The sequence below is a fragment of the Neobacillus bataviensis LMG 21833 genome, from assembly GCF_000307875.1.
GTDB classification, from domain to species: domain Bacteria; phylum Bacillota; class Bacilli; order Bacillales; family Cytobacillaceae; genus Neobacillus; species Neobacillus bataviensis.
In genome coordinates this window covers 1-46,792 of the sequence record NZ_AJLS01000131.1, presented here as the reverse complement: position 1 = coordinate 46,792, position 46,792 = coordinate 1, and the positions used below count along the sequence as shown (strand labels likewise).

55 protein-coding genes are annotated in these 46,792 nt (G+C 38.4%); 40 read left to right on the top strand and 15 right to left on the bottom strand.

The window, feature by feature from the left end; translation table 11 throughout:
- Positions 1 to 118: 118 nt before the first annotated feature.
- Positions 119 to 730 carry a CPBP family intramembrane glutamic endopeptidase gene (locus BABA_RS19560; protein WP_007086969.1) on the bottom strand — a complete coding sequence of 204 codons (612 nt, stop codon included), beginning with the start codon at positions 728 to 730 and terminating at the stop codon, positions 119 to 121.
- 146 nt (positions 731 to 876) lie between these two features.
- Here BABA_RS19560 and BABA_RS28180 point away from each other — a divergent pair, with 146 nt between their 5' ends.
- Complete coding sequence (locus tag BABA_RS28180) at positions 877 to 996, top strand: DUF6254 family protein (protein WP_007086968.1); 120 nt, start codon at positions 877 to 879, stop codon at positions 994 to 996.
- A gap of 57 nt (positions 997 to 1,053) precedes the next feature.
- Here the strand turns inward: BABA_RS28180 and BABA_RS19555 are convergent, their stop codons facing one another.
- Positions 1,054 to 1,245: a YkvS family protein gene (locus tag BABA_RS19555; RefSeq protein WP_007086967.1), complete on the bottom strand. Its 192-nt coding sequence runs from the start codon at positions 1,243 to 1,245 to the stop codon at positions 1,054 to 1,056.
- 249 nt (positions 1,246 to 1,494) lie between these two features.
- On the opposite strand from BABA_RS19555, the gene BABA_RS19550 reads away from it, so the two are divergent.
- From BABA_RS19550 to BABA_RS19500, 11 genes are all read left to right on the top strand, one after another.
- Entirely contained in the window at positions 1,495 to 1,689 is a 195-nt protein-coding gene (locus BABA_RS19550) for a hypothetical protein (protein WP_007086966.1), read from the top strand.
- Between the two features lie 44 nt (positions 1,690 to 1,733).
- Positions 1,734 to 2,288, top strand: coding sequence for a glycerol-3-phosphate responsive antiterminator (locus tag BABA_RS19545; protein WP_040347009.1), 555 nt, complete (start codon positions 1,734 to 1,736; stop codon positions 2,286 to 2,288).
- Positions 2,289 to 2,474: 186 nt separating this feature from the next.
- A complete protein-coding gene (locus BABA_RS19540; RefSeq protein ID WP_007086964.1) occupies positions 2,475 to 3,299 on the top strand; it encodes an MIP/aquaporin family protein in 825 nt (274 codons plus the stop codon).
- Positions 3,300 to 3,333: 34 nt separating this feature from the next.
- Entirely contained in the window at positions 3,334 to 4,824 is a 1,491-nt protein-coding gene (glpK, locus tag BABA_RS19535; RefSeq protein WP_007086963.1) for a glycerol kinase GlpK, read from the top strand.
- A 184-nt stretch (positions 4,825 to 5,008) separates the two neighbouring features.
- A complete protein-coding gene (locus BABA_RS19530) occupies positions 5,009 to 6,700 on the top strand; it encodes a glycerol-3-phosphate dehydrogenase/oxidase (protein ID WP_007086962.1) in 1,692 nt (563 codons plus the stop codon).
- Between the two features lie 319 nt (positions 6,701 to 7,019).
- The gene (locus tag BABA_RS19525; RefSeq protein WP_007086961.1) at positions 7,020 to 7,286 is read left to right on the top strand and encodes a phosphocarrier protein HPr; all 267 of its coding nucleotides are present in this window, start codon (positions 7,020 to 7,022) and stop codon (positions 7,284 to 7,286) included.
- The gene (gene ptsP, locus BABA_RS19520) at positions 7,286 to 9,004 is read left to right on the top strand and encodes a phosphoenolpyruvate--protein phosphotransferase (RefSeq protein ID WP_007086960.1); all 1,719 of its coding nucleotides are present in this window, start codon (positions 7,286 to 7,288) and stop codon (positions 9,002 to 9,004) included. Before BABA_RS19525 ends, ptsP begins: the two co-directional genes overlap by 1 nt.
- Before the next feature lie 120 nt (positions 9,005 to 9,124).
- Positions 9,125 to 9,910, top strand: a complete 786-nt coding sequence (locus tag BABA_RS19515; RefSeq protein ID WP_007086959.1) for an SDR family oxidoreductase — start codon at positions 9,125 to 9,127, stop codon at positions 9,908 to 9,910.
- 88 nt (positions 9,911 to 9,998) lie between these two features.
- Complete coding sequence (locus BABA_RS19510) at positions 9,999 to 10,472, top strand: hypothetical protein (RefSeq protein ID WP_007086958.1); 474 nt, start codon at positions 9,999 to 10,001, stop codon at positions 10,470 to 10,472.
- Positions 10,473 to 10,639: 167 nt separating this feature from the next.
- The gene (locus BABA_RS19505) at positions 10,640 to 11,518 is read left to right on the top strand and encodes an NAD(P)-dependent oxidoreductase (protein WP_007086957.1); all 879 of its coding nucleotides are present in this window, start codon (positions 10,640 to 10,642) and stop codon (positions 11,516 to 11,518) included.
- A gap of 84 nt (positions 11,519 to 11,602) precedes the next feature.
- Complete coding sequence (locus BABA_RS19500; RefSeq protein WP_007086956.1) at positions 11,603 to 11,782, top strand: hypothetical protein; 180 nt, start codon at positions 11,603 to 11,605, stop codon at positions 11,780 to 11,782.
- 42 nt (positions 11,783 to 11,824) lie between these two features.
- Here BABA_RS19500 and BABA_RS19495 read toward each other — a convergent pair whose 3' ends face one another.
- The 4 genes from BABA_RS19495 to BABA_RS19480 form a co-directional block, all read right to left on the bottom strand.
- Complete coding sequence (locus tag BABA_RS19495; RefSeq protein WP_007086955.1) at positions 11,825 to 12,976, bottom strand: aminotransferase A; 1,152 nt, start codon at positions 12,974 to 12,976, stop codon at positions 11,825 to 11,827.
- 182 nt (positions 12,977 to 13,158) lie between these two features.
- A complete protein-coding gene (locus BABA_RS19490; protein ID WP_007086954.1) occupies positions 13,159 to 13,359 on the bottom strand; it encodes a hypothetical protein in 201 nt (66 codons plus the stop codon).
- A gap of 218 nt (positions 13,360 to 13,577) precedes the next feature.
- Complete coding sequence (locus BABA_RS19485) at positions 13,578 to 14,063, bottom strand: YkyB family protein (protein WP_040347006.1); 486 nt, start codon at positions 14,061 to 14,063, stop codon at positions 13,578 to 13,580.
- 190 nt (positions 14,064 to 14,253) lie between these two features.
- On the bottom strand, positions 14,254 to 15,123 hold the full coding sequence (locus BABA_RS19480; protein ID WP_007086952.1) for a metallophosphoesterase: 870 nt from the start codon (positions 15,121 to 15,123) through the stop codon (positions 14,254 to 14,256).
- Between the two features lie 234 nt (positions 15,124 to 15,357).
- Here BABA_RS19480 and BABA_RS19475 point away from each other — a divergent pair, with 234 nt between their 5' ends.
- From BABA_RS19475 to BABA_RS19425, 11 genes are all read left to right on the top strand, one after another.
- Positions 15,358 to 16,569 carry an EAL domain-containing protein gene (locus BABA_RS19475; protein ID WP_007086951.1) on the top strand — a complete coding sequence of 404 codons (1,212 nt, stop codon included), beginning with the start codon at positions 15,358 to 15,360 and terminating at the stop codon, positions 16,567 to 16,569.
- A 220-nt stretch (positions 16,570 to 16,789) separates the two neighbouring features.
- The gene (locus tag BABA_RS19470) at positions 16,790 to 17,026 is read left to right on the top strand and encodes a YkuJ family protein (protein ID WP_007086950.1); all 237 of its coding nucleotides are present in this window, start codon (positions 16,790 to 16,792) and stop codon (positions 17,024 to 17,026) included.
- A 106-nt stretch (positions 17,027 to 17,132) separates the two neighbouring features.
- On the top strand, positions 17,133 to 17,579 hold the full coding sequence (gene cbpB, locus BABA_RS19465) for a cyclic-di-AMP-binding protein CbpB (protein ID WP_007086949.1): 447 nt from the start codon (positions 17,133 to 17,135) through the stop codon (positions 17,577 to 17,579).
- 51 nt (positions 17,580 to 17,630) lie between these two features.
- Positions 17,631 to 19,136: an MDR family MFS transporter gene (locus BABA_RS19460; RefSeq protein ID WP_007086948.1), complete on the top strand. Its 1,506-nt coding sequence runs from the start codon at positions 17,631 to 17,633 to the stop codon at positions 19,134 to 19,136.
- Positions 19,137 to 19,165: 29 nt separating this feature from the next.
- Positions 19,166 to 20,053, top strand: coding sequence for a LysR family transcriptional regulator (locus tag BABA_RS19455; protein WP_007086947.1), 888 nt, complete (start codon positions 19,166 to 19,168; stop codon positions 20,051 to 20,053).
- 73 nt (positions 20,054 to 20,126) lie between these two features.
- Positions 20,127 to 20,837 carry a 2,3,4,5-tetrahydropyridine-2,6-dicarboxylate N-acetyltransferase gene (gene dapD, locus BABA_RS19450; RefSeq protein WP_007086946.1) on the top strand — a complete coding sequence of 237 codons (711 nt, stop codon included), beginning with the start codon at positions 20,127 to 20,129 and terminating at the stop codon, positions 20,835 to 20,837.
- A gap of 59 nt (positions 20,838 to 20,896) precedes the next feature.
- Complete coding sequence (locus BABA_RS19445; RefSeq protein ID WP_007086945.1) at positions 20,897 to 22,024, top strand: N-acetyldiaminopimelate deacetylase; 1,128 nt, start codon at positions 20,897 to 20,899, stop codon at positions 22,022 to 22,024.
- A 156-nt stretch (positions 22,025 to 22,180) separates the two neighbouring features.
- Positions 22,181 to 22,729, top strand: coding sequence for a peroxiredoxin (locus BABA_RS19440; RefSeq protein ID WP_007086944.1), 549 nt, complete (start codon positions 22,181 to 22,183; stop codon positions 22,727 to 22,729).
- Positions 22,730 to 22,796: 67 nt separating this feature from the next.
- Positions 22,797 to 23,252 carry a TlpA disulfide reductase family protein gene (locus tag BABA_RS19435; RefSeq protein WP_007086943.1) on the top strand — a complete coding sequence of 152 codons (456 nt, stop codon included), beginning with the start codon at positions 22,797 to 22,799 and terminating at the stop codon, positions 23,250 to 23,252.
- Positions 23,253 to 23,371: 119 nt separating this feature from the next.
- Positions 23,372 to 24,292 (top strand): DUF4349 domain-containing protein, encoded by a 921-nt coding sequence (locus BABA_RS19430; RefSeq protein WP_007086942.1) that lies wholly within the window; start codon positions 23,372 to 23,374, stop codon positions 24,290 to 24,292.
- A gap of 89 nt (positions 24,293 to 24,381) precedes the next feature.
- The gene (locus BABA_RS19425; RefSeq protein ID WP_007086941.1) at positions 24,382 to 25,041 is read left to right on the top strand and encodes a potassium channel family protein; all 660 of its coding nucleotides are present in this window, start codon (positions 24,382 to 24,384) and stop codon (positions 25,039 to 25,041) included.
- 43 nt (positions 25,042 to 25,084) lie between these two features.
- Here the strand turns inward: BABA_RS19425 and rnjA are convergent, their stop codons facing one another.
- From rnjA to def, 3 genes are all read right to left on the bottom strand, one after another.
- Positions 25,085 to 26,752 (bottom strand): ribonuclease J1, encoded by a 1,668-nt coding sequence (gene rnjA, locus BABA_RS19420; protein ID WP_007086940.1) that lies wholly within the window; start codon positions 26,750 to 26,752, stop codon positions 25,085 to 25,087.
- Positions 26,753 to 26,755: 3 nt separating this feature from the next.
- On the bottom strand, positions 26,756 to 26,968 hold the full coding sequence (locus BABA_RS19415; RefSeq protein ID WP_007086939.1) for a DNA-dependent RNA polymerase subunit epsilon: 213 nt from the start codon (positions 26,966 to 26,968) through the stop codon (positions 26,756 to 26,758).
- Between the two features lie 461 nt (positions 26,969 to 27,429).
- Positions 27,430 to 27,984 carry a peptide deformylase gene (def, locus tag BABA_RS19410; protein ID WP_007086938.1) on the bottom strand — a complete coding sequence of 185 codons (555 nt, stop codon included), beginning with the start codon at positions 27,982 to 27,984 and terminating at the stop codon, positions 27,430 to 27,432.
- Positions 27,985 to 28,156: 172 nt separating this feature from the next.
- Here def and BABA_RS19405 point away from each other — a divergent pair, with 172 nt between their 5' ends.
- The 6 genes from BABA_RS19405 to BABA_RS19380 all read left to right on the top strand — a co-directional run bounded on the left by BABA_RS19405 (position 28,157) and on the right by BABA_RS19380 (position 34,566).
- Positions 28,157 to 28,822, top strand: coding sequence for a YkyA family protein (locus tag BABA_RS19405; RefSeq protein ID WP_235749752.1), 666 nt, complete (start codon positions 28,157 to 28,159; stop codon positions 28,820 to 28,822).
- A gap of 397 nt (positions 28,823 to 29,219) precedes the next feature.
- A complete protein-coding gene (pdhA, locus tag BABA_RS19400) occupies positions 29,220 to 30,335 on the top strand; it encodes a pyruvate dehydrogenase (acetyl-transferring) E1 component subunit alpha (protein ID WP_007086936.1) in 1,116 nt (371 codons plus the stop codon).
- Between the two features lie 3 nt (positions 30,336 to 30,338).
- A complete protein-coding gene (locus BABA_RS19395) occupies positions 30,339 to 31,316 on the top strand; it encodes an alpha-ketoacid dehydrogenase subunit beta (protein WP_007086935.1) in 978 nt (325 codons plus the stop codon).
- A gap of 118 nt (positions 31,317 to 31,434) precedes the next feature.
- Positions 31,435 to 32,742 (top strand): dihydrolipoamide acetyltransferase family protein, encoded by a 1,308-nt coding sequence (locus BABA_RS19390; protein WP_007086934.1) that lies wholly within the window; start codon positions 31,435 to 31,437, stop codon positions 32,740 to 32,742.
- Positions 32,743 to 32,746: 4 nt separating this feature from the next.
- Positions 32,747 to 34,162: a dihydrolipoyl dehydrogenase gene (gene lpdA, locus BABA_RS19385; RefSeq protein WP_007086933.1), complete on the top strand. Its 1,416-nt coding sequence runs from the start codon at positions 32,747 to 32,749 to the stop codon at positions 34,160 to 34,162.
- A gap of 161 nt (positions 34,163 to 34,323) precedes the next feature.
- The gene (locus tag BABA_RS19380; protein WP_007086932.1) at positions 34,324 to 34,566 is read left to right on the top strand and encodes a hypothetical protein; all 243 of its coding nucleotides are present in this window, start codon (positions 34,324 to 34,326) and stop codon (positions 34,564 to 34,566) included.
- 21 nt (positions 34,567 to 34,587) lie between these two features.
- On the opposite strand, the gene BABA_RS19375 is transcribed toward BABA_RS19380, so the two are convergent.
- Positions 34,588 to 35,022: a DUF1885 family protein gene (locus BABA_RS19375; protein ID WP_007086931.1), complete on the bottom strand. Its 435-nt coding sequence runs from the start codon at positions 35,020 to 35,022 to the stop codon at positions 34,588 to 34,590.
- Positions 35,023 to 35,183: 161 nt separating this feature from the next.
- Here BABA_RS19375 and BABA_RS19370 point away from each other — a divergent pair, with 161 nt between their 5' ends.
- A complete protein-coding gene (locus BABA_RS19370) occupies positions 35,184 to 35,483 on the top strand; it encodes a DUF3055 domain-containing protein (protein ID WP_007086930.1) in 300 nt (99 codons plus the stop codon).
- 168 nt (positions 35,484 to 35,651) lie between these two features.
- Positions 35,652 to 35,774, top strand: a complete 123-nt coding sequence (locus BABA_RS26740) for a GapA-binding peptide SR1P (RefSeq protein ID WP_083865448.1) — start codon at positions 35,652 to 35,654, stop codon at positions 35,772 to 35,774.
- A gap of 72 nt (positions 35,775 to 35,846) precedes the next feature.
- On the opposite strand, the gene BABA_RS19365 is transcribed toward BABA_RS26740, so the two are convergent.
- Positions 35,847 to 37,319 (bottom strand): aminotransferase class I/II-fold pyridoxal phosphate-dependent enzyme, encoded by a 1,473-nt coding sequence (locus BABA_RS19365; RefSeq protein WP_007086929.1) that lies wholly within the window; start codon positions 37,317 to 37,319, stop codon positions 35,847 to 35,849.
- A gap of 208 nt (positions 37,320 to 37,527) precedes the next feature.
- Here BABA_RS19365 and BABA_RS19360 point away from each other — a divergent pair, with 208 nt between their 5' ends.
- Entirely contained in the window at positions 37,528 to 38,487 is a 960-nt protein-coding gene (locus BABA_RS19360) for an NAD(P)H-dependent flavin oxidoreductase (protein WP_007086928.1), read from the top strand.
- Between the two features lie 43 nt (positions 38,488 to 38,530).
- A complete protein-coding gene (locus tag BABA_RS19355) occupies positions 38,531 to 38,803 on the top strand; it encodes a UPF0223 family protein (protein ID WP_040347000.1) in 273 nt (90 codons plus the stop codon).
- 18 nt (positions 38,804 to 38,821) lie between these two features.
- Here the strand turns inward: BABA_RS19355 and BABA_RS19350 are convergent, their stop codons facing one another.
- Positions 38,822 to 39,472, bottom strand: coding sequence for a YktB family protein (locus BABA_RS19350; protein ID WP_007086926.1), 651 nt, complete (start codon positions 39,470 to 39,472; stop codon positions 38,822 to 38,824).
- Between the two features lie 179 nt (positions 39,473 to 39,651).
- Between BABA_RS19350 and BABA_RS19345 the strand changes: the two genes are divergently transcribed.
- Together BABA_RS19345 and BABA_RS19340 are read left to right on the top strand one after the other, a co-directional pair.
- On the top strand, positions 39,652 to 39,846 hold the full coding sequence (locus BABA_RS19345; protein WP_007086925.1) for a hypothetical protein: 195 nt from the start codon (positions 39,652 to 39,654) through the stop codon (positions 39,844 to 39,846).
- Between the two features lie 214 nt (positions 39,847 to 40,060).
- Entirely contained in the window at positions 40,061 to 40,855 is a 795-nt protein-coding gene (locus BABA_RS19340; protein WP_007086924.1) for an inositol monophosphatase family protein, read from the top strand.
- Positions 40,856 to 40,881: 26 nt separating this feature from the next.
- Here BABA_RS19340 and BABA_RS19335 read toward each other — a convergent pair whose 3' ends face one another.
- Positions 40,882 to 41,067 (bottom strand): YlaF family protein, encoded by a 186-nt coding sequence (locus BABA_RS19335; protein ID WP_007086923.1) that lies wholly within the window; start codon positions 41,065 to 41,067, stop codon positions 40,882 to 40,884.
- A 176-nt stretch (positions 41,068 to 41,243) separates the two neighbouring features.
- Here BABA_RS19335 and typA point away from each other — a divergent pair, with 176 nt between their 5' ends.
- From typA to BABA_RS19320, 3 genes are read left to right on the top strand one after another with little or no spacing between them, the layout of a single operon-like run.
- Positions 41,244 to 43,082 (top strand): translational GTPase TypA, encoded by a 1,839-nt coding sequence (gene typA, locus BABA_RS19330; protein ID WP_007086922.1) that lies wholly within the window; start codon positions 41,244 to 41,246, stop codon positions 43,080 to 43,082.
- Positions 43,083 to 43,106: 24 nt separating this feature from the next.
- Positions 43,107 to 43,412, top strand: coding sequence for a YlaH-like family protein (locus BABA_RS19325; RefSeq protein ID WP_007086921.1), 306 nt, complete (start codon positions 43,107 to 43,109; stop codon positions 43,410 to 43,412).
- Positions 43,413 to 43,425: 13 nt separating this feature from the next.
- Entirely contained in the window at positions 43,426 to 43,719 is a 294-nt protein-coding gene (locus tag BABA_RS19320; RefSeq protein WP_007086920.1) for a hypothetical protein, read from the top strand.
- Positions 43,720 to 43,760: 41 nt separating this feature from the next.
- Here the strand turns inward: BABA_RS19320 and BABA_RS19315 are convergent, their stop codons facing one another.
- A complete protein-coding gene (locus BABA_RS19315) occupies positions 43,761 to 43,961 on the bottom strand; it encodes a YlaI family protein (protein WP_007086919.1) in 201 nt (66 codons plus the stop codon).
- A gap of 169 nt (positions 43,962 to 44,130) precedes the next feature.
- Between BABA_RS19315 and BABA_RS19310 the strand changes: the two genes are divergently transcribed.
- Positions 44,131 to 44,586 carry a pyridoxamine 5'-phosphate oxidase family protein gene (locus BABA_RS19310; RefSeq protein WP_007086918.1) on the top strand — a complete coding sequence of 152 codons (456 nt, stop codon included), beginning with the start codon at positions 44,131 to 44,133 and terminating at the stop codon, positions 44,584 to 44,586.
- 43 nt (positions 44,587 to 44,629) lie between these two features.
- Here the strand turns inward: BABA_RS19310 and BABA_RS19305 are convergent, their stop codons facing one another.
- On the bottom strand, positions 44,630 to 45,220 hold the full coding sequence (locus BABA_RS19305) for a YhcN/YlaJ family sporulation lipoprotein (RefSeq protein ID WP_007086917.1): 591 nt from the start codon (positions 45,218 to 45,220) through the stop codon (positions 44,630 to 44,632).
- A gap of 169 nt (positions 45,221 to 45,389) precedes the next feature.
- On the opposite strand from BABA_RS19305, the gene BABA_RS19300 reads away from it, so the two are divergent.
- A complete protein-coding gene (locus BABA_RS19300; RefSeq protein WP_007086916.1) occupies positions 45,390 to 46,718 on the top strand; it encodes a PhoH family protein in 1,329 nt (442 codons plus the stop codon).
- The last annotated feature ends 74 nt before the right edge of the window (positions 46,719 to 46,792 follow it).

Sequence of the window (46,792 nt, the reverse complement as noted above, 5' to 3'; positions counted from 1 at the left end):
GGCGGAGAGCGAAGGACACTAGCCGCTAGGGCGCTGTAGCTGGACATTTCTCAAAGCCAAAATTTATACTTTCTTATTCTTTAAAAGGAGAAGCAGCTGTAAGAATACAGCTGCTTCACTATTTTAATGGAAGGATGATAAAAATCATGAGGTCGAAGATGATATGAGAAACAATCACAAGCGGCATGCTTTTCTTCCAATAATAAAGGAAACCCCAGACGCAACCTGAAACAAACGCCGAGAAGACTAGCCAAAATGAGCCTGAGTAAATATGGACTGATGCAAAAAGCAATGCAGCTATTAAAATACTCCACAAGGGTTTAAAGTTTTTTAATAAACTCTTTTGAATAAAGCCCCTCCAGAATAGCTCTTCCCCTGGCGCGGCAACCAGCACGAGGGCAATGTATTGCCAAAATACGTGTGGCGCATACCAGCGGTACAGTTTTTTTATCGGCTTTTCATACGGAAGATTAAGGATTTGAATGGTTTGGTATCCTAACCAAAAAACAACATATAACAAAAGACCGGAAACGATACCTAGGAAAAGATATTGGAAAAAGGCTGCCTCATCATCCACATCCCCTTGGAACATGGCAAAAGCGATTAAAACGAGCACTGATCCGGTAAATATATACCAAAAGATTAATCGATCATGAAATGAAAAAAATATTAGAGCATGTGCCAAAATTAGGCCAGCTATAAGGCGAATGTTTAGAATGTTTTGTTTCAATATGTTTTTCCCCTTTAGAAATCAATAAAATATACTTTATCAAAAAATAGATAGAAAAGGAAATGATTGCATTAAACATTTTAACCAATTCTTATGATAAGAATCTGAAAAGAAGAAAAAAATAAGTAGGAAGGGAGTGAAAACATATGAGTAAATCACGTAGCGAACAAGAAAGGGAATGGACTGTTAGGAAACAGGATCAAAATCCTCATGGGAAAGTAAAATCCTTAAAGCAGCTGTCAAAAGAAACTGGTCAAGGGAAGTAACATAAACTATGGAAAAAAGAAAAAAGGCAGCCAATGTCTGCCTTTTCCCCCAAACTATTACATATAAGCGCTTTCTTTTACGACTTTATAGTTTTTATGGTTGACAACTGTCCGCTGATCTAATTCTAAATCACGGTAATTATCCATATAAGTTAAGTCGACTATTACAGAATTTTCATTTACCTTTTCAACAATCCCTTGCAAGCCACCACGGAATTCTATGATATTTCCTACTTCTGCTATTTTCATTAGTCTCTCTCCTTTGCCTTAAAAACTATTAATAAACCAATTAAATAACAGTTTGCACTACTTTTTTTAATTCGTAAAGGTTTTTGTGTGACAATTTGGTTAATTTTTTCAATTTATTCTATTATATGATTGAATAAGGTGTTAAAGAATGAAAAGCGTTTACAATAATTGAATTTGATAAAAACGGAAAGTGGACTTTTTAGATAGTTGATAGGTTACAATAGATCATGTAAAAGGTGGTGTATTGGCATGCAGGAGGAAATGATTAACGACATATTAAATCGTTTAATGTCAGGAGATCTTTCGGAATATTACGTAAAGAATGATGAATTTATGGAATTTCGTAAGGTTTTAGTAAAAAGAAAAGATTTTAAACATTTCCGTGGCATTGGTCAGCGTGGGGGAGATGTATTATATCAATATCTTAAAGAACCAAGAAGCTGATTAGGCTTATTTGGGGAAAAGTGTTGGGAAAGGGTTTGAAGGGAATGGAACAAAGAATATTGCCTGCTTCAGCTAATATGAAAGAATTCGAGAGATTTTTGCAAAGCTCATATGAAATCGGTGTATTTTTAGATATGCACATTGCCCAATTAAAAAATATAAATATGATGGCCAAACAAAAAGGGAAGAAAATGATTTATCATGTTGATTTAATCCATGGTATTAAAAATGATGAATTTGCAACAGAATACATCTGCCAAGAGTTTAAGCCATATGGTTTAATATCGACGAAGGCTAGTGTTATTCTTAAGGCGAAGCAAAAAGGGGTTGTCGCTGTCCAAAGAATCTTTCTGATCGATACCCATGCGATTGAAAAAAGCTACAAGCTGATTGAGAAAACACGACCGGATTATATTGAAGTTCTCCCAGGAGCAATGCCATGGATGATTACTGAGATAAAAGAGCGGGTTAAAACACCCATTTTTGCCGGAGGGTTGATTCGAACCGAGGGAGAAGTTCAAGCTGCATTAGAGGCGGGGGCAGATGCAATTACTACTTCTAAGAGAGAATTATGGGAAGCGTACGAAAAACAAGGTTAAAATAGTATTAATCATTTTTACCCTAAAAAAGTGTTGACACCGTTTTCATAACTTTATATACTCTTGTTAACAAGTTAATATTTTTGTGACGGAGATAAGGAGATTCACACAGATACCCATTACGGGGTATTTCTGTTGTGAATCTCCTTTTTTTTTCGTAAATTATTTCAAAGGGAGAGGGAAAATATGTCACCATTTGTTGGGGAAATGATTGGAACAATGATTCTAATCGTATTTGGGGCAGGGATTGGAGCTGGTTCTTCTTTAAAGAAGTCCTACTCGAATAACGCAGGATGGATTGTCATCACAATTGCTTGGGGGCTAGCGGTAACAATGGGGGTTTTTGCAGTAGGATCTATCAGCGGTGCCCATTTAAACCCGGCAGTAACTGTAGCTTTAGCATTGAATGGAGATTTTGCATGGTCTGAGGTACCAGGTTATATTGTCGCCCAAATGATTGGAGCAATCATAGGAGCAGTTCTTGTATATCTACATTATTTACCACATTGGAAGGCAACTGATGATCCAGGAACAAAGCTAGGCGTATTTGCAACAAGTCCTGCTATACCGCATACGTTTTCAAATCTATTAAGTGAAATTTTTGGTACATTTATTCTAGTACTTGGTCTATTATTTATTGGAGCAAATAAATTTACAGAAGGGTTAAATCCATTAGCTGTGGGATTATTAATTGTTGTGATTGGTATGTCTCTAGGAGGAACAACTGGTTATGCCATTAATCCTGCACGTGATCTTGGTCCACGTATTGCCCACTTCCTGTTACCGATCCCAGGTAAGGGTGGCTCCAACTGGGGCTATTCATGGATTCCTGTGGTCGGTCCGCTTCTGGGAGGATGTTTGGGAGCAGTATTTTACAAGGCTGTCTTTATTGGGAAAGTGACTGGCTCACTATGGGTAGTTATTTCGGCTACTATTGTCGTCCTCATACTTGCATATGCTGCAAGTAAGAAGCAGACTACTACCATAAATCAATCAGGCCAAGCGGCTTAAAATATAATAAGATAAAGTAATGGGGGAATTTTACATGGATAAGTATATTTTATCTTTAGATCAAGGAACTACAAGCTCAAGGGCAATCATTTTTAATAAAAGTGGAGAAATCGTCCATACAGCGCAGAAAGAATTTACACAGCATTTTCCAAAGCCGGGCTGGGTTGAGCATAATGCCAATGAGATCTGGGGTTCAATACTGTCTGTTATAGCGGAGGTTTTATCCGAATCAGGGATCAAACCAGAACAAATTGCCGGAATTGGCATTACCAATCAACGGGAGACAGCTGTTGTCTGGGATAAAGAAACAGGTGATCCTGTTTACAATGCAATTGTATGGCAATCACGACAAACAAGCGAAATTTGTGATGAGCTAAAGGAGAAAGGTTATAATGACCTTTTCCGTGAAAAGACAGGCTTACTGATTGATGCCTATTTCTCTGGTACAAAAGTGAAGTGGATACTGGACAATGTAGGGGGGGCTCGTGAAAAGGCTGAGGAAGGGAAATTGTTGTTTGGAACGATTGATACGTGGCTGATTTGGAAACTCTCTGGCGGTCGTGCACATGTTACAGATTACACGAATGCTTCCCGCACATTAATGTTTAATATTTATGAACTTAAATGGGATGAAGAATTATTAGAAATCCTTGATGTCCCTAAATCGATGCTTCCAGAAGTTCGTCAGTCCTCTGAGGTATATGCGAATACCGTTGACTATCACTTCTTTGGCAAAGAAATACCGATTGCTGGAGTTGCCGGTGATCAGCAGGCGGCATTATTCGGCCAAGCATGTTTCGAAAAAGGGATGGCAAAAAATACGTACGGTACAGGATGCTTTATGCTTATGAATACAGGTGAAAAAGCAGTCCAATCCAAGCATGGTCTATTAACCACGATTGCCTGGGGATTAAACGGTAAGGTAGAATATGCCTTAGAAGGCAGCATTTTTGTTGCTGGATCAGCGATTCAATGGCTTCGTGACGGGTTAAGAATGTTGAAGGATGCCAAGGACAGTGAGGGTTATGCAGCAAAGGTTGAGTCTACAGACGGTGTTTATGTTGTTCCCGCTTTTGTTGGTTTGGGTACACCCTACTGGGATAGTGATGTCCGCGGGGCGGTTTTCGGTTTAACGCGGGGAACTTCGAAAGAACATTTTGTCCGCGCAACACTTGAATCATTAGCCTATCAAACAAAAGACGTTTTATCGGCAATGGAAGCTGATTCTGGTATTGAACTTAAAACGCTTCGCGTTGATGGCGGCGCTGTTAGAAATAATTTCTTAATGGATTTCCAAAGTGATATCTTGGATGTACCGGTCGAAAGACCAATCATCAATGAAACCACAGCTCTTGGGGCAGCTTACCTAGCTGGGTTGGCAGTTGGTTTCTGGGAAAACCAGGAGGAAATTTCAAAGCAATGGGCAATTGATAAACAGTTTACCGCAAAAATGACTGAAGAAAGCCGAAATGATTTATATGATGGCTGGAAAAAGGCAGTTAAGGCAGCAATGGCCTTCAAATAATAACAATTCTCATTTTAATAGAAGTATGATATACTGATTACAAGTTAATAAATTGGCTGGAGAAATCGGAGAGACCACAAAAACATTATCGAAAACGGTAATGTCTTTGTGGTCTTTTCTTATTTCCCCTTACTATATTTTCGCATATTAAATAATAACAGCTTGAAAACTGGGAGGAATAAGGATGAAATTTTCTAATCTAAATCGAAATGAGATTGTTAATAAGTTAAAAAGCGAACAATATGATGTACTGGTCATTGGCGGAGGCATTACGGGTGCCGGCATTGCTCTTGATGCATCAGTAAGAGGAATGAACACCGCTCTAGTTGAGATGCAGGATTTCGCAGCAGGTACATCAAGTAGATCTACAAAGTTAGTTCACGGCGGTCTAAGGTACCTAAAACAATTTGAAGTGAAAATGGTTGCTGAGGTTGGGAAAGAACGGGCTATCGTATATGAGAACGGCCCGCATGTGACAACACCGGAATGGATGCTGCTCCCATTGCATAAGGGAGGAACCTTCGGCAAATTTAGCACATCGATCGGTTTACGGGTTTATGACTTCTTGGCAGGAGTAAAAAAATCAGAACGCAGGACTATGTTGTCAGCCGATGAAACCCTAGCCAAGGAGCCGCTTATTAAGAAGAACGGGTTAAAAGGCGGAGGCTACTATGTGGAATATCGAACAGATGACGCCCGATTGACGATTGAAGTAATGAAGGCGGCAGTTGAAAAAGGTGCTGTTGCCTGCAACTATACAAAAGTTATGAAGCTTATCTATCAAGATGGTAAGGTTGTGGGGGTTCTTGTGGAGGATCAGTTGACGGGAGAAAAATACGAAGTGTATGCGAAAAAAGTTGTTAATGCCGCAGGCCCTTGGGTTGATTCGATTCGTGAGATGGATCATTCAAAAAAAGGGAAGACATTGCAGCTTTCAAAAGGGGTTCATCTTGTCATTGACCAATCTCGATTCCCGTTAAAACAAGCTGTATATTTTGATACACCAGACGGACGGATGGTGTTTGCGATCCCGCGCGCGGGTAAAACATATGTCGGGACAACCGATACATTTTATGATCAAGATGCGATTAATCCCAATATGACAGTTGCTGACCGCAGTTACATTCTTAATGCCATTAATTACATGTTCCCTGAAGTGAAAATAAGCGAAAAGGATATAGAATCCAGCTGGGCCGGAGTAAGACCACTTATTTACGAAGAAGGGAAGAATGCTTCAGAAATTTCCCGAAAAGATGAAATTTGGGAGTCGCAGTCCGGTTTGATAACAATTGCAGGTGGTAAATTAACTGGTTACCGGAAGATGGCTGAAACAATCGTTGATGTATTGGCCGCTAAATTTAAGCAAGAAGAAGGTAAGCAATACCAAGCATGTGCAACAATAAGGCTGCCGATTTCAGGTGGAGATGTGGGTGGATCGAAAAACTTCAATACTTTTGTAAAATCTAAGATTGCAAAGGGAATGGAAGCTAATTTAACCAGTGAGGATGCCGAAGAATTAACAAGAATGTACGGATCTAATGTTGATGTGGTTTTCAAACTGCTAAAAATTAACATTGCCGATGCGGAAAAATACGGTTTGCCGCTCTCCTTGTTAGCAAAGCTTGTATATGGCATTGAAGAAGAGATGATTGCAACACCAATAGACTTTTTAAATCGTCGAACAGGTGCCATTTTATTTAATATTGATTTAGTGAATAAATGGAAGGAGGAAGTCATTGATTACATGACAAATAAGCTAAATTGGACGGAAAAGGAAAAGAAAAAATATTCCTTATTGTTAGAGGATGCTATAAAAGCAACAGTAATCCCTGCTGATGAACAAAATAATTTTCCGCATGTTGTAGGTGGAATATAAATTCAGAAAGCTGTCGCGACAGCTTTCTTTCTATTTAGCGTTTTTTGGATGATAGTAAATGTTTTTGACAGTTTTGTGAACTATGACGTTATGGATGTTTTTTAGTTGTTTGAATGTAATGAAAATGCTATTCTAGCATTTGAATGATTGAAAACATCATTATAAATCAATACATGTTTGTTTTCATTTTTGGGGAAAATAAGCTGAATAGAATTGATTTTTTTCTTTAGTCGAGTATTGATTTAGTTGACTAAATGACGGGAAATGTTTATTTTTAATAAAGCAAGTTTTATTTTATTTTAAAGGAGTTTGATTAAGCATGGCAGAAAAACAATTTAAAGTAATCGCGGAAACAGGTATTCATGCAAGACCAGCAACTTTATTAGTTCAAACAGCGAGCAGATTTGATTCTGAAATTAATTTAGAATATAAGGGTAAAACAGTTAATTTAAAATCCATCATGGGCGTTATGTCTCTAGGTGTCGGCCAAGGTGCTGATATTAAAATTTCGGCAGAAGGCAGCGATGCTAACGATGCACTAAATGCTCTAGAAGAAACATTGAAAAAAGAAGGTTTGGCAGAATAATGACTTTTTTACAGGGAATAGCTGCATCAAACGGAATTGCCATCGCTAAAGGCTACCGTCTTGTTGAACCTGATTTATCGTTTGAAAAGACTACCATCGGGGATTCAACTGCTGAAGTGGAGCGGTTCCGAAAGGCAATGGCGAAATCAAAATCTGAACTTGAAGCTATTCGTGACAAGGCTAAAGTAGACCTTGGCGCAGATAAAGCAGCGATTTTTGAGGCACATCTCCTTGTCCTAAGCGACCCAGAACTAAATGCACCGATCGAGGATAAAATTCAATCTGAAAAAGTGAATGCTGAATCTGCACTTAAAGAAACGGCTGATATGTTTGTTCTGATGTTTGAACAAATGGATAATGAATATATGAAAGAACGTGCGGCAGACATCCGTGATGTCACGAAGCGTGTTCTCGCACATTTACTAGGTGTTCAATTACCAAACCCAAGCATGATTGCTGAGGAAGTTATCATTGTTGCCGAGGATTTAACCCCATCTGACACAGCGCAATTGAATCGTACCTTTGTAAAAGGATTTACGACAAATATTGGCGGTCGTACCTCCCATTCGGCGATTATGGCCCGTTCAATGGAAATTCCGGCTGTCGTGGGAACAAAGACGGCAACAGAGGAGATTATTAATGGTGATCTTGTGGTTGTCGATGGACTAAAAGGGGAAGTACATATTAACCCAACACCGGAACTCGTTGCAGAGTATCGTAAAGTCCATGAAGATTATGAAGTCCAAAAAGCAGAGTGGGCTAAACTTGTGAATGAACCGACAATAACAAATGACGGTCATCATGTCGAGTTAGCTGCCAATATCGGTACTCCAAAAGATTTAAAAGGGGTTATTGAGAATGGCGGTGAGGGTGTAGGTTTATATCGAACTGAGTTCCTTTATATGGGAAGAGATCAACTGCCTACAGAGGACGAACAGTTCGAATCCTATAAGGCCGTTTTAGAAGGTATGGCAGGTAAGCCTGTTGTAGTTCGCACTTTAGATATCGGTGGCGATAAAGAGCTGCCATATTTGGATTTGCCAAAGGAAATGAATCCATTCCTTGGTTTCCGTGCCATTCGTCTATGTTTAGAAGAGCAAGGGATTTTCCGGACACAGCTTCGTGCTCTTTTACGCGCAAGCACCTTTGGAAATTTAAAAATCATGTTTCCGATGATTGCTACTTTGGATGAGTTTCGTGCGGCTAAAGCTATTCTTGAAGAAGAAAGACAAAACCTTGTATCAGCGGGTCAAGCGGTCGCAGATAAAATTGAACTAGGAATCATGGTGGAAATTCCGTCTACAGCAGTTTTAGCTGACCAATTTGCTAAAGAAGTAGATTTCTTTAGTATTGGTACTAATGATTTAATTCAATATACAATGGCGGCTGACCGGATGAACCAGCGTGTATCTTATTTGTATCAGCCATATAGTCCTTCCATTTTAAGACTAGTAAAAATGGTGATTGATGCAGCACATGCAGAAGGAAAGTGGGCCGGTATGTGCGGAGAAATGGCCGGAGATGAAACAGCTATTCCTGTCCTAATTGGCCTTGGCTTGGACGAATTCTCGATGAGTGCTACCTCCATTTTGAAAGCACGTTCACTTATCAAGAATTTGAAAAAGGACGATATGGAGAAGCTGGCGCAAGAAGTGTTAAATATGCAAACTACTTCACAGGTAATTGAAGCTGTTCAATCAGCAACAACTAAAAACTAATTTAAAGTAAAAGACCGGCATATGCGCCGGTCTTTTTGATTTAAAATGAGAAGTTTCCAAGTATTACCTTACGATATCTTGTATAATAGAATTAACACTGAAAAAAGTAGGAGTGAAAACATGGAATTGAACTTAAGAGGAAAATCTGCTCTTGTTGTGGCTTCAAGCCAGGGTTTAGGATTTGCAATTGCTGAACGGCTAGTGAAAGAGGGAGCTAATGTGATGATTTCCGGCCGGGAAGAAGAGAAACTAAAACAAAAAGTAAGTGAACTCGAAACGATTGGTTCAGGAAAAGCAGCCTATCAACAAGCCGATATTACTAATGCGGATGATATTAAAAAGCTGGTAGCTGTTACGGCTGAAACGTTTGGAGGCATCCAATTACTTGTCAATAACGCAGGGGGGCCACCAGCTGCTTCATTTGAGGAACTGACAGACGAAGACTGGCAAGCCTCCTTTGAATTAAACCTATTATCTTACGTTCGTCTGATTAGGGAGTCCTTGTCCTATCTAAAACAACAGGGAGGAAAGATTTTAAATATCGCTTCTTCTTCGATAAAAGAGCCAATTCCAGGATTAATACTTTCCAATACATACCGAACTGGAATAATAGGACTCTCAAAAACACTTGCATCGGAGCTGGCAGCTTATAATATTCTAATAAACACGATTGCTCCAGGACGGATTGCCACAGACCGTGTTAAGCATTTAGACCAAGTGAATGCGGACAAGCTTGGTATTGAGCGGGAAACTATCGAACAACGAGTAAAAGCAGGAATTCCTTTAAAGAGATATGGAACACCTGAGGAATTTGCAAACGTGGCGGTGTTTTTACTTTCCGATGCTAATTCCTATATGACTGGCAGCTCGTTCCTTGTTGATGGCGGGATGATCAAAGCTATTTAATCGAAATTTATTTGTCCTTAATTAACCTTTCTTAGTGTTTATTACCAATGTATTTTGGCTATGGTAACAATATAAGGGAGTGTTACGAATGCGAAAGAATTATCAATGGGTCATTGTCTTAATTATGGTGATAGCGGGATCATCTTTTTTAAGTGGGTGTGGAATGCTTTTTTCGAATGAATTGATTGTAAACCGCTATGCGGATGCCTTGCTCACCAAAAATAATGAACTTCAATTTCGTTTTCGGATTAATAATGAAATATTAGAAGGACACCAATTATATAAGGTGAAAATTACCATCCATGATGACAAATTGGCCGCTGCAATCGGTAAAAGAGAAATAATCTACGGTGAGGATCAAGTGCTTAATGGTGATTATTTGGAAGTGAAGGGGAAAAGTGAGAAATATATCTTCATGGATCCACTCCCCTTACAAAAAGATTTACATATTCAGGAGTTAAGGAATATGATTGAGAGGGATCAGGCTGTCTCGATTGAAGTATTTAACGATGAAGAAGTATTTGGACGCACGTTCCTAACTAATTTTTCATCAGAATTATAAAAATGGTTTAATTTTAAATTGTAAGGGACAACATTAGTATGTGCATAAATTTGGAGATGGAGCACAAAAGACCGGACGAGCTGGGGCGTTACGGTCTTTTTCTATTCCCTAAAAGGAAACAGTAGTGCTAAAATAAAAGAAAAAGTAGTATGAAGGGAAGGATTAGATTGCTTACTCCAGAAAATACGGTAATTGGTTTTATTGGTACAGGTGTCATGGGCAGAAGCATGGCTCTGCACCTATTAAATGCTGGTTATTCATTAGTTGTCTATTCGCGAACAAAAGGGAAAGCAAATGACCTATTGGAGCGTGGAGCATTGTGGGCTGATACGCCAAAAGAGGTTGCGGAAAAAGCAACAGTTATTTTTACCATGGTCGGCTACCCAACAGATGTTGAGGAAGTGTTTTTAGGTGAAGGTGGATTGCTACAATACAGTAAACCTGGCAGTTATCTTATTGATATGACAACCTCTGCACCCTCTCTAGCTGTAAAGATCTACAATGAAGCAAAAAAGAAAGAGATCTACGCAATTGATGCTCCAGTTTCGGGCGGTGATGTAGGAGCAAGGGAAGCGAAGCTCTCCATTATGGTTGGAGGAGAGGAGGAAGCCTTTAAAGCAGTTCGTCCGTTACTTGAATTTCTTGGAACAAATATTGTATATCAAGGGAAACCCGGTGCCGGTCAGCATACCAAAATGTGCAATCAAATAGCTATCGCTTCAAATATGATTGGTGTCTGTGAAGCCATTATTTATGCCGAAAAAGCAGGCTTAGATCCGGAAAATGTCTTAAAAAGTATAACCACTGGAGCTGCCGGCAGCTGGTCATTAACCAATCTTGCTCCAAGAATGCTAAATGGTAATTTTGAGCCTGGATTTTACATAAAACATTTTATTAAGGATATGAAAATCGCCCTAGACGAGGCAGAGCGAATGGATATGGATGTACCCGGATTGTCGCTTGCGAAATCTTTATATGATCAATTAGCTAAAAAGGGTGAGGAAAACAGCGGTACGCAAGCCCTTTATAAATATTGGAAAAAATAGCTTAATGCACGCCACAAACTGGTAAGAATAAATTCCTCCTGACTTCAGGAAACTATGAAAGAAATCTTGATAGGAGGAATTTTTATGGCAAAACGAACGAAAAAAAATGATGCGAAGCAAAAGAACAAAAAGGGTTTTGATTCTGCTGTTTTAAATGAAGAATTTGCCCACGAAATGGGATCGGCCGCTGCTAATCAAATTCATAAAGACAAGGCGAAAAAAGAAAAGGCCTCTAAAAATAACGGAGAATATAAGGGACAATAAGACCAGTAAACCCTCACTTTATATGTTGAGGGTTTGCTTTTTTTATTCGCGGATAAAATATTTCTCCATTCGATTTAAGCCAATTTCCAATGTCTCCAGCGAACAAGCGAAAGAAAGCCGAAAATACCCTTCGCCATACTCAGAAAATGCACTGCCAGGGACAACGGCTACCTTTGTCTTATGAACAAGATCAAGCGCAAAATCAAAGCTATTTAACGGAATATGAGCAGGTATTTTCACAAAAAAGTAAAAAGCACCATCTGGCTTAACAACATCCAGTCCCATGGAAGTTAAACGGCTAAATACATAATCCCTTCTTGCTAAATAGGCCTTTTTCATTTCAAGTGCATCATTAAATCCCACAGTTAACGCTTCATAAGCCGCTTTCTGAGCAACTGAATTCGCACAAGACACATTATATTGGTGAACCTTTAAAATATGCTTTGTGATGTTTTCAGGCGCAAATAAAAAGCCAATTCTCCAGCCTGTCATCGAGTGAGATTTGGAGAGCCCATTGATCACAATTGTCTTTTCTTTTAAAAAGTTGGCAATCGATGTATGCTCTTGATCAAAAGTGAGTTCACTGTATATTTCATCTGCCAGGATAAAAATATCCTTATCCATTAAAAAGTCGGCTATTTCCTTTAATTCCTCAGCTGATAGGCTGACACCGGTAGGATTCGACGGGTACGGCAGAACAATACAGCGGGTTTTGTCGGTTATAAAGGGTTTGATCATCTCTAATGTAAAGCGAAAGTGATTTTCACGAATATCGACATGAATTGGGACAGCACCCATCATGCGAATAATCGGTTCGTAGCCGGGGTAAATTGGACCTGGTAACACCACCTCTACACCTTCAGCCAATATGGTTCGAAAGGCAATATCAATAGCTTCACTTGCCCCCATTGTCACAATCACTTCTGATTCTGGGGCATAGTCTAAATCATATTTCTTTGCGACAAAATCACATGCTGCTTTCCTTAATTCCATCGTACCTGCATTGTGTGTATAGGAAGTAAAATCCTTTTCTATCGCAGCAATACCGGCATTCTTTACATGCTCTGGGGTAGGGAAATCAGGCTGCCCAATGGTAAAAGAAATAAGGTCATCGAAATGGGCGACCATATTAGAAAATTTGCGAATACCCGAGATTTCAATTGTTTTAACTCGTTGATTAATTAAATACTCCATTTTTGTCCATCCTTTTATATTAGAATCTCTGCCTAAGTGAATACGTTGATTATAGACCATACATGTCGAAAGATTCTACTATTTAAGGCAGACCCAGTAGAATAAATTAAAAACGGTCTCGCGTTTTCAGGCGAGACCGTTTTTTGGGGGAAGGGGAGTATATATCAAATTAAAGAGTAATATTAATAGCCATAATCCCAGTCAACTTCATTTTCATGCCAGAAAACAGGTGACACAGAACCGAATTCAACCATTTTTTCATCAAGCATACAGCTGCAATGGTCACAACCGCATTGCTCTTTGATTTCTTCGAATAAGGAATGTTCAACATCTTCAATAAACGTAATATTCTGCTCTTGAAAAAGAATGGCTGTTCCCTTCATGTACATGCACCTCATTTAAATTTTATTTCTCCGTTATGGATTAGTATAGCTTATGACTGTATTGTAATTCTGATTGAGTGTGCCGTCTATTGTTTTGTGATGTTGTTCACAAAACCCTCAAGAAGATATTGCAAAAAAAAGACATTCCCTAAAAATCATTGAATGAAGGAAAATACAAAAAGCCAGGATCCCCTTTTCCTGACTTTTTTGTATTTCTTTTAAGAGTATCGCTCGCCTAATTTTTTGAAAATTGGTTTTTGGTAGGCTCGTTGTTTATTTTGATGATTTGATGGTGGATTCCCAAACTCTGATAGCCCAGTATAGGATTGTAACAGTGCCTTTGCCATATTAAGTGAGAGTGTTGCCTTTGGATTTCTTACACTTCCATCTAGTTTTCCAAGGTGTGGAAGATCATGAAAATCTGATTTAGTTGGAGGAATATGAAAGGTATATCGACCACATTCAACAAGTACATCTGATTGCTGTTGGCTATTTCGCGGATGTTCGGAAAAATGGAGGCCTACTTTTCTTGCCTTGCCTTCAGTAATTAACTTTTTTAGTGCTTCCTGTTTTAATTTGTACAAATATTTGGGATTTGTTGCAGTTTTTGCATGACGATTCACGATAAAGACAGCTTGTGCGAGGTTTTCAATGGTTAAACTTAGATCTGTTGGTAGGGGATATTTCTGATCGTGATTCAACATATGTTCTCCTTTCATTTTTTCAAACATCTTGATTATACCTTTTTTTTATAAAAATAGAAATGGTAGAAAGTAAAAACATTATTTTTAAACATTTTAAACTTTCCTAAATAAGGATGATTCTCGGTAGGATAAGGATTTGAATAAAAGATAAAATCCTTACCATTCATTTGATAAGGATTTTTATTATTTATTATATTGATTTAAAAGTAAATATGGTTAATTCCGGTTTAGCCATAAATCGGAAAGGGAGTCTAGTTGTCCCTATTCCTCTATTTACATATAGGGTTAACGGGTTTACTTCACCTAAAGTATAAAGACCTTCAGGATACTTTTGGGCAAATGGAGGAATGACAAGTGCACCGATAAATGGGAGTTTAACCTGTCCACCGTGGCTGTGTCCGCTAATTTGCCAATGAATTGGATATTGCGAAGCGGTTTCTGCAAGGTCAGGGGCATGTGATAATAATAACGTAAATCGGTTATTTGGTATCCTTTTTAACGCCAACGGTAAATCTGGGTTTCCTAACATGGCATCATCAATTCCCAGTAAGTATATGCTGCCGCCATCCTTCAATTGAATCGGAATGGATTCATTTAATAGGACAGTGAAATTGGTAGTTTCCATAATATTACGGTAAATTTCAGATCCATAGCCGCCGTGGTCGTGATTTCCAAAAATGCAGTATTTCCCAAGAGGGGCATGTAATTTATCCAAAATAGGGACTAGTTTATTTATTTCCGTATATTTATTTGGCTCGTCCATCAAATCGCCGGTAAATAATATAATGTCAGGCTGCAGGTCATTGATTTTAGCCGCTAATTTTTTAAATTGGCTTAGATTATATTGAAAACCGAGGTGGGTATCACTAAATTGAATCATTTTTATTCCTTCAAAGCTTTTTGGGATGAAGGGATGTTTGATATCCAGTTCAGAAATATCGAGAAGTGCGGGTTCAATTTGATGGGCATAGAGGTACCCCCCCGAACCTAACCCCAGAACGGTAAGGAATGAACCAAATGAACGTTTTAGAAATGTTCTCCTCGTTTGTTTTTTAGTCATTTTTCTACCAACCTATCTTTTTTCACCCTTCCCGAAAATAGAAGAGCCCATATGTATTTTCTTTAAAAATAAGTCATATTGCAAGTAAAAAGGTTCTTATAAGTATGTATTCACACTTTTTCGGATTAGTCCAAAATTGTATACTCATTGCTATAATGGTATCCTTTTGAAAAGAACGAGAAGCATGAACGAAGCGTATGGTATAATGAGAAATAATTTTTTGGAGGAACTTGGATGGATGCATTGGAAATCCTATCGGATCTTGAAAATTGTGTTCCGTATTTTCAACCGATTTTTAGCGCCGATGAGCAATGTATTATCGCCTATGAAGTGCTAGGTCGTTATCAATCAGGGGATGGTATGATTAGCTTAGGTCCTTTTTTTCTGGATAATCAAATTCCAGAGGAATATAAATTTGAAGTGGATTTATTGTTAGTGAAAAAGGCACTTGAAAAAATGCTTCAACTTGATGAGGATGTCCATATTTTTTTGAATCGAAATGCGGATTTATTAATGTATGGGCATGGGGAACCATTTCTACAAGAGCTTTTAGCATTCGAAAGAAAAGGACTGCGTTTAAACCGGATTGTTCTTGAAATTTCTGACCGGAACTATCAAGGGGATATCGATCAATTTAATCATCTTTTACAGTATTATCGGACATACGGATTAAAAATAGCGATAGCAAGTATTGGCAGCGAAAGTCATTATTTTGAACGAATTGGGCAGCTTGAACCGGATATTATCAAAATTAATCTTCAGGCGCTGAAATCTACGTCAACAGGTATGAATTTTAATGATGTTTTGTATTCATTGTCCCTTCTGGCAAGAAAGATTGGAGCGACCCTTTTGTTTGAAAATATCGAAATGAGTTATCAGCTTCAGTTTGCTTGGAAAAATGGCGGTCATTATTATCAAGGGTTTTATTTGCGTCCACCTGAAGCAGACTTTATTAGTCGTGATATATTAAAATATCGCTTAAAAGAAAAATTTCATGACTTTATTGCATATGAAAAACGGAAATTAGAAGCAATATTTACAACTACTGAATATTTTCATGCAACGGTTCAGGAAATAGTGGTCAAAAACAGAAAGTCGGGCTACGACTCCCTTTTTCAAGCGTTAATAAAGGAAATGGACGAAATCGCTTTTCGTATGTATGTCTGTGATGAAGATGGATTTCAAAAGTCAGCCAATATTTTTAAAGGAAAAACTGGCTGGAGAACACAGTCTGAATACTTAGATAAAAATTGGAGTTGGCGCCCATATTTTTTGGAAAATATTATAAAATTGCGCCATGAACAAAAGGGAAGATTATCTGATCCATATTGTGATATTGAAACAGGTGAGACGATTAGGACTTTTTCATTTCCAGTGAACGAAACTGATTATTTATTTATTGATATATCTTATAAATATTTATTTGAACACGATCAATTACTGTAGATTGCAACATAAAAGGCCTATTTTTTCATCCGTTTAAAAAAAATTGCTCATTTTATTATATTTATTTGGACAAATGAGGTCTATTATTTTATTCTTTTAATATTGGCATTAAAAAGATACGCCTGAAATTTTTTTGAAAAATCCATCAGGATAGAATCATGCCAAATGAGAAACATAATTACAGACGGTTTGTTTTGTGTTTGAAAGGAGGAAAAGCCTTATGTCACAGCTCCAAGGTATATTAACAAGGTTAAAAAACCTTCAGGAACAATCTACTAGCGGTGAGCCAGCACAACGCTATTTTGAGGTAAATGGTGAAAGAAAATGTCAGGTAACATTTCATCCAAAAACGGAAACATTTGAATTAGAAGTATATAATGAAAAAGAAAAGCCGAAAAGATTTCAATTTGACAATATTGATATGATTACCATCGAAATTTTTGATTTAATTCAATAGGGACCTTTAGGGGTTCCTTTTTTTTATGTATTTTAAATTAACCAGGCCCCTGAAAACTATGGTAAAATAGGTCTGTAGAAAAACGAACATTGAGGAGTTTTCGGAAATGATTAGTCTTCCCAGTGGAGAATTTTTAGAGTTAACAATAAAAGAATTAATGATACCATCAGAGCGGGTTGCACATGTGCAAATCGGAAATAATCTTGAGCATGCATTGCTAGTACTTACGAAAAGTGGATATACAGCTATACCGGTATTAGATCCACATTACAAACTACATGGGTTAATTAGCACCCCGATTATTATGGATTCAATTCTGGGGCTTGAACGAATTGAATTTGAAAAGCTTGAAAACAAACGGGTGGAAGAGGTAATGAAGAGATTGATACCAAGGGTAGTGGTATCTGATTCAATCATTGTCTGCTTAGATGTACTTGTGAGTCATCCGTTTCTTTGTGTTGAAAACGAAGATGGATTTTTTGAAGGAATTTTACCAAGGAGTACCGTTTTAAATCAATTAAATAAAATTGTAAAAAGATTTAAAAAACAATGAAAGATTTAGCTCCCAAAAGGGGGCTATATTTTTTCGGTTAGAGGTGTTCTGATGGAAACAGATCGTGAAAATTCTCCTGTGAATAGCACTCAAAAAAGGCAAACAAAAAAATCGCTTGTGCTTGCCTCGGTGATGCTGGCAATGTTTATGGGTGCGATTGAAGCGACGATAGTTTCAACCGCGATGCCGGCAATTGTTGCGGATTTGGGCGGGTTCAAACTTTATAGCTGGGTATTTTCTGCTTATTTGTTAATGAATGCTGTTACCGTTCTAATCTATGGGAAATTGTCGGATTTATTTGGCCGAAAGCCGATTCTGACAGTCGGAATTATTATATTTTTAATTGGTTCTGTTCTTTGCGGCTTTTCCACATCCATGAAGACGCTAATCATTTTTCGCTGCATTCAAGGGTTTGGTGCAGGAGCAGTTACACCAATAGCAACGACTATCGTCGGAGATATTTACACTGCAGAAGAAAGGGCAAAAATCCAAGGATATCTTTCAAGTGTTTGGGGGATTTCTGCCATTACTGGGCCGGCAATCGGGGGATTACTTGTCCAATATGTAAGTTGGCATTATGTTTTTTGGATTAACATTCCTTTAGGGATTTTATCATTAGTCGGACTTTGGCTGTTTTTACATGAAAATATAGAAAAGAAAAAACATGAAATAGACTATTGGGGTGCCATTCTTTTAACCATAACGGTTTCAACGCTCATGTTTGTCCTTGTTGAGGGCGGAGGCAAATGGGGATCATGGCAAATTGTAAGTCTAATTATTTTATCAGGGGTTGCTTTGACTGCGTTTATTGTTCATGAAGGGCGCGCTTCTGAACCAGTCATGCCCTTTTCGATTTGGAAGGAACGATCCATTTTTATCGCGAATATTACCTCACTGACAACTGGCGTCATGTTAATTGGGATCTCCAGCTTTTTACCGACTTTTGTGCAGGGTGTTATGGAACAAACCCCGATTGTAGCTGGGTTTACGCTTACCACGATGTCAATCGGCTGGCCAATAGCATCGACACTGTCGGGTCGAATGCTGATCACAATCGGGTACCGGAAAACCTCGATCATTGGTGGGGCTTTCTTAATTATCGGGAGTATTGCATTCGTGACGATGTCGGCTTCGTCTGGCCCGGTTTGGGCAGCAGTTGGTTCCTTTTTTATTGGTCTAGGTATGGGACTGACATCTACTGCATTTATTGTCTCGATTCAAAGTTCTGTTGGCTGGGAGCAAAGGGGAATTGCCACAGCAGCAAATATGTTCATGCGAAATCTTGGCAACACAATTGGTGCCGCTTTGTTGGGGGGTATCCTTAATAACCGTATGATCAACTATTTTAGTCAACATGATCATTCCTTAACAGTGGATGACGCTAACATGCTCTTAAAAGCAAGTGACCGGAATAACCTGAGTGAATCTGTCAAAAGTATTTTACAGGATGGACTGACATTTTCTTTACACGCTGTTTATTATGTGGTTCTCACCTTTGCTATCGTTAGTTTACTATTAATACTATTTATTCCGAAAAAAAACAATGGCTCTGTATAAATTCTCAGGGTTTTTTAAGGAGTGTTTTCTTGTCCTCATTATCAGAATATCAATTATTATCTGTATTGGCGCAGGAAATGAATATGCGTAAGGCGTCGGAGCGATTATTTGTTTCGCAGCCGGCCCTTTCACAGCGTTTACAGACAATCGAAAAAGAGTGGGGAACGAAATTATTTATCCGCTCACAAAAAGGGTTGGCATTAACCCCTTCAGGTGAACATGTCATTGATTTTGTTAACGACGTTCTTATTAAGCAAGAAAAGGTTCGCGAAACTATTCATTCTCTCCAAGCAGGAGTTTCCGGAACATTGAAAATTGCTGTGGCTTCGATTGTAGGACAAAATTGGCTGCCGCAAGTTTTAAAGAAGTTTATTGATAAGTATCCACAAGCAAAGATTTCTTTAATAACGGGTTGGAGCAGTGAAATTTTGAAATGCTTATACGATGATCAAGTACATATTGGAATTATCCGTGGAACACCGGATTGGAAAGGGATAAAAGTACATCTATTTAACGACCCGCTATATTTAGTTGATCGGGAAATTACAAAACCAGAACAAATACTAGCAACCGATCGTCCGTTTATTCAATTTAAAAGTGACTCAAACTATTATCAGGAGATTCAAGATTGGTGGATGCGCAACTTTAAAACCTCTCCTAAGAGGACTGTTGTCGTTGATCAAATTGAAACTTGTAAGCAGATGGCCTTTAACGGTATTGGCTACGCAATTTTGCCGTCTATTACCCTAACGAAGGCTGAAAAGGATATTTTCAAAATACCACTAGTGGATGAGAATAATGAACCGTTAAAACGGGATACATGGCTTTTAGGGTATGAGTCTGCATTTCAATTAAAGCAAGTATCAGCCTTTGTCGAGCTAATTAAGGAACACATCGCTGAATCTTCAGAAGATTAGTGTTGTTTTTCTTGTCTTCGATACTTTTGTTTGTTAAAGTATTTTTTAGTACATAACAATAGGGGGTAAAATGATGAAAATGATGGATGCGAATGAAATTATTTCTTTTATTCAAAATAGCAAAAAATCTACACCGGTTAAAGTTTACTTAAAGGGTGAGCTAGAAGGAATCGATTTTGGGAGCAGTGCAAAAGCATTTATTAATGGAAACACAGGTGTTGTTTTTGGTGAATGGTCTGAAATCAACGCAGCGCTCGAAGCGAATAAAGCAAAAGTTGAAGATTTTGTGGTCGAAAATGACCGCCGTAATTCAGCTATTCCATTGCTAGATACAAAATACATTAATGCTCGGATTGAGCCGGGCGTCACCATTCGGGACCAAGTGGAAATCGGTGATAATGCAGTTATTATGATGGGCGCTGTGATTAATATTGGAGCTGTAATTGGTGAAAAATCGATGATAGATATGGGTGCTGTCCTCGGTGGAAGAGCAACAGTCGGAAAGAATTGTCACATCGGTGCCGGTACCGTTTTAGCGGGTGTTATTGAGCCGCCATCTGCAAAACCCGTGATTATCGAGGATGATGTTCTTATCGGTGCAAATGCCGTAGTTCTTGAAGGTGTCACAGTAGGAACGGGATCTGTTGTAGCAGCTGGGGCAGTGGTTACTCAAGACGTCGCTCCATATACAGTTGTTGCCGGGATGCCAGCAAGAAAAATTAAAGATATTGATGAAAAAACAAAATCAAAAACCGAAATCATGCAAGAGCTTCGTCAAATATAAAAAGATTTCAGGCGTGGATTCCTAGTCCACGCTTCTTTTTTAAAAGGAGAGTTAAATAGATGAACCCATTAATCAAAATTCGCCGTGACCTCCATCAGATACCGGAACTAGGTTTTCAAGAATTTAAAACGCAAGCCTATTTATTGGATTACATACAATCATTGCCTCAGGATCGCATTTTAATTAAAAAATGGAAAACAGGCTTAATTGTAAAAATCAATGGTCTAAAACCTGCTAAAACAATCGGATACCGTACGGATATAGATGGTCTGCCAATAGAAGAAGATACAGAATTACCATTTTCATCTGCACATGAGGCAAGAATGCATGCCTGTGGTCATGATTTTCATATGACCATCGCACTTGGCGTTCTAACACATTTTGTCCGAAATCCCATTAATGATGACCTTCTGTTTATCTTTCAACCTGCTGAGGAAGGACCAGGTGGGGCAGAACCCATGTTGAAATCAGAGGAGATGCAGGAATGGATGCCTGATTTCATTTTTGCCCTTCATATTGCACCGGAATATCCTGTTGGAACAATTGCTCTAAAAGAAGGTTTGCTATTTGCCAATACCTCTGAATTGTTTATTGACTTAAAGGGTAAAGGCGGTCATGCTGCAAGACCACACGAAACAAATGATATGGTGATTGCAGCTTGTACGCTCGTTACGCAGCTGCAAACCATTATCTCAAGAAATGTCGATCCGTTAGATAGTGCAGTTATTACGGTTGGTAAAATCAGTGGTGGAACGGTTCAAAATATTATCGCTGAAAAGGCAAGACTTGAGGGAACGATTCGCACTTTATCACCGGAATCGATGAAAAAGGTAAGGCATCGTATTGATGCGCTTGTTAAAGGGATTGAAACAGGCTTTGAATGTGAAGCGGTTATTGACTATGGTTCCATGTACCATCAAGTATATAACACGGAAACCGTTACTAGAGAGTTTATTAACTGTGTTGATCAGGATCCGGAAATAAATGTGATCGAATGTACCGAGGCGATGACAGGCGAGGATTTTGGTTACATGCTTAAAGAAATCCCTGGACTTATGTTTTGGCTCGGTGTCGACTCAACTTTTGGTCTGCATCATGCAAAATTAAATCCCAATGAGGCGGCGATTGATGTAGCTATAAAAGTTATGACACGCTATATAACCTTCAAAGGGAATCACTCTATTTAATTTAGTTAATACAAGTCATTTTATTTGGTTCTGGCAGTTAATCATGTTACTATGTAAAAGGAATATTGTTACATATTGTCGTTTAATCTCGTTAGAAATAGGTAAAACTGACTAAAGGGATTAGCTAGTATTAAATAATTATTTGGAGGGATTCTGATGCCAGAACGTATGGTAGGCAAACAAGCTCCACGCTTTGAAATGGATGCTGTAATGCCAAACAAAGAATTTAAAAAAGTAAGTCTTGAAGAAAACATGAAAAATGATAAATGGACTGTATTGTTCTTCTACCCAATGGACTTTACTTTTGTATGTCCAACTGAAATTACAGCAATGTCTGATCGTTACGAAGAGTTTGATGACCTAGATGCAGTTGTTATTGGGGCGTCAACTGACACCATCCATACACACCTTGCATGGATTAAAACAGACCGTAAAGAAAATGGTCTTGGTGAGTTAAACTATCCACTAGCTGCAGATACAAACCATGTTGTTGCACGTGATTATGGTGTTTTAATTGAAGAAGAAGGTATTGCCCTTCGCGGTTTATTCATCATTGATCCAGAAGGCGAATTAAAATATTCTGTTGTCAACCACAACAATATTGGCCGTGACGTAGATGAAACTTTACGTGTACTCCAAGCATTACAAACTGGCGGTCTTTGCCCTGCAAACTGGAAGCCAGGACAAGCTACATTAAACGTATAATTTAACAAAACAAGATAGACCTAACCTTCCATAAGTGTTAGGTCTATTTTAAAATAGGGGGGTTACCATGAAATTACGTGAACAAATGCCAGAGCTAACCGGCGCAACCGAATGGTTAAATGGTCAAGTAACGAAAGAAGACCTAATCGGCGACAAGCCAACATTGCTTCATTTTTGGTCAATAAGCTGCCATCTGTGTAAGGAAGCTATGCCGCAGGTAAATCAATTCCGTGATGATTTTAAAGAGAAATTAAATGTAGTTGCAGTTCATATGCCACGATCAGAAGATGATTTAAATCTTGAAGAAATCAAGAAAGTAGCTGCAGAGCACGGAATTACACAACCTATTTTTGTGGATAGTGAACATAAACTTACAGAAGCCTTTGAAAATCAATACGTTCCTGCGTATTATGTATTCGATCGTGATGGCAAGCTTCGTCACTTCCAAGCTGGCGGAAGCGGTATGAAAATGCTAGAGAAACGCGTCAATCGTGTATTAGACGAATTGGAAAAAACAGAATAGAAACAGAAAAATAGCTGTTCGTTATCATTAACGGACAGCTATTTTTCTGTTTCTGCTGTAACCTTGTTTCCCTTTTATCGTCCGTATTAGTAATTATAGAAAAAAGGGGTGCCAAGGGAATGAAAAAGCTAGTAAAGGTATTTCCGGTTTTTGTAATCGCGATAATAATAGGAATAACCGGCTGCAGTTCGAGCAGCAAGAGCGAAGACCGTGCAAAAATGAGTATGGATAATAAAACAGAAATGGATTCGTCGCAGTCGGGCAGTGGTGAGCAACCGGCTCTAGTGGCAACAGATAATAAAGCAAAGGCAAATCAATCAACATCCACTGTAAATTTGGAGGTACCAAACCAGATGGTAATCTATCAGGCTGACCTCCAGTTACGCGTAAAAAAATTTGAGCAAACTGTCCGAAGCTTGGAGGAAAAAGCAGAGAAATATGGCGGTTATATCGCTGAGTCCAATGTGTCCAGAGAAGGAAATGAGCAGGTTAGCGGCAGTCTGAAAATAAGAATACCACAAAAGTATTTTCAAGATTTTTTACATGATGCTGAGGGGCAAGCGGCAGAAGTGCTGCAGAGGAATATCACCGGTCAGGATGTCACAGAGGAATATGTCGACTTAGAATCAAGACTGAAATCAAAAAGAGTCGTTGAGGAACGGCTTCTGGCCTTTATGAAGGACGCAGTAAAAACGGAAGATTTACTGAAAATTTCAACGGATTTAGCGGCTGTTCAAGAAGAAATTGAAATGATTGAAGGAAGAATGAAGTTCCTAGAAAACCAAACATCACTTTCGACAGTGACGATTACCCTTTATGAAAATAAGGTCATTATTCCGAACATAGATAAAGACAAGTTAAATACTTGGGAAAAAACAAAACAGCAATTTATGAAAAGTACCAATCTGTTATTAGCCGGCCTATCAGGATTAGTTGTATTTATAATTGGAAACATACCAGTTTTGGCCATTTTTATCATTATTGGAATTTTTCTTTTTGTATTTTATAAAAAAAGGAAAAATAGAAATAGTCAAGGTTAAGTAGTGATAACTCTCTCTATAAAAAAAAGCTGAAGAATGCTACAATAAACATCATATTGGATTATTGCTTTTTTCGGGGGAGTTTATTTATGAAGAAGAGTTTTGCTGTCATAGGGCTGGGAAGGTTTGGGGGAAGTATTTGCCGTACTTTAACTGATGAAGGAATGGAAGTATTAGGTATTGATGAAAATGAAGAACGTGTAAATGAGTTTGCCATGATTGCGTCCCATGCGGTAGTTGGTGATTCAACGGATGAAAACGTCTTAAAAAGTTTAGGAATTCGCAATTTCGACCATGTGATTGTTGCGATTGGCGATGATATTCAGGCAAGTATTCTCACAACCCTTATCTTAAAGGAATTAGGGGTAGGCCGTGTTACAGCAAAGGCCCAAAATGATTATCATGAAAAAGTTCTTCGGAAAATAGGCGCCGACCATGTTGTCCATCCGGAGAGGGACATGGGAAGAAGGATTGCCCATAATATGGCTTCAAGTAATGTTGTTGATTATCTTGAGCTCTCGGATGAACATAGTATTGTCGAAATTGTGGCAAATGGAAAATTAAGCGGTCGCACCATAATGGATATGGATATTCGTAAGAAATATGGATTAAATATTGTCGCCATTAAAAGGGGAGAAGAAATTATTGTATCCCCGCAAGCAAAAGAAACGCTATATGAAAATGACGTGTTAATTGTGATTGGTAATGACACGGATATCGACAGATTTGAAAAAAAAGTGCTGGAATAAAAAACGGAAATGCTCTAATTAGGGCATTTCCGTTTTTTTATTCTTACACTTCCATTATAATCGGTAAAATCATTGGTCTTCGCTTTGTTTTTTCGTATAAGAAAGGTGCTAATGTATCCGTGATTTCATTCTTAATTTCTGACCACTGGCTTGTCTTTCTTTCCATTACTTTATTTAAGTGTTTGGTTATCAGATTTTGAGCGTCATTGATAAGGTCGCCGGATTCCCGCATATAAACAAATCCGCGAGAAATGAGATCCGGGCCGGAAGCGATTTTAAAATCTTTCATATTAATGCTCACAACAACGACAACTAACCCTTCTTCTGACAGAATTCTACGATCCCTTAATACGATATTTCCAATATCACCCACACCGCTGCCATCAATATAAACAGATCCAGATGGAATCTTACCGGCTACTTGAGCCGTTTGGTCAGAAAGAGCGAGTACTTCGCCGTTGTCCATAATAAAACAATTTTCTTCTTCAACACCGCAATCGACAGCAAGCTTTGCATGCATTTTCTGCATCCTGTATTCACCATGAATCGGCATAAAGAATTTTGGTTTAATTAACCTGAGCATTAATTTTTGTTCTTCTTGTCCTCCGTGTCCAGAGGTATGGATGTTACTTAATTTCCCGTGAATGACTTCCGCGCCAGCACGGTATAGCAAATTAATCGTTCTGCTGACACTGATTGTGTTTCCTGGGATTGGTGACGATGAAAATACGACAGTATCGCCAGGAATAATTTGAATTTGTCTGTGCGTCCCATTGGCAATACGAGAAAGGGCTGCCATTGTTTCACCTTGACTTCCTGTACAAAGAATGGTGACCTTATCAGCGGGCAATCGGTTAATTTGATTTGGTTCAATAAATGTTTCCTTTGGCGCCATAATATACCCTAAGTCAATTCCAATATTGATCGCGGCTTCCATACTTCGGCCAAAAACGGCAACTTTTCTTCCATTCTCCACCGCAGCCTCTACCACTTGTTGCAGCCTGTGGATATTAGAAGCAAAGGTAGCAAAAATGATCCGCCCATCCACTTTTCTAAAAATATCTTGGATGCTTTCGCCAACCCGGCGTTCAGACATGGTGAAATCAGGAATTTCACTATTTGTACTATCTGAAAGTAGACACAAAACACCTTCTTTTCCGATCTCCGCCATTTTGGTTAAATTGGCTGGTTCCCCTACAGGAGTAAAATCAAATTTAAAATCACCCGTATGGACAATTTGTCCCGGTGGTGTTTTTACGACAATCCCGTAGGAATCAGGAATACTATGGGTAGTTCGGAAGAAGGTTACCGATGTTTTGCGGAATTTAATAACATCGTCTTCTTTAATTTCAATTAATTTAGCATTCCTAAGCAGACCGTGCTCTTCCAATTTATTTTTAATTAGCCCCAGCGCAAGTTTGCCGCCGTAGATGGGGATATTTACTTCGCGCAATAAATAGGGGATTCCGCCAATGTGGTCTTCATGTCCGTGTGTGACAAATAAACCTTTTATTTTTTCTTCATTTTTTACTAAATAAGTGTAATCAGGTATAACATAATCAATGCCTAATAATTCATCCTCAGGGAATTTAATTCCGGCATCGATTAAAATAATTTCATCCTGGAACTGCACTGCATACGTGTTTTTGCCAATTTCGCCTAAACCTCCGAGGGCAAAAACAGCCGTTTGATCATTTTTTACAAATTTCATAAATTATTCAATCTCCAATACTTTAAAGTCTTCATTTTGTTGTTCGTATTCTAAAAATGCCCCTGTAACTTCCTGTACAAATTCAACATTATATCCTCGGTCGGCAATTTTAATGCGAACCTCTCTTGCTGAATCTCCTTTTATAAAAAGGGTTTTAGTGTTTTCTCTTACAGGGACCTGACTAATGCTTTCTTGATAATATACTTTATATATCATGACAAATTCGCTCCTTACTCAATCATAACTTTTTCTATTATATATAATATTTTCATCTTTTTCATTTATTTTCTTTGGAAGACCATGGACTATTTATGAAAAAGTATGTAAAAATCACCTATTTTTACAATTTACAATAACGAATGAGCCCTTCGCAAGTTTGAAGGGCCCTTAAAAATAGTTAGGCAATGGATTTTTTTCTGAGTAAATCTTTCCACTGTTTTAAAAGCTTTTTCCTTAGCTTCTTTAACATAGTGGATCATCTCCTTACCTCTTATTTTATACGAACCTTGTCCAATGTAAAGCTTGCTAGGGCAGATAATCGAAATTATTTAAAAAATAAATGTTTTTACCTATTATTATATGATGAATCCGCTGATTTTTTCATGGATAAACATGGAATTTACAATGCCCCACTACAAAAAAAAACACCGGCCGCAAATAAAGGCCTGTGTTTCACCTTATCTTTCGATAGCAATTGCACCTTCGATTGCCATAAATGGATCTTGTTTATTGATATAGTCATAAAACATGATGCCATTGAGGTGATCGATTTCATGTTGAAAACAAATAGCAGCAAGTCCTTTTAAGCGGAGTTTGACCACTTCACCGGCAAGAGTGATTCCCTTAACCGTAACCCTTGCATGTCTTGGAACAAACCCCGGAATTGGTTCGTCCACAGAAAGACAGCCTTCACCTGCTTGTAAATACGATTTTTCAACAGAGTGGCTGATGATTTTTGGGTTAAACAAGGCATAGCTATAAAGCTTTCCGGTGTCGTCAGATAAATGAACGGCAATCATCCGTTTCGAAACATTTATTTGCGGAGCAGCTAAACCAATTCCCGGGCGTAAACTATATTCCGTAGCAATTTCGCCATTTTGGCTATTAATCACATATTCTAAAAGGCTGGATAAAATTTGTTGATCCTCTTCTGATGGCGGCATGGCGACTTCCGCAGCCACCTTTCTAAGGGTGGGATGGCCATCTCTAATAATATCCTCCATCGTTACCATGAACCTTCACTCCTGTGTTCAAAAAAGTTATTAGCAATCATTAGTCTATCAAACATTAGATGAAATGTTAACAATTGATTGATTGAACATCCGTATTTTTTACTCCATGAATATTGTCAAACAAATAAAGTATAGATATAGTTAAAGTTGGCAGCAGTTAGGAGGTTTCAAGGTGTTGTGTAAACGAAGCAGTCGTTATTTACTATCTATTGCAGCTATATCAGTGTTCATTTTATCGGGTTGTGTTGGAAACAAGACACCCGCTGAAAAGATGTATGACGTATTAGAGGATGTAGTAGCAAAAGAAAAGGTTTTTGAAGAACAACAGGATCCGCTTGTTACGTTGGAAAAGAAAGAGAAAAGGATATATGACCAAATTATTGAACTTGGAATGAAAGAATACGACCAGATCGTAAAGCTTTCAGATGAAGCAATCCAATTAACCGATGAAAGAAAAAAGCATATGGAAAAAGAAACAAAAAGCTTGAAAGAGTCAGAGCAGGCATTTAAAAAGATTGCAGACATTAAAGATGAATTTGATGATACTGAAGTTATAAAAACGGCTAATGAATTAAACGATGTTATGATGCAGCGGTATCAAGCACATGAATGGTTATATAAGGAATATTCTGATGCTTTAACATATGATAAAGAATTATATGGAATGTTTAAAAACAAGAACCTGCCCTTAGAAGATCTTGAAGCGCAGGTAAATAAATTAAACGATCAGTATAAACAGGTTTTTGACGCCAATGAAAAGTTTAATATGCTGACGGATCAATATAATGATAAGAAGCAATCGTTTTATAAAAAGGCAGGATTAAAATCGAATAAATAATCGTCTCTCCATCGATTAGCATCGGCCGACAAGAGTCGATGCTTTTTTCTATATTATAACAATGAAAATTATGGCGGGATTTTATATAACAGATTTGGGTTTAATGCTGGTACAGTTGTTAGATTTGAATTTATAGTTTTTATCGTGTTAATGATGGAAAATAATGATACATAGTATTTGACGGGTAAAAAATATTGATGTAAACTCATAAGTGTGCTGAAAAATTGTATTAATGATGTTACATAAAAGAGTAATACAGAATAAAATGATGATGAAATAATCTTTTCATGTTTTATCATATTTCCATTACGCTTTTAATCTCTGCTTTTTGGGTAATCTAACTTAGTGGATTTATTTTTAAAATTAAGCTCTGAATAGAAAGGAAGAGGTGACCAAAATGGCTTCTAAACTTAAGAACGCCCAGCTTGATGCGAGAGTAGCGCTCGAGACTGTAGAAGATCAATTTCAAACGCTTCAAATTCTTAATGAACAAGGTGAGGTAGTTAACGAGGCAGCAATGCCTAACCTAACAGATGAACAACTCCAGGAATTAATGCGCCGCATGGTTTATACAAGAATTCTTGATCAGCGTTCTATTTCTTTAAATCGTCAAGGGAGATTGGGTTTCTATGCGCCAACTGCTGGACAAGAAGCTTCTCAATTGGCTTCACAGTTTGCGCTTGAAAAAGAAGATTTTATTTTACCTGGATATCGTGATGTTCCGCAGATTGTTTGGCACGGATTACCGTTATCGCAAGCATTTTTGTGGTCAAGAGGACATTTTCAAGGCGGGCAGATTCCTGAAGGAGTTAATATTGCTATTCCTCAAATCATTATCGGCGCCCAATATGTTCAGACTGCCGGTGTAGCACTAGGTATGAAAAAACGTGGAGCAAAAGCAGTTGCTATTACTTATACAGGTGACGGTGGAACATCGCAAGGAGATTTCTATGAAGGAATTAACTTTGCTGGTGCATTTAAAGCTCCTGCGATCTTTATTATTCAAAACAACCGTTTTGCTATTTCAACACCTCGCGAAAAACAAACAGCTGCCCAAACACTTGCACAAAAAGCTGTTGCAGCGGGTATCCCTGGTATCGTAGTTGATGGTATGGATCCATTGGCTGTTTACGCGGCAACACATGATGCACGTGAGCGTGCACTTAATGGTGAAGGTCCAACTCTTATCGAAACATTAACATACCGTTATGGCCCGCACACAATGGCAGGTGATGACCCTACTCGTTACCGTACCGCTGATTTGGACAATGAGTGGGAAAAGAAAGATCCGCTTGTCCGTTTCCGTAAGTTCCTTGAAAACAAAGGACTTTGGAGTGAAGAAAAGGAAAACCAAGTAATTGAACAAGCTAAAGAAGATATTAAAGAGGCAATTAAAATTGCGGATGCTGCTCCTAAACAAAAGGTGACAGATCTCATCTCCATTATGTATGAAGATATGCCTTTTAACTTAAAAGAACAATTTGAAATTTATAAAGAAAAGGAGTCGAAGTAAGCCATGGCTCAAATGACAATGATCCAAGCAATTACAGATGCATTACGTACGGAATTACGTAATGATCCGAATGTGTTAGTATTCGGTGAAGACGTGGGTTTAAATGGCGGTGTATTCCGTGCGACAGAAGGACTGCAAAACGAATTTGGCGAAGATCGTGTATTTGACACACCACTTGCTGAATCAGGTATTGGCGGTTTAGCGGTCGGTCTTAGTTTACAAGGCTTCCGTCCTGTACCAGAAATTCAATTCTTCGGGTTTGTTTTTGAAGTAATGGATTCTATCTCTGGTCAGGCTGCCCGTCTTCGTTATCGTACAGGAGGAAAATTTAATGCTCCTGTAACATTCCGTTCGCCTTTTGGAGGCGGCGTACATACACCAGATATGCACGCTGACAGCTTAGAAGGTCTTATGGCACAATCACCTGGTGTGAAAGTTGTCATTCCGTCAACACCATATGACGCTAAAGGTCTTCTTATTTCATCTATCCGTGACAATGATCCGGTTATCTTCCTTGAGCACATGAAGTTATATCGTTCATTCCGTCAGGAAGTACCAGAAGAGGAATATACGATTCCGCTAGGGAAAGCTGACGTGAAACGAGAAGGCAAAGACGTGTCCATAGTTACTTATGGTGCAATGGTTCACGAATCCTTAAAAGCTGCAGAAGAGCTAGAGAAAGAAGGGTACTCTGCTGAAGTAATCGATTTACGTACAGTAAGCCCGATTGATATTGAAACCATTATTGCCTCTGTAGAAAAAACAGGTCGTGCGATTGTTGTTCAAGAAGCACAAAAACAAGCTGGTATTGCCGCCAACGTCGTAGCGGAAATTAACGACCGTGCCATTTTGAGCTTAGAAGCGCCTGTACTGCGAGTTGCGGCACCAGATACTGTATTTTCGTTCCCGCAAGCGGAATCCGTTTGGCTTCCTAATTATAAAGATATAATCGAAACAGCTAAAAAGGTATTAAACTTCTAAAACTATGCAGGGGTTACACCTGTAGAGTTCGCAATATATTCGGGAAAGGTTTTTCTTTTCCCGTTTTCATCGTAGCAAAGTTGACAAAAATTTACGTAAAAATAGGAGATGAATCTCAGTGTCATTTCAATTTAAAATGCCTGACATCGGTGAAGGTATTCACGAAGGGGAAATCGTCAAATGGTTTGTAAAGCCAGGTGATAAAGTCCAAGAAGATGATGTCCTATGTGAAATACAAAATGATAAAGCAGTGGTTGAAATCCCATCCCCAGTTGAAGGGACAGTTCAGGAAGTTTTAGTAGGTGAAGGAACCGTTGCTACAGTTGGCCAGGTTCTTGTTACCTTTGATGCACCTGGTTATGAGAACCTGCAATTTAAAGGCGATGACCATGCTGAAGAAGCACCAAAACAAGAGGAAGCACCTACAGCTCCTGTGCAAGAGGAAAAACAAGAAACGGCGGCTCCAGCACAGCAACAGGCTGAGGCAGATCCGAATCGCCGAGTAATTGCAATGCCATCTGTTCGTAAATATGCACGTGAAAAAGGTGTTGAAATTCGTCTTGTTGCTGGTTCCGGAGATAACGGACGTGTCCTTAAGACAGATATTGATGCATTCTTAAACGGCGGTGCTGCAACCCAAGCTCCAGAAACAGTGTCAGCTACAGCGGCTGAAGAAGCCAATACAGAGGCTCCAAAGGCTGCTGCGCAGGTTCCACAAGGTGAATATCCGGAAACAAGGGAAAAAATGAGCGGCATTCGTAAAGCAATTGCTAAAGCAATGGTTAACTCTAAACACACTGCACCACATGTAACATTAATGGATGAAGTGGATGTAGCAAAACTTGTTACACATCGTAAGAAATTCAAGGAAGTAGCTGCAGCAAAGGGTATTAAGCTTACTTTCTTACCATACATCGTAAAAGCTTTAACAAGTGCATTACGTGAATTCCCAGCGTTAAATACATCACTTGATGATGCTACGAGTGAAATCATTCATAAGCATTACTACAATATTGGGATTGCCGCAGATACAGAAAAAGGCTTGCTAGTACCGGTTGTTAAGGATGCTGACCGTAAATCTGTTTTCACTATTTCAAATGAAATTAATGAATTAGCAGGCAAAGCTCGCGATGGTAAACTTGCTCCGAATGAAATGAAAGGTGCATCATGCACAATTTCAAACATTGGTTCTGCCGGTGGACAATGGTTTACTCCTGTTATTAATCATCCAGAAGTAGCTATTTTAGGTGTTGGCCGGATTGCTGAAAAACCAATTGTGAAAAATGGCGAGATTATTGCTGCTCCTGTTTTGGCACTTTCATTGAGTTTTGATCACCGGATGATTGACGGTGCCACTGCACAAAATGCATTAAATCATATTAAACGTTTATTGAACGATCCTGAATTATTGTTAATGGAGGCGTAATCTAATGGTCGTTGGAGATTTCCCTATTGAAACAGATACTATAGTCATCGGTTCAGGCCCTGGCGGATACGTGGCAGCCATTCGTGCTGCCCAGCTGGGTCAAAAAGTAACGATTGTTGAAAAGGAATATGTTGGCGGTGTATGTTTAAATGTTGGCTGTATCCCATCTAAAGCATTGATTGCAGCGGGCCACCGTTATGAAACAGCGATGCATTCTGAGTCATTCGGAATAACAGCTGAAAATGTAAAAGTTGATTTTTCTAAGGTTCAGGAATTTAAAGCTGGAATCGTCAAAAAATTAACAGGCGGTGTGGCAGGATTATTAAAAGGAAACAAAGTTAACATTGTTAACGGTGAAGCATACTTTGTGGATGCCAATACATTACGTGTAATGGATGAAAATTCTGCCCAAACGTATACCTTTAAAAATGCTATTGTTGCGACGGGTTCCCGTCCAATTGAGCTTCCAACTTTTAAATATTCAAAACGTATCCTAAATTCTACCGGAGCACTTAACTTAAATGAAATTCCTGAAAAAATCGTTGTGATCGGTGGCGGTGTAATCGGAATTGAGCTTGGCGGTGCCTACGCAAACTTTGGCAGCCAAGTGACTATTTTAGAGGGTGCAGATGAGATTTTAGGTATGGGTATTTTTGATAAGCAAATGGCATCTCTTGTAAAGCGCAATATGAAGAAAAAGGGCGCAGAATTCTTTACAAAAGCATTGGCTAAAGGTGTAGAAGAAACTGAAAACGGTGTGGTAGTCACATTTGAAACAAAAGGCGAAGAGAAGAAAATCGAAGCCGATTACGTATTTGTAATGGTTGGCCGCCGTCCAAACACTGATGAAATGGGCTTAGAACAAGCTGGTGTAAAAATGAGCGAACGCGGACTTATTGAAATCGACAAACAATGCCGTACGAATGTCAGCAATATTTACGCGATTGGTGATGTTGTTCAAGGACCGCAATTAGCGCACAAAGCATCCTATGAGGCTAAAATTGCCGCCGAGGCTATTTCTGGTCATTCTTCTGAAATTGATTACTTAGGAATTCCGGCTGTCGTCTTTTCAGAACCTGAGTTAGCATCAGTTGGCTATACAGAAGTACAAGCGAAAGAAGAAGGTATTGAAGTGAATGCTTCTAAATTCCCATTTGCTGCAAATGGACGTGCCTTATCCCTTGATAGCGGTGATGGATTCTTAAAATTAATCACTCGTAAAGAAGACGGTCTGGTAATTGGCGCGCAAATTGCTGGAGCAAGTGCATCAGATATGATTGCCGAGTTAGGATTAGCGATTGAGGCAGGGATGACTGCTGAGGATTTAGCTATGACTATCCATGCCCACCCAACACTTGGTGAAATAACTATGGAAGCAGCAGAAGTTGCTCTTGGAACCCCAATTCACATCATTAAATAATAAAGAAATAAAGTCCTTTCGTTAAAAAACGAAAGGACTTTATTTTTTTGTGGAGAATTAGTTAAAAATGAAAAATATCCCTTTCCACTAGAACATATACTTGTAAGACTAGATGTTTTTGTTCATTCTTAAAATCAATGGATTTTGAGTGGTGATAAAATATGAGAAACTATGTGGTCATATTGCTCCAGTTTATTATCTGGAGCGGCTATACGCTGATAGAATGGATTTCAAAACATGATCAGCTCATTTATAAAGTAATCATGTTTTTTATATTTTTCTATTTGGCCTTTATATTAGGAAACCAAGTGACAAAATCAAATCGAAAAACACTCTTCATAACTGTACTTAGTTTAGTTATTTATACTTCGATTCACTATACAATGGCTCAATTTTTGCATTAAAAAAGCTCCGAAAGGGAGCTTTTACTTTCTTGGGTAGTAATACATGATTCTTTCGTTAAAGAGATGCAGTTCACCTTGCAGCTTTTTAGCAAGGAATTTAGCAAATTCGTTTGCCTTACCTTTGTCTCCATGAGTAGATTTTTCAGGCAGAGTGATTTGAATGTTCACCTGCTCGCTTTCCTGTCCATCCTCACTGCGAACAGTTTCTGTGTCAACACCAATTAATATAGCATAATAGCGTTCATGATCTGAATGTAAATAAAACCACTTTCCTTTGCCATCCTCTGTTTCTTTTATTTCATACGGAAAGGCAGTATCTCCGTATTGCCAATTCAATTGATCGCCCGTTTTAGTAGTAATATTTTTATAGTAATGAAATAAGTCCTTTACCTCTTCAATTGTTACTGTTTGTTTAGCAGATGAGGGCACAAGCTTAATAAATGCGTTTTCAGCCATCATCATTCCCCCCCTATAGTCAATTGATTATGCAATTCTATTCTAGCATTGATTAAAAAGTACTGACAACACTTACCGAGATAAATAACCAAGTTTCTTGTTATTTTTAAAAAAGTGAATTATAATAATATTCTAAATACTTGAGGAAAAGGAGGGGCTATATGGAACTATTTGATAAACTCTATGATGAGCATGAAAATGCAAAGGTGAGGTTCATTGGCTTTACCACAGAAGATACTCGTTATGATTTCGGTATTATTTACACGAATTTGTTTTTTGGAAAACCACTGGTTGTCTGCATGCAAACAGGCCGTTCAACTCTCCTCGACCCTAAAGACATTGAAGATATTGACTACCTTCAAACTGTATTCCGTATCCCAGATAAACAACAGGCATCAGATTTAGCAGATTTTTTTAGCACTACACTTCCATCTATTCCTTTTGTCACCCAATATGAGTAAAATATTTTGAGAAAGGACCCCAAAAGGGTCCTTTTTTAATAAAATATTTTTAATGTGACATACAATTTAGGCTTGAAAAATTAAATGTGATATATTATTATTACATTAAGGATGTTTAAACGCTTTCAAAAATCATGATCATTCAATTAAGAAAAGGGGATTGAACAGATGGGTACTCTTGTATGCCAAACTTGTAACTCTACTATTGATCATTTTGAAGATGAAAAAGTAACAGTGCTTTATTCGAAGTGTAACTGTTGCGATGACCATCACAATGCAGAAGAGAAATAAATTTTATTAACCATTCATATAAAAATTGAAAACAGGATTCCTTCCCGGAATCCTGTATTTTTATGGGTATCGTTATTTTATTGCTTTATATTCCTTGATAACATGAATAAATTTAATTTCATCGTCTTCAGGACCTTGAACAGGCAATCCTGCCTCAAGATTTTCATGAATGTAATGAAGGTTTTCTTTTGTAATGATTTCGCCGGGAATAAAGATTGGGATCCCTGGTGGGTACACCATAACAAATTCAGCAATGATTCTGCCTTCCGATTCTGCAAAAGGAATGACTTCCGTTTCAGCATAAAAAGCATCCCGTGGTGTTAAGGCAAGAATAGGAATTTCAGGCAAAAGAACCTTTACTGGTTCAATTTTTCCTGGACGATGTTCACATTCTGCCGCAAGCTCTTTTAAGGCATTTACTAAAAGATTAGCTTCATTCTCAGTATCACCGAACGTGATAATGCAAAGGATGTTATAAAGGTCTGATAGTTCTACTTCGATATTATGATTTTCTCTTAACCAATTTTCAACCTCATAGCCAGTCATACCAAGCTCTTTTACGGAAATAATCAGCTTTGTTGGATCATAATCAAAAGTAGCTTTGGAGCCTAAGATTTCTTCGCCAATACAGTGTAAATGATCGATTTCATTGATTTGTTTACGAATGGACTGGGCTAAGCGAATCGTTCTGCCAATTAATTCTTTCCCCTTGGTTGCTAACTGCTTACGGGCAACATCGAGTGATGCTAACAGCAAATACGATGTAGAGGTTGTTGTTAACATGCTTAAAATCGACTGTACATGTTTAACAGATACCAACCCTTCTTTTACATTTAGAATGGAGCTTTGCGTCATGGAGCCGCCAAGCTTATGGACACTTGTTGCGGCCATATCAGCACCAGCCTGCATGGCTGAAAGCGGCAGCTCATCATGGAAATGAATATGGACGCCGTGTGCCTCATCAACCAAAACAGGCACATGATAGGAATGGGCAATTTCAACAATTTTCTTCAAATCTGCTGAGATTCCAAAATAGGTAGGGTTAATGACTAATACCCCTTTTGCATCTGGATGCTGCTCAAGTGCCTTTTCTACGGCATCTGTTGTAATTCCATGGGAAATTCCTAATTCTATATCAATTTCAGGGTGAATAAAGACTGGGACAGCACCGGAAAAGACAATGGCTGACATGATAGATTTATGGACGTTTCTAGGTATGATGATTTTATCGCCAGGTCCGCAAACAGCCATGACCATTGTCATAATGGCTCCGCTTGTACCCTGGACTGAAAAGAAAGTATGATCTGCGCCAAAGGCTTCAGCGGCTAAATCCTGTGCTTGTTTAATCATTCCCTTTGGGTGATGGAGATCATCAAGGGGGGCAATATTAATTAAGTCAATTGAAAGGGCATTATCGCCAATAAACTGGCGAAATTCCGGATCCATTCCAGCACCCTTTTTATGACCTGGAATATGGAATTGAACTGGATTTCTTTTTGCATGGGCTACTAAACCGCTGAATAACGGTGTTTGATTTTGTGACAATGATTACTACACCTCTTTATAAAAATTACTCATAATAACTATGGTCAATAAAACATAAAACAATGGAATTATAGCACTAAACTCTGGGATTGCATAGATTACTTTATTTATTATTTTTAATTACTTCAAGTTAGTTTTCCTTTTAGACAGGAAATTTACCCTTATAAGCCGAAATAACAAATTAACAAATGATGAGGAGTGATTTAAATTGAATTGGCAGACAAGAGTGACGGACATTTTGAATATTCGTTATCCGATTATCCAGGGAGGACTTGCCTATTTGGCTTATTCTGAATTGGCAGCGGCCGTTTCAAATGCTGGGGGGCTGGGGCAAATTACTGCAATGTCATTAAGCAGCCCCGAGCAACTTAAAGCGGAAATTCGAAAAGTAAAAGTGCTAACCAACAATCCGTTTGGGGTTAATTTTGCGATTGGTCAGCATGGCAGACCATTTGCTGATTTCCTCCAGGTGGCGATTGATGAAAACGTACCAGTGGTTTCAATGACAGGCGGAAACCCAGCGCCGATTTTTGAACAGTTAAAAGGAACATCAATAAAAACACTTGTCCTCGTGGCAGCAAGACGGCAGGCGATGAAGGCAGAACAGCTGGGAGCAGATGCAGTAATGGTTGTAGGGCAGGAAGGAGGCGGCCACCTTGGCAGAGATGATATTGGTACCATGGTATTAATCCCTCAAGTAGTCGATGCCGTTTCCATTCCAGTGATTGCCTCAGGGGGCATTGGTGACGGAAGGGGCTTGATGGCAGCGCTAAGTTTAGGAGCTGAAGGAATTGAAATGGGAACCAGATTTATCGCTACGAAAGAATGTGTCCATGCACATGAAATATACAAACAAACATTAGTGGAAGGAACCGAGTCAGATACTGTAGTGATTAAGCGAACATTAGGTGCACCTGCAAGGGCCATCGCCAACACCTGGACAGAGAAAATTATTGAAATTGAGGGAACAAAGGGTGATTATGACCAATTAAAGGATTTTATTAGTGGAACGGCCAATAAACGATACATATATGATGGTGCAACAAATGAAGGCTTTGCATGGGCCGGTCAGGTGATGGGGCTGATTAAGGACGTACCTGCCGTTGCAGAACTATTTACACGAATGATCAGGGATGCGGAACAAATTCGTGCAAAATGGGGAAAATAAAGGTATGATTCACAATGAGTGAAAATAGTTGGCAGGTGAAAAAATGGAATACCAATATCCGATTGATTACAGTTGGTCTACAGATGAAATCGTTGATGTCATTAAATTTTTTGAAGCGGTTGAGAAGGCCTATGAAAAGGGAATTGAACGAGACGAGATGATGAAGACCTATAGAAGGTTTAAAGAAATTGTCCCTAGTATCGCAGAAGAAAAAACCATTTGCGGCGAATTCGAAGAAATAAGTGGATATTCTTCCTATCGTACAATTAAAAAAGCAAAAGAATCCGTATCAGGTGACAGAATCATCATGAAATAAGAAAAAACTCCCGGAAAATTATTTCGGGAGTTTTTCCAATTTCATGTTTTGGGCAATTTTATAAAGTGGAGCCACATTTTTAAATACATCCTCAATTTGCTGTAATAACCCTTCAGAACCTAACTGGATGGTTTGATCCCGGTCAATCGTATAACCACATAATAACTCTGCTTTTTTTACATTTTGCAGTCTAGCAAAGTTTGTAAGCAAATCAGCTTTTGACAATTTACTGTGTTTAATTGTATCAGGCTTCATATGATCTAACGACCAGACGAAGTCTTTTGGTATTTCTTTAAATATTTTAGCTGCCTTTTTGGTGAATCTTGCGCCCATGTCCTCTTTGTGCGGTGCTTCATAAATGACGGCAAACCAAATAAATAAATGGGTATGCCACAAGCCTATTTGGAAATGAGGCAGCATTTTATAGCCGCGGGGATTATTGGCAAATGCCACCCACGTATCTTTTGGCGGATTGATTGTCCGTCTTGCATGCTTAGCCACATGGACAAACATTTCATCGCCTGTTAAGCAGGATAAGGACGGAGCAAAGTGCTCCCCTAAACACTCCAATTTAGGTCGGATTGTACTTTTAAGTGCGTCCATTCTTGCTTCCAAACCATCTATTAAAAACACATCAAAATCTTCATTGGTAAATCCGTTGAAATCCATCTGAAATCCCTCCCACACGCAATTCGTCATTAATTGTAGCATATTGTCAAGATTACAAGAAGTTTGTTGCTTATATAGGTTAGAGCACATATTTGTTGCAACACTTCAAGATTACTCATATGATACAGTAAAAAAATAATCAGAAAAGTCAATCAAAGCAGAGGAAGGGGAGGAGAAAGGTGAAACAATTGATGAATACGTCTTTAAAAAAAGCGGGCGAAAAAGAGAGGACAGCGGTATTGAGATTAGAAATGGATTATGAATTGGCGGTATTATTTGAAGCAATTGAGGAAAAGAATGAGAGGAAAATGAAAGAATGTAAACAAAAGTTAGAAAAAATTCGCCAGGAATTATTACGATTAAAAGCTCTTTGATTGATGGGAGTTATTTTAATCAAAGGAGTAATAAATTGGAATGAACCAAAAAAGAATAATTTATTTGCTTATCTAAAACGGACTCCAAAAATGGAATGTGAGGAGTTCGTTTATTATTGTGCAGATATGTGATAATTTGAACGTAGGAGATACATCAAATAATCGATCACGCTTCATACTACATACATTATAAATTGAGGAATGGAGGAGTATTATGATTTGGGAGGAAATTGATACCCATGCAAAAGAATGGGTAAAGGAAGCAGGAGACAGGATCCGTTTATCCTTTGAGAAGACGTTAAATATTGAATCCAAGTCAAACGCCAATGATCTTGTTACAAATATAGATAAGGAAATTGAACAATTTTTTATAAATAAAATTAGAGGGGTATATCCGGAACATAGAATTATGGGTGAAGAAGGATTTGGTGATGAACTGAACAGCCTTGAGGGAATAGTCTGGTTAATTGATCCCATCGATGGAACGATGAACTTTATTCATCAGCAAAGGAACTTTGCCATATCTATAGGGGTTTATGAAAATGGAATTGGCCAAATCGGCCTCATTTATGATGTGGCCCATGATGAACTGTATCATGCAATTCGTGGCAAAGGTGCCTTTATAAATGGAAAACCGATACCATTACTTAAGGAATCAACAGTGAAGGAATCCATCATTGCCCTTAATGCTACATGGGTAATGGAAAATCATCGTATCGATCATCATTTATTGATACCATTAGTTAGGGATGCCAGAGGGTCAAGGTCTTACGGGACTGCTGCACTTGAAATGGTGTATGTGGCAACGGGAAGGGTAGATGCCTATCTTTCGATGCGATTATCGCCTTGGGATTTTGGTGCCGGGGCAGTCATTGTAGAGGAATTAGGTGGTGTAGTAACCAATTTAAAGGGAGAAAAACTTAATTTTCTTACCCAAGATTCACTTTTGACAGCAAATCCTGGTTTACATCAAGAGGTCTTAAAGAATTATTTAAAAATTGATCAATAAAAAAGAAGCCTATAGGCTTCTTTTTTTTACAATTCCCCATTTTCACGCATTTTCCTTTTGGTTCTAAATCCCATACCCATGATGACAATAACTGCCAAAATACAGGCGATTGCTCCAACTAGACTTTTTTCACTAATAGCAATCCCAATTCCCATGATACCTGCTGCTGCAAGAATGGAGTAAACAAGCAAAGACCATTTCACATTATTCATTTTTTATACCCCTTTATCAAAATAAAAACTGCCTCGATTGACAGGTTTTTTAAGTATATTTTTTATTCTACATAAAATGATTATAAGTTTCCACTTTAAGTATGGTATAATATTTTAGTTGTATTTGGGAAACTAAAAATAGCTGTTATTTTTATAAAATAGGTAGGAGTGGAATTTTGAAACTAAGAGAAGATGTACGTAATATAGCGATCATTGCCCACGTTGATCATGGAAAAACGACTTTGGTTGACCAATTGTTAAAACAATCTGGAACGTTTCGTTCTAATGAGCACGTGGAAGAACGTGCGATGGACTCAGGTGATATAGAAAGAGAACGCGGAATAACTATCCTTGCGAAGAATACCGCGATTCAATATAAAGATACAAGAATCAATATTTTGGATACACCAGGACACGCAGACTTTGGCGGTGAAGTAGAACGAATCATGAAAATGGTTGATGGTGTTCTGCTTGTGGTCGACGCTTATGAAGGCTGTATGCCACAAACTCGTTTTGTGCTTAAAAAGGCTTTGGAGCAAAAAATCACTCCGATTGTTGTTGTAAATAAAATTGACCGTGATTTTGCCAGACCTGCCGAAGTAGTGGATGAAGTTATCGATTTGTTTATTGAACTTGATGCAACAGAAGATCAACTTGAATTTCCAGTCATCTACGCATCAGGTATAAACGGGACTGCCAGCAAAGATCCAGAAAAGCAAGATGAAAACATGCAGTCATTATATGATGCAATCGTCGAATATATCCCTGCCCCTGTTGATAATCACGAAGAACCATTACAATTCCAAGTAGCTCTTCTAGATTATAATGATTATGTAGGAAGAATTGGGATTGGACGTGTTTTCCGCGGAACGATGCATGTTGGTCAACAAGTTGCTTTAATGAAATTAGACGGTAGTGTGAAACAATTCCGGGTGACCAAGATCTTCGGTTTCTTCGGGTTAAAGCGTGAGGAAGTTCAAGAGGCAAAAGCAGGTGACTTGATTGCTGTTTCAGGTATGGAAGATATAAATGTCGGCGAAACAGTATGCCCAACAGAACATCAAGAAGCATTACCAATTTTACGAATCGACGAACCAACATTGCAAATGACTTTTGCCGTAAACAATAGTCCATTTGCGGGAAGAGAAGGTAAATATTTAACCTCTCGAAAAATTGAAGAAAGACTTCTTGCTCAATTGCATACAGATGTAAGTTTACGGGTTGAAAACACGGATTCTCCGGATGCTTGGATTGTATCCGGTCGTGGTGAACTTCATTTATCGATTCTGATTGAAAACATGCGCAGGGAAGGCTACGAGCTTCAAGTTTCAAAACCTGAAGTCATTGTTAAAGTGATTGACGGAGTACGCTGTGAGCCCGTGGAAAGAGTTCAAATTGATGTTCCTGAGGAACATACTGGTTCCGTAATGGAATCCATTGGTGCCCGCAAAGGTGAAATGCTTGATATGATTAATAATGGTTCGGGTCAAGTCCGCCTAATTTTTAATGTACCAGCACGTGGTTTAATTGGGTATACTACTGAGTTTTTAACAATGACTCGTGGATATGGAATTATTAATCATACCTTTGACAGCTACCAGCCAATGCTGTCTGGACAGGTTGGAGGTAGACACCAAGGTGTTCTAGTCTCAATGGAATCCGGAAAAGCGTCAACATATGGTATAATGCAGGTAGAAGACCGTGGTACGATATTCGTTGAACCTGGTACGGAAATATACGAGGGAATGATTGTTGGCGAAAACACTCGTGAAAATGACATAACTGTAAATATCACAAAAGTGAAGCAAGCAACAAATGTTCGTTCAGCAAATAAAGACCAAACATCAGTCATTAAAAAACCACGTATTATGACATTAGAAGAGTCATTAGAATATTTAAATGATGACGAATATTGTGAGGTAACACCTGAATCTATTCGTCTCCGTAAGAAAATTCTTGATAAAAATGAACGTGAAAAATCAGCTAAAAAGAAAAAATATGCTGAAATGAGTTAAGCGAAAAAGGAGTGCAAGTAAGAGATGGAAGGATTTTCCCCTAGTCTTAGATTTTTCATTGAACTAACCAATACACAGACTGCTGTATGGTTACAGTATGGATATATTGTGTTATTATCGGTGATTGTATATCGGTTAGGCTTTGCTAAAAAATTGCCTTTGTTAAAAAATATAGTCATATACGCATGCCTGATGATTGGGTGTTTGGTAATGCTGATTTTTTCTTACGCTTTACCGATTGCAGAAGCACTAGCAGTTGCTGCTCTGTTATTAATCGTATATAAAATTCGTCTGCACCAAACGAAAAAGAATCAGGCAGAAGTGAAATAACGGGGGGAAAATAATGAAATCCTTACAGGATGCACTCTATAATTGGCTTACTATTAAAGTTGTAGTTGATGCCCGGCCTGATGATCTTGCAGCTAAAGAAACACTAGATTTTTTCGATGGGATGCTATCAACAGAGCATGAAGTGTCAAACATTGATATTATTACTGATGATGTGATGTATTATCTTTCCTATCAACAGGGTGAAGAAACAAAAAAAGCGCGGTATCCACGTGAATTAATTGAAATTATGTTGGATCAAATTAACAAAGAACCTGAAAAGTATGAGGACTATCCGATAGAAAACTAAAAAAGTGCTGGCCTGTTATCAAAACAGGCCAGCACTTTTTGTTACCATTCATCCTTTTCTGATTTTGTCCGATATAATCGGAAATTTCCTGTATCGATTCTGGCGTTTGTTTTTTGAGTTATTCTAGCGCTGCAGCTATTGCACATATATGTATGGATTGGACGATTACGAAGACGTTTCGCTGTTAAGGACTCATCTTCAATCGCTTCAATTTTATCGCAAATTACACACTTTACTCGCATGATACACCTCTTCAATTCTTTCTTAAAATCTGAATGTTTGTATTACAGTATACCATGTGTGAACACCACATGTAATCAAATGGTTAGAGTTGATGAAAAAAAGGGATAGTAGTAATATGAGAATATCTGTTTACAAATAAACAGAAGGATAAATAAAGGGGTTGTAAAAATGGCAAATCAAGTGGAACCAAGACTAATCAAGCCATTATATGATGAAATGCAGAAAGAACGTTTTGTCACGTTGGCAACAATTGATTTTGAAACAAGCGGGCCAAATGTTAGTGCTATTTCCTGGGTGTTGGCTAAAGATGACAGTACGCTCTATTTTGCTGTTGATAATCGTTCGCGGATATTAGAGAACATCAATAAAAATAACAAGGTAGTCATTAATTTGATTGCAAATGAATCTACATATTCGATTCAAGGGGAAGCACAGCTAAAAGAAGAAAGATTACAGGACGTGCCATTAAAACTCGCTTTAGTGGAAGTGACTATAAGGGAAGTAAGGGATGTCATGTTTTATGGATCCAAAATTGTCACTGAAGTCCAGTATGATAAGACCTATGATAAAAATGCTGCTGAAAAATTGGATCGACAAGTGATGGAAGCAATGAAAAAAGCTTAGTGATAAACTAAGCTTTTTTTGATGAACGGGCGCTTACGCTTTTCTATTTATGTTGATTGGATTGATCTTCTTGTTCTTTGTTTAGCTTTTCTTGTTCATTTGCTGGAAGTTTTTTATTAGGCTTTTCTGTTGCGTTTTTTGGACTAGGTGTGATTAAATCACCTGGAATTTCAGGCATTAATCGACCTGCCACATCTGCTAGTTCCTCCATAATACCTCGTATTGGTCTGCCCTTTTTAATATCAGCCTGGATTTCTTTTAGGCGCTCGGTTGTGTCTGCATCGGCTACAACTACTGCGTTGGCGCCATAAGGGTCTTTCCGTAGGCTCTCCGCTACCGAATATTTAATGGAGCCAACCTGAGAACGGTCGATTTTTGCATTAACATCAATACCAACAATGGCATATCTCCCCAAAACGACCGCAGTTGCATCATTTACATTTGGAATACTTGTGGCGAGCATCACTAACCGCTGTGATATTTCCTGCCCAGATTTCCTATCCACACTTTCAATATAACTATTTTTCACATTTACTATTGAATGATTTTCACTTTTGGCAATCTCTTTATGTTTATTAGTATTACATCCCGCTAAGAGTAAACATATTGGGATGGTTAACAATAGTTTCTTCATCTTAAAACCTCCTCCAAGAAGATTAGTCATATGGTTTCATTCACAATTATTGTGTGAAACGTCTTCTATCTTTATTCCAATAAACATATATTTTACCAAAGTCCAATCTAGCAAAGGGTTGTTGAACTGATTAACAAGCCTGACACCAAGTGAAGCAGGAGGCGTCGCTTTGAGTAAAATATACGTGTTGGATACAAATGTCTTATTACAAGACCCGTATTCCATTTTTTCCTTTGAAGATAATGAAGTTGTTATTCCGGCAGTCGTTCTCGAAGAGGTGGACTCAAAGAAAAGATACATGGATGAGGTTGGAAGAAATGCAAGACATGTATCAAGATTGATTGATGGCCTTAGAGCCTCAGGAAAGCTGCATGAAAAAATCCCGCTCGATAGAGGGGGATCGATAAGAATTGAATTAAACCATCGATCCTTTCACGAGCTTCAGGATATTTTCGTTGAAAAGACAAATGATAATCGAATTCTAGCGGTAGCAAAAAATTTATTTTTAGAGGAGCAAGTAAAAGAAAACGGTAAGCCGGTTATTATTGTAAGTAAGGATGCGTTAGTGAGGGTAAAAGCAGATGCAATAGGATTAACGGCCGAAGACTTTTTAAACGACCGCGTGGTAGAAATAGAACATATTTATACGGGGTTTTTTGAGTTACTCTTGCCAATTGAATTATTAGGCCGTTTTTATGAAAAGGGCGAGCTATCGCTTTCAGAGGTTGCTAACCACCCGTTTTACCCCAATCAATTCTTGCTTATGAAGGATATTCTTGGCAGCTCTGCCTCAGCAATAGGGATGGTGGATAAAACTAGTAAGAAAGTAAAGAAATTAACGCTAAATCAAGAGCATGTTTGGGGCATTCATTCAAGGAATGTCCAGCAGACTATGGCGATAGAATTGTTATTACGAAAGGATATACCACTGGTTACCTTAACGGGGAAGGCAGGAACAGGGAAAACACTGCTTGCTCTTGCTGCAGGATTAATGCACACAGAGGATTTTAGGGAATATAAAAAATTATTAGTAGCAAGACCTATTGTTCCTGTTGGAAAAGATTTAGGATTTTTGCCGGGGGAAAAACAAGAAAAGCTTAGACCCTGGATGCAGCCAATTTATGATAATTTGGAATATCTCTTTAATACAAAAAAGCCTGGTGAACTTGATGCTATATTAGCCGGTATGGGCTCAATCGAAGTGGAGGCATTAACGTACATTCGAGGAAGAAGCTTACCGAAACAGTTTATTATTATCGATGAAGCACAAAATTTAACGAAGCATGAAGTGAAAACCATCTTAACCAGGGTAGGGGAGGGCAGTAAGATTGTATTAATGGGCGACCCGGAACAGATTGATCATCCATACCTTGATGCCTATAACAATGGATTAACCTATGTGGTTGAAAAATTTAAAGATCAAGATATCTCTGGTCATGTAAAACTATTAAAAGGAGAACGATCTGGGCTGGCAAGACTTGCAGCAGATTTGTTATAGGAAAAGCGGAAGGCGCCCGCTTATCGGCGTATGGACTGGAGCGCTTCGACTGAGATAAAGGAAACACGGTGAGC

What these genes read in the sequence shown, in the direction of transcription:
- BABA_RS28180 (WP_007086968.1), top strand. Translation starts at nt 877, where the DNA reads ATGAGTAAATCACGTAGCGAACAAGAAAGGGAATGGACTGTTAGGAAA.
- BABA_RS19555 (WP_007086967.1), bottom strand. Translation starts at nt 1,245, where the DNA reads ATGAAAATAGCAGAAGTAGGAAATATCATAGAATTCCGTGGTGGCTTG.
- BABA_RS19550 (WP_007086966.1), top strand. Translation starts at nt 1,495, where the DNA reads ATGCAGGAGGAAATGATTAACGACATATTAAATCGTTTAATGTCAGGA.
- BABA_RS19545 (WP_040347009.1), top strand. Translation starts at nt 1,734, where the DNA reads ATGGAACAAAGAATATTGCCTGCTTCAGCTAATATGAAAGAATTCGAG.
- BABA_RS19540 (WP_007086964.1), top strand. Translation starts at nt 2,475, where the DNA reads ATGTCACCATTTGTTGGGGAAATGATTGGAACAATGATTCTAATCGTA.
- glpK (WP_007086963.1), top strand. Translation starts at nt 3,334, where the DNA reads ATGGATAAGTATATTTTATCTTTAGATCAAGGAACTACAAGCTCAAGG.
- BABA_RS19530 (WP_007086962.1), top strand. Translation starts at nt 5,009, where the DNA reads ATGAAATTTTCTAATCTAAATCGAAATGAGATTGTTAATAAGTTAAAA.
- BABA_RS19525 (WP_007086961.1), top strand. Translation starts at nt 7,020, where the DNA reads ATGGCAGAAAAACAATTTAAAGTAATCGCGGAAACAGGTATTCATGCA.
- ptsP (WP_007086960.1), top strand. Translation starts at nt 7,286, where the DNA reads ATGACTTTTTTACAGGGAATAGCTGCATCAAACGGAATTGCCATCGCT.
- BABA_RS19515 (WP_007086959.1), top strand. Translation starts at nt 9,125, where the DNA reads ATGGAATTGAACTTAAGAGGAAAATCTGCTCTTGTTGTGGCTTCAAGC.
- BABA_RS19510 (WP_007086958.1), top strand. Translation starts at nt 9,999, where the DNA reads ATGCGAAAGAATTATCAATGGGTCATTGTCTTAATTATGGTGATAGCG.
- BABA_RS19500 (WP_007086956.1), top strand. Translation starts at nt 11,603, where the DNA reads ATGGCAAAACGAACGAAAAAAAATGATGCGAAGCAAAAGAACAAAAAG.
- BABA_RS19495 (WP_007086955.1), bottom strand. Translation starts at nt 12,976, where the DNA reads ATGGAGTATTTAATTAATCAACGAGTTAAAACAATTGAAATCTCGGGT.
- BABA_RS19490 (WP_007086954.1), bottom strand. Translation starts at nt 13,359, where the DNA reads ATGAAGGGAACAGCCATTCTTTTTCAAGAGCAGAATATTACGTTTATT.
- BABA_RS19485 (WP_040347006.1), bottom strand. Translation starts at nt 14,063, where the DNA reads ATGTTGAATCACGATCAGAAATATCCCCTACCAACAGATCTAAGTTTA.
- BABA_RS19480 (WP_007086952.1), bottom strand. Translation starts at nt 15,123, where the DNA reads ATGACTAAAAAACAAACGAGGAGAACATTTCTAAAACGTTCATTTGGT.
- BABA_RS19475 (WP_007086951.1), top strand. Translation starts at nt 15,358, where the DNA reads ATGGATGCATTGGAAATCCTATCGGATCTTGAAAATTGTGTTCCGTAT.
- BABA_RS19470 (WP_007086950.1), top strand. Translation starts at nt 16,790, where the DNA reads ATGTCACAGCTCCAAGGTATATTAACAAGGTTAAAAAACCTTCAGGAA.
- cbpB (WP_007086949.1), top strand. Translation starts at nt 17,133, where the DNA reads ATGATTAGTCTTCCCAGTGGAGAATTTTTAGAGTTAACAATAAAAGAA.
- BABA_RS19460 (WP_007086948.1), top strand. Translation starts at nt 17,631, where the DNA reads ATGGAAACAGATCGTGAAAATTCTCCTGTGAATAGCACTCAAAAAAGG.
- dapD (WP_007086946.1), top strand. Translation starts at nt 20,127, where the DNA reads ATGAAAATGATGGATGCGAATGAAATTATTTCTTTTATTCAAAATAGC.
- BABA_RS19445 (WP_007086945.1), top strand. Translation starts at nt 20,897, where the DNA reads ATGAACCCATTAATCAAAATTCGCCGTGACCTCCATCAGATACCGGAA.
- BABA_RS19440 (WP_007086944.1), top strand. Translation starts at nt 22,181, where the DNA reads ATGCCAGAACGTATGGTAGGCAAACAAGCTCCACGCTTTGAAATGGAT.
- BABA_RS19435 (WP_007086943.1), top strand. Translation starts at nt 22,797, where the DNA reads ATGAAATTACGTGAACAAATGCCAGAGCTAACCGGCGCAACCGAATGG.
- BABA_RS19430 (WP_007086942.1), top strand. Translation starts at nt 23,372, where the DNA reads ATGAAAAAGCTAGTAAAGGTATTTCCGGTTTTTGTAATCGCGATAATA.
- BABA_RS19425 (WP_007086941.1), top strand. Translation starts at nt 24,382, where the DNA reads ATGAAGAAGAGTTTTGCTGTCATAGGGCTGGGAAGGTTTGGGGGAAGT.
- rnjA (WP_007086940.1), bottom strand. Translation starts at nt 26,752, where the DNA reads ATGAAATTTGTAAAAAATGATCAAACGGCTGTTTTTGCCCTCGGAGGT.
- BABA_RS19415 (WP_007086939.1), bottom strand. Translation starts at nt 26,968, where the DNA reads ATGATATATAAAGTATATTATCAAGAAAGCATTAGTCAGGTCCCTGTA.
- def (WP_007086938.1), bottom strand. Translation starts at nt 27,984, where the DNA reads ATGGTAACGATGGAGGATATTATTAGAGATGGCCATCCCACCCTTAGA.
- pdhA (WP_007086936.1), top strand. Translation starts at nt 29,220, where the DNA reads ATGGCTTCTAAACTTAAGAACGCCCAGCTTGATGCGAGAGTAGCGCTC.
- BABA_RS19395 (WP_007086935.1), top strand. Translation starts at nt 30,339, where the DNA reads ATGGCTCAAATGACAATGATCCAAGCAATTACAGATGCATTACGTACG.
- lpdA (WP_007086933.1), top strand. Translation starts at nt 32,747, where the DNA reads ATGGTCGTTGGAGATTTCCCTATTGAAACAGATACTATAGTCATCGGT.
- BABA_RS19380 (WP_007086932.1), top strand. Translation starts at nt 34,324, where the DNA reads ATGAGAAACTATGTGGTCATATTGCTCCAGTTTATTATCTGGAGCGGC.
- BABA_RS19375 (WP_007086931.1), bottom strand. Translation starts at nt 35,022, where the DNA reads ATGGCTGAAAACGCATTTATTAAGCTTGTGCCCTCATCTGCTAAACAA.
- BABA_RS19370 (WP_007086930.1), top strand. Translation starts at nt 35,184, where the DNA reads ATGGAACTATTTGATAAACTCTATGATGAGCATGAAAATGCAAAGGTG.
- BABA_RS26740 (WP_083865448.1), top strand. Translation starts at nt 35,652, where the DNA reads ATGGGTACTCTTGTATGCCAAACTTGTAACTCTACTATTGATCATTTT.
- BABA_RS19355 (WP_040347000.1), top strand. Translation starts at nt 38,531, where the DNA reads ATGGAATACCAATATCCGATTGATTACAGTTGGTCTACAGATGAAATC.
- BABA_RS19350 (WP_007086926.1), bottom strand. Translation starts at nt 39,472, where the DNA reads ATGGATTTCAACGGATTTACCAATGAAGATTTTGATGTGTTTTTAATA.
- BABA_RS19340 (WP_007086924.1), top strand. Translation starts at nt 40,061, where the DNA reads ATGATTTGGGAGGAAATTGATACCCATGCAAAAGAATGGGTAAAGGAA.
- BABA_RS19335 (WP_007086923.1), bottom strand. Translation starts at nt 41,067, where the DNA reads ATGAATAATGTGAAATGGTCTTTGCTTGTTTACTCCATTCTTGCAGCA.
- BABA_RS19325 (WP_007086921.1), top strand. Translation starts at nt 43,107, where the DNA reads ATGGAAGGATTTTCCCCTAGTCTTAGATTTTTCATTGAACTAACCAAT.
- BABA_RS19320 (WP_007086920.1), top strand. Translation starts at nt 43,426, where the DNA reads ATGAAATCCTTACAGGATGCACTCTATAATTGGCTTACTATTAAAGTT.
- BABA_RS19315 (WP_007086919.1), bottom strand. Translation starts at nt 43,961, where the DNA reads ATGCGAGTAAAGTGTGTAATTTGCGATAAAATTGAAGCGATTGAAGAT.
- BABA_RS19310 (WP_007086918.1), top strand. Translation starts at nt 44,131, where the DNA reads ATGGCAAATCAAGTGGAACCAAGACTAATCAAGCCATTATATGATGAA.
- BABA_RS19305 (WP_007086917.1), bottom strand. Translation starts at nt 45,220, where the DNA reads ATGAAGAAACTATTGTTAACCATCCCAATATGTTTACTCTTAGCGGGA.